Origin of the sequence: Streptomyces niveiscabiei (assembly GCF_033794345.1) — a bacterium.
GTDB classification, from domain to species: domain Bacteria; phylum Actinomycetota; class Actinomycetes; order Streptomycetales; family Streptomycetaceae; genus Streptomyces; species Streptomyces niveiscabiei.
Genome location: NZ_JARAYJ010000012.1, coordinates 57672 through 114506, shown reverse-complemented (window position 1 = coordinate 114506; position 56835 = coordinate 57672). Strand labels below are relative to the sequence as shown.

The window sequence follows — 56835 nt, the reverse complement described above, 5'->3', positions numbered from 1 at the left end:
GCGGCGGAGGAGGACCGGGGGACGTACGCGTACACCTGGGTCCCGACGTCCGCCGAGCTGGACCGCTACCTCGACCTCCAACTCGCGCGCGCCGCCGACGGTTCGATCTCCCCGTTCGCCCAGATCTCGGCGTCCACGGGCCGGGCCGTCGGTGTGACCGCCTACTGCGAACCCCGCGCCTGGCGCGACCCCGCCCGGCTCGACGCGGTCGAGGTCGGCCACACCTGGCTCGCCGCGTCCGCCCAGCGCACCGGCATCAACGCGGAGGCCAAACTCCTCCTGTTCCGGCACGCGTTCGAGGTCTGGCAGGTCTCCCGAGTCGACCTCAAGACCGACGCCCGCAACACCCGCTCCCGCGCGGCCATCGCCGCCGCCGGCGTCACCTTCGAGGGCGTCCTGCGCAACTGGTCCACCTCCAAGTATCCAGGCGAGGAAGGCGAGTTGCGCGACTCGGCGATCTTCTCGATCACCTCCGAGGAATGGCCGGAGCGCCGGACCCGCCTGGAGGAACGGCTCGCCCGCCGCACATCTACGAGCCGGACGGCTCCCGCGTGAGCAACGCCCGCACCTCCACGGGCAGTTGACCGCGCGCCCCCATCGCGACCAACAGCGTCTCCGTGGACCCGTCCACGACGATCGCCACCGACGGGTCCACCCCGGCGACGGCGTACGCCCGCACCTCGCGCGCCGCGATGCCGGGGTCGTCGTCCCCGCCCGTGTCGTCGCAGGCCGGCAGCACCGCCGTACCGACCGCCTCCCCGAGCGTGAACTCGGCCCCGGCCGGGCCGGAGTACCGCCGCCCGCCGAAGTCGGCGGCGGACGCGCAGGACCCCGCGTCGCTGTTGCCGGCGGCGCACCCACCGGACAGCACGGCGCCGGCGCCCACGGCCAGCAACACGGCGAAACGGCTTACTGCGGCTCTCACAGCGGGACTTCCCCTCCGTACGGGCGACTCGTCACGACGGTGACGCCCGGCCCCCGAGGAACGTTCACCCTGTTCCGCCGCCCACCGATCCCACCAGGGAAGACGGCACTGGACCCGCCAACTCGCCGCTGGGGATGATCACTCCATGACCTCCTCCTTCCTGATCCTCCACGGCTGGCAGAACCACCGCCCCGAGGGCCACTGGCAACACTGGCTGGCCGGCCGTCTCACCGACCTCGGCCACGAGGTCGTGTACCCGCAGCTGCCGGACCCGGACCATCCCGAACTCGACGTCTGGCTGCGCGAGTTCGAGCGCCACCTGACCACGCCGCCCCGCCCCCGGACCGTCATCGCCCACAGCCTCGCCACCGTCACCTGGCTGCACGCCCTCGCCCGCGACCTCCCCGGCCTCGACACCGTCGACCGCACCCTCCTCGTCTCCCCGGTCACGGTCGTCACCGACCACCCCGAGATCGCCGGCTTCGCCCTCCCCCCGCTCACCGGCCTCACCCCGCCTTCCCCGACGCGCATCGTCGCCGGGGACGACGACCCGTACTGCCCCGAGGGCGCCCAGGCGGCCTACGGCGACCCCCTGGGCGTGACCGCCGAAGTCCTCCCCGGCGCAGGCCACTTGACGCCGGACGAGGGGTACGGCCCCTGGCCGTCGGTGCTGGAGTGGTGCCTGGACGGCGAGACGAGGCTGACGGCGAGGTGAGGCCGGGGGAGGAGAGGGGGAGGCGAGGCAGGGGAGGGGAGGCGGGAGCGCACGGCACGACGACCGCCGCCGCTGAGCCTCCTTACGCCGAGCCCTCTCGCGCCGACTTCGCGCTGAGCCCCCGGCCCCGAGCCTCCTCGCCCTGCTGGCCCCCTTCACGCCCCCCTCACACAGCCCCCTCCCACGGCTCTTCACACCGCTCCCCGCCACCCCCGGAACCCCCACCGGCCCGACCACCCCCTCACCGCCGACCCCCCGGCCACCCACCACACCCCCCACAGCCACCAACCCCGCAAGCCCCGCACTCACCCACAACGCATCCCGATAATCCCCCGTCACCTCAGTGACACCCCCCGCCACCAACGGCCCCACAACCGCCCCCAGGTTGAGCGCGACGGTAGCGAACGCCCCAGCCAGCACCGGCGCTTCACCGGCCCCGAGGTACAACACCCGCCCCACCAACGCCGATCCACCCCCGAACGACAACGCGCCCACCACCAGCGCCCCACCGAAGAGCACACCACTCCACTCCCCGGTCAACGCCAACGCACCCCAGGCCGGCGGCAGTACCCCCAGCACCACCCCCAACCACGCATCCCCCTTGCGCCCGGCGACGGTCACCCCGACGAACGCCCCCACCCCGAACACGGCGAGCAACACCGGCACGGCGACATCGGGCAGCCCGGCAACCTCCGTACCGACAACGGCGATATACGAGAACCCGGCGAAGGTAGCCCCGTTGACGGCGGCCCCCATGAACAGCGCACGCCGAAGCGAACCCCGCCGCAGCGAGCGCAGTTCCGCACGGACCCCGAACTCGCCGCCCCCACCCGGCGATTCACCCCCGGACACCCGCACGACCCACCCCAACGCGGGCAGACACAACCCGGCCACGCCCCAGAACGCGGCCCGCCACCCGAACCACTCCCCGAGCAACGCCCCCGCAGGCACCCCCACGGCGCACGACAGGGTCACCCCCGCGAGCAGCACGGAAGTGGCCCGCCCGGCCAGCTCGGGCGCGACGAGCGACGAAGCCGTGGACAGGGCGACCGCCAGAAACCCCGCGTTGACGACAGCCGCCACCACCCGGGTCCCGAACAGCACGGAGAAATCCGAGGTAACCGCTCCCACAACATGCACGACGACGAACGCCGCGAGAAACCCGCCCAACGCCGCCCGCCGAGGCAACCGCGCCCCGACGACGGCCATCACCGGCGCCCCCACGACCATCCCGACCGCATAGGCGGACGTCAGACTGGCGGCAGCGCCGACGGACACGGACAGGTCCCGCGCGATGCCGGGGATCAGCCCCGACAGCATGAACTCAGAGGTGCCTTGCGCGAAAACGGCAAGGCCGAGGACGTACAGGAAGACAGGCAAGGGAAGCCGCCCCAGCGAGAGAGGAGAGAGTGCACGGACGCTGACGACAGGTCCCGCGCGCTGAAACGGCGCCGATGTGGCCCAGAAAAGCCTCAGTTACCGGTTACTACTCAGCCGCACGGGATCTGCGGCTGCACTCTGTCCGACTCGGGGCTCGACATGCCCGGCACGCTACAAGCCAACCCCACCCCCGATCAACCGCCTGACGCCGCCCCCACCACTCACCCACCCAACACCGACCCCGCCCCCCGATCACCCGCCCAACACCCTCCGCACCGCCTCCACCACCGGCACCCCCACCTCCCCCACCACCACGGCCACCCCCACGACCGCGGTCAACGCCCGCCGCAGCACCCCGGGTTCAGCCCCCTCCCTGATGACCCGCAACGACTCGTCGAGGGTCTCCCGATCGGCCGGGGACACCTGATCCCGCAACGCGCGAACAGCGACGAGCATTTCCCGGAACGCGGCCTCCGAATCCCCGGCGGACTGATACGTGTTCTGGATCTTCCCGACGTTCCCGGACCCGCCGTACACGTTCACGACGTCCCCCTGATGAAAATGACGGCTCTCTCCGGAGTTGGCGTTCAATTCCCCTGCTTCCCCACATTGTTGTTCCCGCCGACCATATTGATCTTGTCGCCGATGTGATAGTTCTCGACCTGGATCTGGAATTCCGCCTCGGGATTGTCGATCGCGTCCATGATCTGGAAGACGAGCCGCGAGACGAGGGACTTGTCGGTGCTGACGAGCGCCGTGTACGGCGTCCCGGCGGTCTCGATGACGAGCGCGTGGTAGACGGGCGTGACCAGGACAGACACCAGCCGCGCGACGAGGACGAACCCGAGCGCGCAGTCGAGGAGGAGGACGAGGTCCGAGACGGTCCCGGCGTCCGCGTCGGTCAACTCCCCATGGGACGCCGCCGAGACGATCACGCCGGAGACGATCACCAGGATCAGCGCATAGCCGAAGAACTGCCCCAGCGCGTCCATCCGCCGAGGCCGGATCCGAACCGTCGTCGCCCGCGCGATGTTGTGCAGCGGATACGCCTCCGCCCCCACCCACAGGATTCGCCGGCTGACCCGGACATCGATGACTTCACGCTTGGCCATGACGGATTCCCCCGAACCGGCGCCCAAGGACGCTCCCCCGACAGGAAAAGAGCATCCTCGGGTATCACCGACTCGGCAAGCGGAATGCGGGAAGTAAAAGGCCCGTTGTTTTATTCGATTTCCGAACCGGTGACGCCTAGCTCCGAGACGCCCCGGAGGAGTCACGGGGCACTCCGGACGACCCCCGCACCATCAACTCCCCCCGGATCACGGCGATCCCCCCGGGCGGCGGCTCCTCCCGCCCCATCGCGATCCGCCCGGCCCGCGCCCCCGCCTCCGCGAGCGGCAGCCGGACCGTCGTCAGTGCGGGCACCGCGTCGATGCTGAACGGCAAGTCGTCGAAACCGGCTACAGAAACGTCATCGGGAATCCGCAGCCCGGAGTCCCGCAACGCCGCACACGCGCCCAGCGCGACGGAGTCGTTCGCGGCGACGACGGCGGTCAACGACGGGTCGCGCCGCAGGAGTTCGAGGGTCGCCTCGTACCCGGCCCGCCGGTCGTAGGGACCGTGGACGGTCCACCCGGCCAACTCCTCGACCCCGGCGGCCTCCAGAGCCGCCCGGTGCCCTTCGAGCCGGTGCCGGGTGGTCGTCCGCTCCTCGGGCCCGGCGATGTAGCCGAGGCGCCGGTGCCCGAGCCCGAGGAGGTGCTCGGTCAACTCCCGCCCCCCGCCCCGGTTGTCGAAGGTGAGCGCGATGGCCCCGGTGTCCGGCGCCGGAGGCCGCCCGCACAGCACGATGCGCGTCCCCGCCTCCTCCAGCCGGCGCAACTTCGCGGCGACGGCCGCCGCGTGGGGCTCGTTCTCCATCGCGCCGCCGGTCAGGATGACGGCGGCGGCGCGCTGGCGCTGGAGCAACGTCAGGTAGGTCAGCTCGCGTTCGGGATCGCCCCCGGTGTTGCAGACGACCGCGAGCCGCTCGCCCCCGGCCCGCCCGCCGGTCCCGCCGATCTCGGACTGCACGGCACCGGCCATGATCCCGAAGAAGGGGTCGGCGATGTCGTTGACCAGGATGCCGACGAGGTCGGAGGTGGCGGCGGCGAGCGCGCTCGCGGGGCCGTTGAGGACGTAGTCCAGCTCGTCCACGGCGCGCAGGACCCGCTCCCGGGTCGAGGCCGCGACGGGATAGTTCCCGTTCAGTACGCGCGACACCGTCGCGGGGGAGACCTGTGCGCGGGCCGCCACGTCCGCCAGGGTCACCGTCATCTCGTCGTCCTCCGGTATCGCGCGTCGTCGTCCATCGTCGTACCGGTCAGACCCTACGGCCGAACGGCCGTACCGTTCGCCCCCTCGAACGACCCGAGCATCTCGAACTGGACACGGTCTTGTCCGGACCACTGGTCAGAGGCTAGCTTGCAGGGGTAATAGAAAGCGCTTGCTGTGACGCTGATCAGGTGGAGGCGTGCGTGCGGCGCACACTCCCCGCGTACGACTTCTCCGAAGGGACCGACGTGACACGCAAAACGGTGCGTATCGCCATGAACGGCGTCACCGGACGGATGGGCTACCGCCAGCACCTCGTCCGATCCATCCTCGCGATCCGCGAACAGGGCGGCCTCGACCTCGGCGACGGCACGGTGCTGTGGCCCGAGCCGATCCTCGTCGGCCGCCGCGAGCACGTCCTGCGCGCGATGGCGGACGAGCACGGCCTGGAGCACATCTCGACGGACGTCGACGCGGTCCTCGCCGACCCGACCGTCGACATCTACTTCGACGCCCAGGTCACCTCCGCCCGCGAGGACGCGATCAAGAAAGCGATTGCTGCGGGCAAGCACATCTACACCGAGAAGCCGACCGCGACCGGCCTCGACGGCGCCCTGGATCTGGCCCGCCTCGCGAACGCCAAGGGCATCAAGCACGGCGTCGTCCAGGACAAGATCTTCCTCCCCGGCCTGCTCAAGCTGAAGCGCCTCATCGACGGCGGCTTCTTCGGCCGCATCCTCTCCATCCGCGGCGAGTTCGGCTACTGGGTCTTCGAGGGCGACTGGCAGCCCGCCCAGCGCCCGTCGTGGAACTACCGCGCGGAGGACGGCGGCGGCATCGTCGTCGACATGTTCCCGCACTGGGAGTACGTCCTGCACGAGCTGTTCGGCCGCGTGAAGTCCGTCCAGGCCCTCGCCACCACCCACATCCCGCAGCGCTGGGACGAGAACGACAAGCCCTACGACGCGACGGCCGACGACGCCGCGTACGGCATCTTCGAGCTCGACGGCGGCGCCATCGCCCAGATCAACTCCTCCTGGGCCGTACGCGTCAACCGCGACGAACTCGTCGAGTTCCAGGTCGACGGCACCGAGGGCTCGGCCGTCGCGGGCCTGCGCAACTGCCGCGCCCAGCACCGCAGTTCGACCCCGAAGCCGGTCTGGAACCCGGACATCCCCGCCACCGAGGTCTTCCGCGACCAGTGGCAGGAAGTGCCGGACAACGGCGAGTTCGACAACGGCTTCAAGGCGCAGTGGGAACTCTTCCTCAAGCACGTCTACGCCGACGCCCCCTACCACTGGGACCTCCTCGCCGGCGCCCGTGGCGTCCAACTCGCCGAGCTGGGGCTGAAGTCGTCCACCGAGGGCCGCCGCCTCGACGTCCCGGAGATCTCGCTGTGACCATCCAACTCCCTTCCCCGGACGGCGGGTTGCACGCGTACGAGCCACGCACCGAACCCTTCGCCGCCACCCCCGGCGTCCCCTTCACCTCCCGTACGGTCTTCTCGGCGGCCCACGTCGTCGCGGACCCGTACGCCGACGTCTCGCCCGACTCCCCGGCCGCCGTCGACTGGGACGCCACCCTCGCCTTCCGCCGCCACCTGTGGTCCCACGGCCTCGGAGTCGCCGAGGCGATGGACACCGCGCAGCGCGGCATGGGCCTCGACTGGGCGGGCGCGGCGGAGCTGATCCGCCGAAGTGCCGCCGAGGCCAAGGCCGTTGGCGGACGCATCGCGTGCGGCGTCGGCACCGACCAGCTCACCACCGGCGGGTCCCTCGCGGCGATCCGAGCGGCGTACGAGGAGCAGCTGGCGGTCGTCGAGGAGTCCGGCGCGCAGGCCATCCTGATGGCGTCCCGCGCCCTCGCGGCGGCGGCCACCGGCCCCGAGGACTACCTGGAGATCTACGGCCACCTCCTGCGCCAGGCCGCCGAACCGGTCGTCCTGCACTGGCTCGGCCCCATGTTCGACCCGGCGTTGGAAGGCTACTGGGGCTCCTCCGACCTCGACGCCGCCACCGACACCTTCCTCGAAGTCATCGCCGCCCACCCCGACAAGGTCGACGGCATCAAGGTCTCCCTCCTCGACGCGCAGCGCGAGGTCGACCTGCGCCGCCGCCTCCCGCAGGGCGTCCGCTGCTACACCGGCGACGACTTCAACTACCCCGAGCTGATCGCGGGCGACGAAAAGGGCTTCAGCCACGCCCTGTTGGGCATCTTCGACCCGCTGGGCCCGCTCGCCGCCGAGGCCGTACGCGTCCTGGACACGGGCAACACGGCCGGTTTCCGTGAACTGCTCGACCCCACCGTCGAGCTGTCCCGCCACCTCTTCCAGACGCCGACTCGCTTCTACAAAACGGGCGTTGTGTTCCTGGCCTGGCTCGCGGGCCACCAGTCGCACTTCACGATGGTCGGCGGGCTCCAGTCCGCTCGCTCCCTCCCGCACTTCGCCCGCGCCTACGAACTCGCGGACGGGCTGGGCCTGTTCCCGGACCCGAAGCTCGCGGAGGAGCGCATGAAGAGCCTTCTCGCGGTGTACGGGGTGACCCAGTGACCGACCTCGCGCGCTTCTCCATCAACCAGATGACGGTCAAGCAACTGTCGATGCCCGAACTCGTCGCGGACTGCGTCAAGTTGGGCATCCCCGGGGTCGGCCTCTGGCGGGACCCGGTCCAGACGTACGGCCTCGACGCGACCGCGAAACTCGTCCGCGACGCCGGCCTGACCGTCACCACCCTCTGCCGGGGCGGCTTCTTCACGGCCATCGACCCGACAGAGCGTGCGGCGGCCCTCGACGACAACCGCCGTGCCATCGACGAGGCGGCAACTCTCGGCACCGACACGCTGGTTCTGGTCTCCGGTGGCCTTCCGGCCGGTTCCAAGGACCTGCACGGCGCGCGTGAGCGCATCGCCGACGCGCTGGGGGAGTTGGCCCCCTACGCCGAGCAGCACGGCGTCCGCCTCGCCATCGAGCCGCTCCACCCGATGTTCGCGTCCGACCGCTGCGTGGTGTCAACTCTTGCGCAGGCCCTGGACATCGCGGAGCGCTTCCCGGCCCACCAGGTCGGCGTCACCGTCGACACGTACCACATCTGGTGGGACGACAACGCGCCCGCGCAGATCGCTCGCGCGGGGGCCTCCGGCCGGATCCACACCTTCCAACTCGCCGACTGGATCACCCCGTTGCCCGAGGGCGTGCTCAACGGCCGTGGCCAGATCGGTGATGGCGCGATCGACATGCGCGAGTGGAAGGGGTACGTGGAGGAGGCTGGCTACACGGGCCCCATCGAGGTCGAGTTGTTCAACGACGACCTGTGGGCTCGCGACGGTCACGAACTCCTCGCGGAGACGGCGGCGCGGTTCGTGGAACACGCGGCTGGCTGAGCGAGCGGGAGATGTGACAGGCCCCGCCCGGGAACGTTTCCTGGGCGGGGCCTCGGCGTGAGGTCAGCGCGTGGATTCCTTGACGGAGTCGACGAAGGTGTTCCAGGAGGCGGCGGTGAAGAGGAGGGCGCCGAGGGAGGGAGCCTTGCTGTCGCGGACGGGGACGAGGGAGGGGAGGTTGGAGGCGAATTCGAGGCAGGCGCCAGCGTCTTGGTTGCTGTGGCTGCTCTTGCGCCACGAGAGGTTACTCAGATCGATGGATCGCACGGATTGCTTCCTCCAACAGCTGCCGGATGAACTCGCGTGATTCGTCCGGTGATAGGGCCAAATCGCGTACCCGATCGTATCCGAGCTGAAGCCTTTCGACCTCTGCGGATTCTTGCAGGAGTTCGCCTGTGTAACCCGTCTCCACCCACACGCCCACCTGCCCGAGGGGGCTGCGCATGAACATGGCGTCTGTGTTTGTCAGGGCGTGGAGCCCGACCGACGTGCGCAGTACCTGAATGGTGACGTTGTCGCGCTCCGACATCTCCAGCAGATCTTCCAACTGCGCACACCACTTGGGAAGGTCCTTGAGCGGCGTGCGCAGCACGCTCTCCGGGATGATGCTGCGGAAGGGCGGGGCGTCGTCCGCAAGCAGCAGTTCGCGCCGGGCCCTGCGGTTCTCGACCTCGGTGTCCAGCTCCTCCCCTTCCAATCCGCCAGTGGTGAGCAACTCGCGGGCGTAGTCGGCGGTCTGGAGCAAGCCGTGCAGGTTGGACGGCCCGTAGTGCCACATGCTGACCGCCTCGGACTCCCACTTCATGTACTGCCGGTACTTCGCCTTGAACTGGCGCATGTCCAGGATTGCCAACTCCCACAACGCCATCAGCAACGGCGTCGTCCCGTAATGCTGGTCCAGCGCCTGCACGATCTCGGGGCCGCCCAGATTCCGCCCGCTCTCCAGCTTTCCGAGCGTCGAAGCGTCCCAACCGAGTTGCTCCGCGAGCTGCTGAAGCGTCTCGCCCTTCTCCTCCCGCAGCCGCCTCAGCTCCTGCGCGAACCTCTTCCGCGGCTCCTGGCTGCGTCCCGTGACCGCGTTCCGCTGTGGCACCTCGTCCCCTCCCGGAATTTATGGAATTTGGCCGCCTCTTCCGGAACCAACGCCCGTTCCGGCTGCACCGACACCCGAGCCTGGGCCATCCTCTTCTTACCCAGGAACACGCAGAGTAGTACAACTGCCGCATTCCGTACAGATGTTGGGTGAAAGGACCGATACCCCATGGAACCGGGAACCCTCTACTACGACCCCGCCACCGACAAGGTCGGCGAGTACCAGGACCACCTCGGCAAGTACGCCATGCTCCGCCCCGTCGGCGGCGGCACCGAGTGGTCCGCCGACCCCAAGACCCTCCGCCCCCCGACCGACGGCGAACGCCTCCGCGCCGGCGTGAAGGCCGCGAACCGCCAGAGCCTCAACAACCCCCCGAACAACCCCCCGAACAACCCCCCGTTGGAGCTGGCGATCGACCTGAACGTCCCCCCGCGCCCCTACCCCAACTGCGCCACCTGCGACGAACTCGCCACCCTCCGCCGAGCCGCCGCCAAGAACCTCGACCACAGCGCCGCCTCCGACGCGAACGTCCTCCTGCGCCGCCACCACGCCCAGGCCCACCCGAAGGCCCCCACCGAGTGACGTACCGCCCCCACCCCAGCCAGATCACCCAGGTCCCCCCGGCCTACGTGACACCCCCACCCCGCATCCCCCCGACCCCCGAACCTCCGCCTCCTCGACACCCTCCTCACCGCCCTGACCCTCGCCAGCCTCTTCGCGATGACCGCCGCGACCCTGACGAGGTTCCTCCACACCTGATCCGCCCCCCCCGAGGACCCACCCCCAACACCCCTGAACGTCCCGCCCGTTCGCTGTCCCCCCGCAGCGGGCGGACGGGGCTTTTCCGTCTCTGCGGCCCCGCGCACCCACCATGCGTGCAGCGTCCCAGCCCTGACTGAGTAGCGTCGCCCCCCATGGTGCGTCCGGAGCGGCTCCGAACCGATCACGCCCCCGCCCTGCTCACCTTCGAGACCGAGAACCGTGCCTACTTCGCCCGCACCATCCCCAACAGGCGGCATGACGCCGGAAGACCGCCTCTCTGGGGAACACCGGCATCACGGAGCGCGACGCCCGCCGCGTCGGAACGGCCCGGCGCGTTGTACGGCTGCGACGCGAGAGGCTACGGCGAGCACTTCCGGCACGCAGAGGAGCAACCGATGAGCAACGTTCTGACGACCGATCACCCCGCCTGGCAGGCATACGAGGACGGCGAACGCGCGCGTGTCGTCCGTACGGCGTCGGGCATCTGGAGCCTGTCCCACGACCGGGACGGCCTCCACATGACGTGCGTGGACGGCACCGAGGACGTCAAGCCCGAGTTCGTCAGCACCGACCCGGCGCACCTTCCGCCCGCCGCTCCGGCCGCCCTCCGCGAAGGACTTGTCCAGCTCGGAGTCACCCAGCGCCTGGCGAACCCGTGGCTGTGGGACGCGATCACTACGGCGATCCTGCGGCAGGTCGTCCGCGCCGACCAGGCTCGGAAGCTGTACCGCACCTGGTGCAGCACCTACGGCACCACCGTTGAAGGCCCGCAGGGTGGGCTCGCCGTAGCACCCGTGCCGACCGGGGTCCTCGACCTGACCGACGAGCAGTTCGCCGACGTCGGAGCGACATTCCACCGCACCGCGCTCCGGGCCGCAGCCGCCGCCTACCGGCAGCACCACACCACATGGGAACGTCTCGACCCAGCCGATCTGGTCACCGCGCTCACGGGCATCCCGCGCATCGGCCCGTGGACCGCCGCAGCCGCCGCCACCGACTTCACCGGCGACTTCAGCGTCTACCCGCACGACGACCTCGCCGTGCGTACCTGGGCGGCACAGATCGCCCCCGATCATCCGTGGCCCGACAAGAAGGACACGGCCTTCGGCCCGATGTGGACCGGCTGGGCCGGCACCGACCGCACTGCCCTGCACACCCTGACCCTCTCCACTCTCACCTGGGGCTCACATGCCCGATGACCTGGAGGAACCATGCGGCAGTCAGACCTGATCGCGGGCGCCGACAACGCGCACACGCTCGACGCCCTGTTCATCAACGCGCCGCTGCGCGACTACACCCTTCGGCCGCGCACCAACGACTACACCCTGCCTGTGCTCGGCATGGCCTACATCGCCACCTATGCCCAGCAGGCCGGCTTCAACGTCGGTGTCCTCGACGCCGAGGCCCACGGGCTCGGCATCGAAGAAGCAGCGAAGACCGTAAACGCCGCCGCGCCGCGCTGGGCCGCGATGAACCTGCTCGCGCCCACCTACGAGATGTCCGCGAAGATCGCAGCCCTGCTGAATCCGGACATCGCGCTCATGGCCGGCGGCCACCACGCCAAGGCGATGCCGGACCGCATCCTCGCCGATCCCCGCATGCGTAACCTGCGCGCCCTGGTCCTTGGCGAAGGGGAGCTGCGTGTTGCCGCCCTCCTGGAGGACGAGCAGCGTAGGCGTCAGCTTCCGGGCGTGCTCTGGCGGGACCCGATCATCGGCAGCCGGGCGGGAGGCGTAGCGGATCCGAAGACGAGCGCGGAGATGCTCGGTCCTGACATCGACGCACTGCCGTACGTGAACCGCGTGTTCCTCACGCAGGACCCGTACCGGGCCGCGCCCACCGCGACCGACCACCGTCTCACGGCCGCTGCCCGCCAGGGGCATGTGGAAGCCAACATCGTCGGCAGCCGCGGCTGTCCCTACAACTGCACCTTCTGCGGGGCGGCGTGGAGCGCGAACCCCGATGTGAAGATCCGGGTCCGCTCCCCGGAGAACGTCATCGGCGAGCTGGATACGCTGCACGACGCGTACGGGGTGACCGCCTTTCGGTTCGTTGACGACTTATTCCTCGGCGCGAAGCGCGTTGTCGAGGAGCAGATGGAGGCATTCACGCGGAACCGCATCGGTGAGAGGTACGTGTGGGACGCCACGGGCCGGATCAACGTCCTGGACCGGCTCACCGACCAGGAACTTGAGGTACTGGTCGGCAACGGGCTGCGTGAAGTCGCCCTCGGGATCGAATCCGGCAGCGACCGGGTCCTGACCGCGATGGACAAGCGCATAGACGCCGAAATGACGGAACGGGTCACCCGTCGGCTCGTGGCGCGGGGCATCGGAGTCAAGGGCTACTTCATCCTCGGTTTCCCGGGCGAGGGCCGCGACGACCTGGATGCCACGGTGCGGCACATTCGCACCTTGTGGGCCATCGCTGACAAGCACCCCGGGGACGTTCGGGCCTCCGTCTTCGAGTTCCGCCCCTACCCGGGCACGCCGGTGTGGCAGACCCTCATCGAGGACGGCTACCACGCTGACGATCTCCTCGCCTACGGCGACGTGGACCTCACCCAGGACGGCGCCGACGAATCCATGAGGCAGCGCGACGAGTTCAACTTCTCCGTCGGCATCCAGTTCGGCGGGGTGCCCCTGGAGGATGTGCGCGCGACGCTCGCGATGCTCACCCGTGAGCAACATGAGCGGAACCAGTACGGGCGGGAGGCCGCCGCATGACGGGCGAGCGCGACGGGTGGTTCGTCACCGTCGACGGGCCCAGCGGCGTCGGCAAGTCCACCACCGTCCAGGCCCTTCACGACTGTCTTGCCGCCGAGGGCCGACCCGCCCGGCGCACCGGCGAGCCGACCACCAGCGCTCTCGGACAGTTCACCCGCAGCCACGCCGACGAGATCCACAGCATTGCCCTGGCCTGCCTGGTGGCCGCGAACCGCTACGAGCACGTCGAGACCGTGATACAGCCCGCGCTACAGGCCGGGGAGCTGATCATCAGCGACCGCTACCTGGCGTCCACGCTCGTCCTCCAGCGGCTCGACGGCGTCCCGAACGATTTCCTCCTCGCCGTCAACTCCCGGGTCCCCCTGCCGGACATGGCAGTGATCCTCACCGCCGACCCAGAGCTGATCGCCGAGCGCATCGCCCAGCGCGGCATCACCCACCGCTTCCACCTCGACCCCACCGCTCCCGCGCGCGAAGCCGAGCTCTACGCCGAAGCAGCCGCCTACCTGATGAGCAGAGGGGTTGAGGTGCTCCCTCTCGACACCAGCCACGTCACCCCATCGGACGTCGCACACCGAATCGCCGACGCCATCCCGGCTCTGCCGATAGCGTCGATCGCCTCAACCACCCGTCCAACCCCCCAGGGAACATGAGCGGACAACCGGCACAGCCCGTCATCGACACTCACGTCATCCTCCGCGATGGCGCCAAGATCCTCTTCTCGCAGCGCGGCGGCCCCTACGGCCACGGCCGATGGCACATGCCGTCCGGCAAGCTCGACCAGGGCGAACCCCTGACCGATGGCGCCGCCCGCGAGCTGTACGAGGAGACCGGCGTCATCGTGGACCCGGCTCACCTGCGCCTGGTCCATACCGTCCACCATCGGCAGGACGCCCGGACGGAGCGCATCGGCTTCTTCTTCGAGGCAACCGAATGGGAAGGGCAGCCCGTCAACAAGGAACCGGAGAAGTGCCTCGCACTCGAATGGTTCACCGTCCACGACCTGCCCGACGACATCATCGAGTACCCCGAGGCGGGCCTGCGCGGCTACCTCGACGGCCGGAGCCCTCTCGCAGAGCACGGCTGGCACCGAGACCCCCACGGCCCCTCGTGGGCTCTGCCGCCCAACTGATCCCCCCGAGTCCTGTCTAGGCTCCCCTCATGCTTTCCCTGGAACGCCTCCGACCCGACCACGCCCCCGCCCTGCTCGCCTTCGAGCTGGAGAACCGCGCCTACTTCGCCCGCACCATCCCCGACCGGGGCGACGACTACTTCCGGGAGTTCGACGACCGGCTGGCCGGCCTGCTCGCCGAGCAGGAGGAGGGCGTATGCCACTTCCACGTGCTGCTGAGCGGCGAGGAAGTGGCGGGCCGGGTCAATCTCGTGGACGTCGAGGACGGCCTCGCCGAGCTGGGCTACCGCGTGGGGCAGCGCTGGACCGGGCGAGGAGTCGCGACGCGGGCCGTCGGCGAGGTGTGCCGGCTGGCGCGAGACGAGTACGCCCTCCGGGGCCTCTTCGCGGGGACGGCCGTCGAGAACCGGGCCTCACGGACCGTCCTGGAGCGGAACGGATTCGTGACCAGCGGCGCCACCGAGCGCGGCGGGCTCCGGTACGAGCTCGCGCTCATCTGAGCGGGGTTCATCACGATCAGGTTTCAGCCACTGGCTGAAGACTTGCCCGCCGGGCATGTAATCGATTCCAATCGTGTTGACACGTCGATGTAATCGATTCCACGAGGAGGTGGGGCGGCTATGGCGAGCATCAAGGACGTCGCGGCCGAGGCGGGAGTGTCGGTCGCCACGGTGTCGCGTGTCCTGAACGAGCACCCCTCGGTGAGCGCGGACGCGCGGACGAGGGTGCTGGCCGCCGTCGAGGCGCTGGGGTACCGGCCGAACGCCGTCGCGCGCTCCCTGCGTACGGACCAGACGCGCACCCTCGGCCTCGTGATCAGCGACGTGCTGAACCCGTACTTCACGGAGCTCGCGCGGTCCGTCGAGGAAGAGGCGCGGGCGCTCGGGTACAGCGTGATCATCGGGAACGCCGACGAGCGGCCGGAGCTCCAGGACCACCACGTACGGACGCTGCTGGACCGGCGTATCGACGGCCTGCTCGTGTCGCCCACCGACGGCGGGTCGCCGCTGATGCTGGACGCCGCCCGGGGCGGGACGCCGATGGTGTTCGTGGACCGCTGGATCCCCGGCGTGGACGTACCCGTCGTGCGGTCGGACGGGCGAGGCGCCGTACGGGATCTCGTCGCGCACCTGCACCGGCTGGGCCACCGGCGGCTCGCGATCATCGCGGGACCGGCGGCGACCACGACCGGCCAGGAGCGCGTCGAGGCGTTCCGCGAGGCGCTGGAGGCGTACGGGCTCGACCTGCCGGACCAGTACATAGGCCAGGGCGACTTCCAGGCCGAGAGTGGACGCCGGGTCACCGAGGGCTTCCTCGACCTCGCCGAACCCCCGCAGGTCGTGTTCGCGGCGGACAACCTGATGGCGCTGGGCGCCCTGGACGCCGTACGCGCGCGCGGGCTGCGCGTGCCGGACGACATCGCGCTCGCCGCGTTCGACGACATCCGCTGGTTCGTGCACACGGACCCGCCGATCACCGCGATCTCGCAGCCCACGGGCGAGCTGGGGCGGGCCGCCGTCCGCGCGCTCGTGGACCGCATCGAGGGGCGGGCGCCGCAGTCGGTGACGCTCCCCGCCCGTCTCGTCGTTCGCCGCTCGTGCGGCGAGAACCCCGTAACGAACAGGAGCCAGTCGTGAGCAACGCGGACGAGTTGCTGCGCATCGAGGGCATCAGGAAGACCTTCCCCGGGGTGGTCGCGCTGGACCGCGTCGACTTCGACCTGAGGCGGGGCGAGGTCCATGTGCTGCTCGGTGAGAACGGCGCGGGAAAGAGCACGCTGATCAAGATGCTCTCCGGCGCGTACACACCGGACGAGGGCCGGATCCTGGCGGGCGGCGAGGAGGTGCGCATCCATGGTGCGCAGGACTCCGAGCGGCTCGGGATCGCCACGATCTACCAGGAGTTCAACCTCGTCCCCGACCTGACGGTCGCCGAGAACATCTTCCTGGGCCGCCAGCCGCGCAGGTACGGGATGATCGACCGCAAGAAGATGGAGGCGGACGCCGAGGTGCTGCTCGCACGCGTCGGCGTCAACGTCTCGCCCCGCGCGCGGGTGCGTGAACTCGGCATCGCCCGGCTCCAGATGGTCGAGATCGCCAAGGCCCTGAGCCTCGACGCGCGCGTACTGATCATGGACGAGCCGACGGCCGTGCTGACCTCCGAGGAGGTCGAGAAGCTGTTCGTCATCGTGCGCAAGCTGCGCGAGGACGGCGTCGGGATCGTCTTCATCACGCACCACCTGGAGGAGATCGCCGCGCTCGGGGACCGGGTGACGGTCATCCGCGACGGCAAGTCGGTCGGCCAGGTGCCCGCCTCCACGCCGGAGGAGGAACTCGTCCGGCTGATGGTGGGCCGGTCCATCGAGCAGCAGTACCCGCGCGAGCGGGCCGACACGGGCGCGGCCCTGCTGTCCGTGGAGGGGCTGACGCGGGACGGCGTCTTCCACGACGTCAGCTTCGAGGTGCGCGCGGGTGAGGTCGTCGGTATCGCCGGTCTCGTCGGGGCGGGTCGTACCGAGGTGGTACGCGCCGTCTTCGGGGCGGACCCGTACGACCACGGTACGGTCCGGGTCTCCGGGTCCTCCCTCAAGCGCCACGACGTCGTCGCCGCCATGGCCGCGGGCATCGGGCTGGTACCTGAGGACCGCAAGGGCCAGGGCCTCGTCCTTGACCAGTCGGTCGAGGAGAACCTCGGACTGGTCACTCTCAGGTCTGCCACCAAAGGGGGGATCGTCGACCTCAGGAGCCAGCGCGACGACGCCGCCCGGATCGCCGGGCAGCTCGGTGTGCGGATGGCGGGGCTCGGCCAGCAGGTGCGGACGCTGTCCGGCGGCAACCAGCAGAAGGTCGTCATCGGCAAGTGGCTCCTGGCCGACACGAAGGTGCTGATCCTCGACGAGCCGACGCGCGGCATCGACGTCGGCGCCAAGGTCGAGATCTACCAGCTGATCAACGAACTGACGGCCGCCGGGGCGGCCGTCCTCATGATCTCCAGCGATCTGCCCGAGGTGCTCGGTATGAGCGACCGGGTGCTGGTGATGGCACAGGGCCGCATCGCGGGCGAGCTGTCCGCCGAGGAGGCCACGCAGGACGCGGTCATGTCGCTGGCCGTGAGCAACCCCACTACCGAACTGGAGGCCCCCCGTGGCCGCTGAAACGCTCAAGAGCGGTACGGGCGCCGGTGGCGCCGCGGCGGTGCGCCGCCTGCTGCTCGACAACGGCGCGCTGACCGCGCTGATCGTCCTCGTCGTCGCCATGTCGGCGCTGTCGGGCGACTTCCTGACCACCGACAACCTGCTCAACGTCGGTGTCCAGGCGGCCGTGACCGCCATCCTCGCCTTCGGCGTCACCTTCGTGATCGTCTCGGCGGGCATCGACCTGTCGGTGGGTTCGGTGGCGGCCCTGTCGGCGACCGTGCTGGCGTGGACCGCCACGAATCACGGCGTGCCGGTGGCGCTCGCGGTGCTGCTGGCGCTGGCCACAGGGGTGGCTTCAGGCCTGATAAACGGATTCCTCATCTCGTACGGCAAGCTGCCGCCGTTCATCGCGACGCTCGCGATGCTGTCGGTGGCGCGCGGGCTCGCGCTGGTCATCTCGGACGGGTCGCCGATCGCGTTCCCGGACTCGATCTCCCACCTGGGCGACACGCTCGGCGGGTGGCTGCCGGTGCCGGTGCTCGTGATGGTGGCCATGGGTCTCATCGCCGCGTTCGTCCTGGGGCGTACGTACATCGGCCGTTCGATGTACGCCATCGGTGGTAACGAGGAAGCGGCACGCCTGTCGGGCCTGCGGGTGAACCGGCAGAAGCTCGCGATCTACGCGCTGTCCGGCGTCTTCGCCGCCATCGCCGGTGTCGTCCTCGCCTCCCGGCTCTCCTCCGCGCAGCCGCAGGCCGCCAGCGGGTACGAGCTGGACGCCATCGCCGCCGTCGTCATCGGCGGCGCGTCCCTCGCCGGGGGTACGGGTAAGGCCTCGGGCACGCTGATCGGCGCGCTGATCCTCGCCGTGCTGCGCAACGGGCTGAACCTGCTGAACGTCTCCGCGTTCTGGCAGCAGGTCGTCATCGGTGTCGTCATCGCGCTGGCGGTGCTGCTGGACACGGTGCGGCGCAAGGCCGGGGCGGCGCCGACGGCGATCGGGGCGCCCGGCGGGGGCAAGGGGAAGCAGGTCGCGACGTACGGGGTCGCGGCGGTCGTGACCGTCGCGGTCGTGGGTGCCACGTCGTTCCTGCACGACGACTCGAAGTCCGGCAACCAGAAGATCGGCCTCTCGCTCTCCACGCTCAACAACCCGTTCTTCGTGCAGATCCGGTCCGGTGCGCAGGCCGAGGCGAAGAAGCTGGGCGTCGACCTGACCGTCACCGACGCGCAGAACGACGCCTCCCAGCAGGCCAACCAGCTCCAGAACTTCACCAGTTCGAACCTCGGCGCGATCATCGTCAACCCGGTGGACTCGGACGCGGCCGGCAACTCCGTGAAGGCCGCGGACAAGGCGAAGATCCCCGTCATCGCCGTCGACCGCGGCGTCAACAAGGCCGAGGTGAACGCGCTCGTCGCCTCCGACAACGTCGCCGGCGGCGAACAGGCGGCGAAGACCATCGCCGAGAAGCTCGGCGGCAGCGGGAAGATCGTCATCCTCCAGGGGCAGGCGGGTACGTCCGCCGCGCGCGAGCGCGCCGAGGGCTTCGCCAAGGGGCTCAAGGCGTACCCCGGTATCCAGGTCGTCGCGCAGCAGCCGGCCGACTTCGACCGGACCAAGGGGCTCGACGTGATGTCGAACCTGCTCCAGGCGCACCCGGACGTGCAGGGCGTCATCGCCGCGAACGACGAGATGGCGCTCGGCGCGGTCAAGGCGCTCGGGTCCAAGGCCGGGAAGTCCGTCCAGGTCGTCGGGTTCGACGGAACTCCCGACGGGCTCAAGGCGGTTGAGCAGGGGACGCTGTACGCGTCGATCGCCCAGCAGCCGTCGCAGCTCGGGAGGATCGCCGTGGACAACGCGCTCAAGGCGATCAAGGGCGAGAAGGTCGAGGAGACGATCAAGGTGCCGGTGAAGGTGGTCACGAAGGAGAACGTGGCCGGGTTCAGCGGCTGAGGTGAGCGGAGTGGCCGGGGCGCGGGCGCGTGCCCCGGCCGCTTCGGTGGTTCGGCCGGTTGTGCGATCCGTTCTGATTGGGGAGTTTCATGTACGACTACGACCTGCTGGTCGTCGGGTCGGCCAACGCCGATCTCGTGATCGGCGTCGAGCGCAGGCCCGGCGCCGGGGAGACGGTGCTCGGCTCGGACCTCGCCGTCCACCCCGGCGGCAAGGGGGCCAACCAGGCGGTCGCCGCCGCGCGGCTCGGGGCGCGTACGGCGCTGCTCGCGCGGGTCGGGGACGACGCGAACGGGCGGCTGCTGCTGGAGTCGCAGCAGGGCGCCGGGGTCGACACGGTGGGCGTGCTGGTGGGCGGGGCGCCGACCGGCGTCGCGCTGATCACCGTCGACCCGTCCGGGGACAACAGCATCGTCGTGTCGCCCGGCGCCAACGGTCGGCTGACGCCTCAGGACATCCGCTCCGCCGGGTCCCTGTTCCACGCCTCGCGGGTCGTCTCGGCGCAGTTGGAGATCCCGCTGGAGTCCGTCGTCGAGGTCGTGCGCCAACTGCCGTCCGGTACGCGGTTCGTGCTGAACCCCTCGCCCCCGCAGGCGCTGCCCGCCGAGGTGTTGGCCGCGTGCGATCCGCTCATCGTCAACGAGCACGAGGCCCGGGTGATCCTGGGCGGCGGCTCGATCGGCGACGATCCCACCGAGTGGGCACGGGAGTTGCTCGCGAGCGGTCCCAAGTCCGTTGTGGTCACGCTGGGTTCGGAGGGGGCGTTGGTGGCTTCCGCCGTATCGGACGAGGTCGTGCGGATCGCTTCCGTGAAGGTCGACGCCGTCGACACGACCGGTGCCGGTGACTCCTTCACGGCCGCGCTGGCCTGGAAGTTGGGGGCGGGGGAGTCCCTCGCGGACGCCGCCGCCTACGCCGCCCGCGTCGGCGCGGTCGCGGTGACGCGGAGGGGCGCGCAGGAGTCGTTCCCGACGGCCGAGGAGGTCGATGCCCTGTGTTGTGCCGGCCCGGGGGACAACGGGTCGGACGACATCACCGGCGCTGCCTCGCGAGGTGAGTCCCTGTGAAGAAGGGTGGGATTCTGAATCGCCATCTCGCCGGAGCCATCGCCGAGTTGGGGCACGGGGACGGGGTGCTCGTGTGCGACGCGGGGATGCCGATTCCGGACGGGCCCCGGGTGGTCGACCTCGCGTTCCGGGCGGGGGTGCCGTCGTTCGAGGACGTACTCGCCGGGCTGCTCGACGAGTTGGTCGTCGAGGGGGCGGTCGCGGCGGAGGAGGTCCGGGAGGCGAACCCCGGTGCGGACGGGTTGCTGGCCGGGTCGTTCGCGGAGCTGTCGTACGTCTCGCACGAGAAGCTGAAGGAACTCAGCGCCGGGGCACGGCTGGTGGTGCGCACCGGGGAGGCACGGCCGTACGCGAACGTGCTGTTGCGGTGCGGGGTGTTTTTCTAGCGTCTGCCACCGATCGACCTGTTGCCGAGAATGCTTCGAGGGGCCCCGTCCGTCGACCGGGCCCCTCGGCGTTTCCCCCTCCGCGCCGGAACCCTCGCGATCCCCCCCAGATCCCCCTCCAAGGTTCCGACGCACAGTACGACCGCCCTGGACGGGAAAGGGTTGTACAGCTTCCCGAAGATTTTTCCGGCCACCGGCACCAGAGGCGCCCGACACCCCCTTCGCACACCCGACCACCCCGTACCCCCTGACACAGGGCTCGGCCGGACGGCCCAACACTGCGAGGACGAGACCGCGCCGCGCCGGGATGCGCAACGCTTCCGGGACGCGCGGGATCCGGCTGTGTTCCAGGGGCGGGACGGCTCAGCGGGGCGTGGAGGCGACGACGTACAGGACGGCATCGTCACCGATCTCCAACTCCCGCCCCACCCAGGCATGTTCGGGGAACCCCTCGCCTCCCGTGCCGCTCACCGGGTTGGCCCGGTACCGCTCCGGCTCCAGTACGCCCCCTCGGGCTGAGGGCGCCCGGCGCGCGCGGCGTGGAGGTGGTGACCAGAAGGACGGAGGCGAAGCCGAAGAACGCACCCGACGGGGAGGCCGAGCCGAACTCGACGACATCGTGGGCGACTTGAGGGGTGATACCCCTCGTCCGGACGGTCCCTGTCGAGGCTCGCAGCCGACAGGGGGACTTGGCGTGCAACGGAAAACGAGGTCGTGCGCCACTGCGTCTCCAAGCACTTCCCCAGCGGCACGGCCGTCGACCCCTCCACCGCCGCTCGCCCGGGCGCAGAGCGGCGTCGAGACCGCCGGGCGTTTCAGGACGGCCTCGGTCGGCACACCCGGCAAGGCGGACGCGGCGTCCCGAAGACTGTGCTCACGGTCGCCGCCCAGACCATCGTCGGCGACGCCACCCGCCCGGCTTCGACGGTCCGGGCCATCGGCCACCCGCAGGGACGGCCCGGACGCCCGCTCGCCCGGCGGTGGCCTCCGGCTACGGCCGGGCGGCGATCGGCGCCTTCGGCCAGATGACCACGACGGTGTTCGCCCGCGATCAGCCCCCCCACAGGCGAAGGGCCCTCCCGTCACCAGACGGAAGGACCCTCACCCACGCTCACACCACCCGGCGTATCCGCCGAAGGCTAACGCTCCTCGACCGGCACGAAGTCCCGCTCCACCACGCCCGTGTAGATCTGCCGAGGACGCCCGATCCGCGAACCCGGCTCCTTGATCATCTCGTGCCACTGGGCGATCCACCCCGGCAGACGACCCAGCGCGAACAGCACCGTGAACATCTCCGTCGGGAAGCCCATAGCCCGGTAGATGAGCCCGGTGTAGAAGTCGACGTTGGGGTACAGGCTCCGCGACACGAAGTAGTCGTCGGAGAGCGCGTGCTCCTCGAGCTTGAGCGCGATGTCGAGCAGCTCGTCGGACTTGCCGAGCGCGGAGAGGACATCGTGGGCCGCGGCCTTGATGATCTTCGCGCGGGGGTCGAAGTTCTTGTAGACCCGGTGCCCGAAGCCCATGAGCCGGACGCCGTCCTCCTTGTTCTTCACCTTGCGGATGAAGGAGTCGACGTCACCACCGCTGGCCTGGATGCCTTCGAGCATCTCCAGGACGGACTGGTTGGCGCCACCGTGGAGGGGCCCCCACAGCGCGTTGATGCCCGCGGAGATGGACGCGAACATGTTCGCCTGCGACGACCCGACGAGACGGACCGTCGAGGTCGAACAGTTCTGCTCGTGGTCGGCGTGCAGGATGAGCAGCTTGTCGAGCGCGGCGACGACGACCGGGTCGAGGTCGTAGTCCTGGGCCGGCACGGAGAACGTCATCCGCAGGAAGTTCTCGACGTACCCGAGGTCGTTGCGCGGGTAGACGAACGGATGCCCGACGGACTTCTTGTACGCGTACGCCGCGATGGTCGGAAGCTTCGCGAGCAACCGGATCGTCGAGAGGTTGCGCTGCTTCTCGTCGAACGGATTGTGGCTGTCCTGGTAGAACGTCGACAGCGCGGAGACGACGGACGACAGCATCGCCATCGGGTGCGCGTCGCGCGGGAACCCCTTGTAGAAGTTCTTGACGTCCTCGTGCAGCAGCGTGTGCTGCGTGATGTCGCTCTTGAACACGGCGAGCTCGTCGACGGTCGGCAGCTCACCGTTGATCAGCAGGTAGGCCACCTCCAGGAACGTGGAGCGCTCGGCCAGCTGCTCGATCGGGTAACCCCGATAGCGCAGGATGCCCGCCTCACCGTCGAGGTAGGTGACCGCGGATTTGTACGCGGCGGTGTTGCCGTAGCCGCTGTCGAGTGTCACGAGACCGGTCTGGGCGCGGAGCTTCCCGATGTCGAAGCCCTTGTCACCGACGGTGCTGTCGATCACCGGGTAGGTGTACTCGCCGTCGCCGTACCGCAGTACTACAGAGTTGTCGCTCACGTCTTCCCTCACCGACGTTGTGCCTCATCTTCGAGGTTGCCCTGACTGTCTCTACCATCCCCCATTTGGCGCAGGAGAGTGCACTCGGGGTCGGCCATCGGGCGTGTCGGCGGCACTCAGTGCCGCCAACTTGTTCATCCTGCCGCCTTTATTCCGGTTCCGGAAGTGCTCTGTGACCTTCGTGACTCATTTGATCGATCATTTTTTCCCACGACTTCACAGGGCATACGGACAAGGAGGTCCGCCCGCCGCCGCGTCATCACCCCTGGGCCAGTCTGAAGTCCAGCGCCGTGCACCGCCTCCCCGCGGAGACCGTCCGGACGGCCTGCCCGATCGCCTTGCGCGAGCCCACGAGCACGACCAGCCGCTTCGCGCGTGTGACGGCCGTATACAACAGGTTCCGCTGGAGCATCATCCATGCCCCCGTCGTGACGGGAATCACAACAGCGGGATACTCGCTGCCCTGCGACCGGTGGATGGTGACGGCGTACGCGTGCGCCAGTTCGTCCAGCTCGTCGAAGTCGTAGCTCACCTCCTCGTCCTCGTCCGTCAGCACGGTGAGGCTCTGTTCCACCGGGTCGAGTGAGGTGATGACGCCGACGGTCCCGTTGAAGACCCCGTTGGCCCCCTTGTCGTAGTTGTTGCGCACCTGCGTGACCTTGTCCCCGACCCGGAACACCCGCCCCCCGAACCGCCGTTCCGGTACGTCGGGCCGGCCGGGCGTGATGACCTGCTGGAGCAGCCCGTTGAGATTCCCGGCGCCCGCGGGCCCCCGGTGCATCGGCGCCAGGACCTGGACGTCGCGCCGCGGATCGAGCCCGAACTTCGCCGGGACGCGCCGCGCGGCCACGTCCACCGCGAGCTTCCCCGCCTCCTCCGTGTCGTCCTCGACGAACAGGAAGAAGTCCTTCATCCCGTCGGTCACCGGATGCTGCCCGGCGTTGATCCGGTGCGCGTTGGTCACCACCCCCGACTGCTGGGCCTGCCGGAACACGCGCGTCAGCCGCACCGCCGGCACCGGCCCGCCCTCGGCGAGCAGATCCCGCAGCACCTCGCCCGCGCCGACGCTCGGCAACTGGTCGACGTCCCCCACGAACAGCAGGTGCGCGCCCGGCGGCACGGCCTTGACGAGCTTGTTGGCGAGCAGCAGGTCCAGCATCGACGCCTCGTCGACGACGACCAGGTCCGCGTCCAGCGGCCTCTCCCGGTCGTACGCCGCGTCCCCGCCCGGCTTCAGCTCCAGCAGCCGGTGCACCGTCGACGCCTCCGCGCCGGTCAGCTCCGCGAGCCGCTTCGCCGCGCGCCCGGTCGGCGCGGCCAGCAGCACCTTGGCCCGCTTCGCGCGCGCCAGCTCCACGATCGACCGCACGGTGAACGACTTCCCGCACCCCGGCCCGCCCGTCAGCACCGCGACCTTCTCGCTCAGCGCGAGCCGGACGGCCGCCTCCTGCTCGGGCGCCAGCTCCGCGCCCGTACGCCGCTTCAGCCACTCCAGCGCCTTGTCCCAGACGACGTCCTTGAACGCGGGCATCCGGTCCTCGCCGGTGCGCAGCAGCCGCAGCACCTGCCCGGCGAGGGACAGCTCCGCGCGGTGGAACGGCACCAGGTACACGGCCGTCACCGGCTCCCCGTCCGGACCGGGGACCTTCTCCCGTACGACACCGGGCTCGCCGTCCTCCTCGGCCGGCGGCCCGGCGAGTTCCGCCAGGCACTCGATGACCAGGCCGGTGTCGACCTGGAGGAGCTTCACCGCGTCCGCGATGAGGCGCTCCTCGGGGAGGTAGCAGTTGCCCTGGTCGGCGGATTGCGAGAGCGCGTACTGGAGGCCAGCCTTCACGCGCTCGGGGCTGTCGTGGGGGATGCCGACGGACTGGGCGATCTTGTCGGCGGTGAGGAAGCCGATGCCCCACACGTCGGCCGCGAGGCGGTAGGGCTGGTTCTTGACGACGGAGATCGAGGCGTCGCCGTACTTCTTGTAGATGCGCACCGCGATGGACGTCGACACCTCGACGGTCTGGAGGAAGAGCATGACCTCCTTGATCGCCTTCTGCTCCTCCCAGGCGTCGGCGATCTTCTTGGTCCGCTTCGGGCCGAGCCCCGGCACCTCGATCAGGCGCTTCGGCTCCTCCTCGATGATCCGCAGGGTGTCGATGCCGAAGTGCTGGGTGATGCGGTCGGCGAAGACCGGGCCGATGCCCTTGACCAGGCCCGAGCCCAGGTAGCGCCGGATGCCCTGGACCGTCGCGGGCAGGACGGTCGTGTAGTTCTCCACGGTGAACTGCTTGCCGTACTGCGGGTGCGAGCCCCAGCGGCCCTCCATCCGCAGCGACTCCCCGACCTGCGCGCCGAGGAGCGCGCCGACGACCGTGAGAAGATCACCGGCGCCTCTGCCGGTGTCTACGCGGGCGATCGTGTAGCCGTTCTCCTCGTTCGCGTACGTGATGCGCTCCAGCACGCCTTCGAGGGTCGTCGACCGCCGTTCACCCGAGGGGTTCCCCGCCTGACTGGACATGATCCGAAGGTACCGCCCGGGTCTGACAGCGGGGTGTGAACGGGTGGTTCCGGGCCGTCCGTAAAAGCGACCGGTCAGTATCCGATCGGCGCTCACTTTTCACCATCGATTCACAATCGAGATTGAAGCTTTACACTTCAAGTAAGCTGACGGACTATTTCCTCGATCATGCGCATGAGAGGATCGAACATCTCATCGCGAGGACGCGAAGAAATGTCGCACCACCCCGCGATATCCGGCTCCTGGAGACCCCCCACCGTTCCACGCCCGGAGATGCCGCCATGCCGTCGCACCCGATCAGAGCCCTTCTTCTCGGCTCGTGCGCTGCCGCCTCGCTGTTACTCCTCGCGGTCGCACTGGTCTTTCCGGTGAGTCACCCGACGGTGACCCGCCGCTATTCCCCACCGAATGCGAGCCCGCTCGGACTTCCCCCCGAACACCGCCTTCCGCCCTCCGATTCCCGCCCGTATCCGAGCCCGGGCCCTGGCTGACTCCGCCTCAATTCCCGCCAGGCGCATTGCCGAAGAAAGAATTGCGAACGCCCCCTATGCCGCCCACCCCTCTCCCGCTGCCGGCCCGCGGCCCCCTCCCGCCCGAGGTGCGCGCCCCCGCGCCGCCCCCGCGCACCGACCCCTGGAACACGCGCCCCCGCCTCAACCGCCTCCACCGCGCCGCCCGCGCGGCCCGCTTCCCCCTCGCGGTGTACGGCGTCTCCGTGGTCCTCCACCTCGTCCTGCTCGCCCTCCTGAACCCGCCCGGCGACCAGAGCGTCCACGACCGGCTGATCTCCTGGGACGGCCAGTGGTTCCTCGACATAGCCCGCAACGGCTACCCCCAGGACTTCGCGATCACCCCCGACGGCCTCCAGGGCGGCACCCTGGCCTTCTTCCCCGCGTACCCGCTCCTCGTCCGTACGGTCCACACGCTGACGTTCCTGGACTACGACACGGCCGGCCTGGTCGCCGCGCACCTCGCGCTCATAGCCGCCCTCATCTGCCTGCACCGCCTCCTCCTGGACCTCTACGACCGCCGTACGGCCCACATGGCGACGTTCCTCGTCGCCTGCGCCCAGCCCATGGCGCTCGTCTTCCTGATGTCCTACAGCGAGTCCCTGTTCCTCGCCTTCGCGGCAGCCGCCCTCCTCGCGATCCACCGCAAGGCATGGCTCACGGCGGGCACCCTGATCCTCCTGGCGGGCCTGACCCGTCCCGTGGCGGTGGCCCTCATGGCGGCCCTGGGCGTGGCGGTCGTCCTGCACTTCCGCCGCGAGTCCCGCATCACCTGGCGCCCCCTCACGGCCCTCCTGCTGTCCTACTGCGGCGTCCCCGCCTACGTCCTGTGGGTGGCCGTCCGCACCGGCGAGATAGATGCCTGGTTCAAGATCCAGGAAGCGGGCTGGGGCACCCGCTGGGACAACGGCGACGCGTTCTTCGGCTTCCTCGGCGACACGTTCACGAAGTCGGACGGCTGGGTCCCGGTCAGCACGGCCCTCCTGCTGCTCGCCCTCATCGCGGCGACAGCGGCGGCCTGGCGGGACAGAGTCTGGCCCCCACTGGCGACCTACGGCACGGTCGTCCTGGTGATCACCCTCGGCCAGAGCAACTTCTACCACTCGAAACTCCGCCTCCTGATCCCCGCCCTGATCTTCGTCGTCCCGATGTCCCGCGCCCTCGCGCGCGTGCGCACGAGCACGGCGATCATCACCCTGGCCGCCGCGGCCCTCTTCGGCTCCTGGTACGGCGCGTACATGCTCACGGTCTGGCACTTCGCGATCTAGTAACCGGCGCACGCGCGCAAGGGGAACCGGTAACAATCCCGCGTATGACTTTCCGACTGGCGGCGTACGCCGTGTGCGTCAAGGACGGCAGCATGCTCCTCGCGCGATGCGTACCCCCGCGGGACGAGCCCTCTGGACACTGCCCGGCGGCGTGGAGCACGGGGAGGACCCGTACGACGCGGTGATCCGCGAGGTCGCCGAGGAGACGGGGTGCACCGGGGTCTTCTACGCGGTACGGATCACCGGCGGACGGACTGAGACCGGAGCCCGGCGACCGGCCACACCGCGCCCGTAGCAGGTCGGCGGCCTGATCCGGCACTGACGGCGGCCCCGCGTGAACGCCCCCGGACAGCAGAAGGCGCCCTGGCGCCGGTCCCCCCACGGGCCGACGTCCAGGGCGCCTTCCCATGTCCCGGTACGGATTCCCCCCACGGGATCCGGCCGGGCGTTTCGGAGGACAGCGCCTGAATCGCTGTGCTGTGTACTGCGTATGCGGTTGTGCGTGAGCGGAACGAGCGAAACTCGCCGCACCGCGTGGTTCTGCGATCTGCCGGGACGCGCACGCTGGGAGGGCCGCTCAAAGCTTCCCGTTGTACGTGTCCCGGCAACGCATCTCTGAGGAGGTCCCCCAAGACATCCCCAGAAGCCAGTCCGCGCCCCCCAAGACGCTTCCTGACACCGTCAACTTAGACCTTCGAACCCCTTCGATGGTTACGTTCACATCACTGTGATCTGTGTCTCTCGCGCACGTCCCGTTTGGTGCGCAAGTGACCGGATACGGCGACCGGGGCTCCCGCGTGGTGAAGATGCGCGAGCCTTGTGAAGAGCTTATGTGAGGCGCTGCCCGGACTCCAGGGGGATTGTCATATCCGGTCGTATCAAATTGAACGAACTCCCCGTAACCTCTGGTAACTCCGCCCGGAGTTCAGCGGAACGTACGCAGCCGGAGGCTGTTCGTGACCACGAACACCGAGGAGAAGGCCATCGCGGCCCCGGCGATCATCGGATTGAGCAGCCCGGCCGCGGCGAGCGGCAGCGCGGCGACGTTGTAGCCGAACGCCCACACGATGTTGCCCTTGATGGTCGAGAGGGTCTTGCGGGAGAGCCGGATCGCGTCGGCGGCGACGCGCAGGTCCCCGCGCACGAGCGTGAGGTCGCCCGCCTCGATGGCCGCGTCGGTCCCGGTCCCCATCGCGAGCCCGAGATCGGCCTGCGCGAGCGCGGCGGCGTCGTTGACCCCGTCCCCGACCATCGCGACGACCCGGCCCTCGCCCTGCAACCGCTGGACGGCGGCCACCTTGTCCTCGGGCAGCACCTCGGCCACCACCTCGTCGATCCCGACCTCGGCGGCGACGGAGGCGGCGACGACCCGGTTGTCCCCGGTGAGCAGCACCGGCGTCAGCCCGAGCGAGCGCAGGGCGCGCACGGCCTCGGCGCTGGTCTCCTTCACGGCGTCGGCGACGGCCAGCACACCGCGCGCCCGCCCGCCCCACCCGACGACGACGGCGGTACGCCCGCCCCGCTCGGCCTCGTCCCGCACCCGGGCCAGCTCCTCGGGAAGCTCCGCGGCGCCCTCGAAGAGCCGCCCCACGGCCACCTCCAGGCCGTCCACGCGGCCCCGTACGCCCCTCCCGGGCACGTTCTCGAAGCCGGACACCTCGGGCAGCTCCCCGACCCGCTCAGCGGCCCCTGAGGCGATCGCCTGGGCGATCGGGTGCTCGGAGGCGTGCTCCAGCGCTCCCGCGAGCCGCAGCACCTGCCGCTCGTCGGTCCCCTCGCCGGCGTACACGTCCTGGAGCGTCATCCGCCCCGTCGTCACGGTCCCGGTCTTGTCCAGGACGACCGTGTCGACGCGCCGGGTCGACTCCAGCACCTCGGGTCCCTTGATCAGGATGCCGAGCTGGGCGCCCCGGCCGGTCCCCACGAGGAGCGCGGTCGGCGTCGCGAGCCCCAGCGCGCACGGGCAGGCGATGATCAGGACGGCGACGGCGGCGGTGAACGCGGCCACCGTGTCGCCGGTCGCCCCCAGCCACCCCCCGAAGGTCGCGGCGGCGATCAGCAGCACGGCCGGCACGAACACGGCGGCGATCCGGTCGGCCAGCCGCTGCACCTGCGCCTTCCCGTTCTGCGCGTCCTCCACGAGCCGCGCCATCCGCGCGAGCTGCGTGTCCGCGCCCACGCGCGTGGCCTCGACGACGAGCCGCCCCCCGGCGTTGACGGTTGCCCCGGTGACGGTGTCCCCGGGCCCGACGTCCACCGGCACGGACTCCCCGGTCAGCATCGACGCGTCCACGGCGGACGCCCCCTCGACGACCACCCCGTCCGTCGCGACCTTCTCGCCGGGCCGCACGACGAACCGGTCACCGGCCTTCAGGTCGCCGATCGGAACGCGTATCTCGCGCCCGTCGCGCAGGACGGCGACGTCCTTGGCGCCCAGCTCCATCAGCGCGCGCAGCGCGGCCCCGGAACGCCGCTTCGCGCGCGCCTCCAGATACCGGCCGAGCAGCAGGAAGGCGGTGACCCCGGCGGCGACCTCCAGGTACAGCGCGGACGACGCGCCCTCGCGCGAGACGGTCAGGTCGAAGCCGTGCCGCATCCCGGGCATCCCGGCGTCCCCGAAGAACAGCGCCCACAGGGACCAGCCGAACGCGGCGGCCGTCCCGACGGACACCAGCGTGTCCATCGTCGAGGAGCCGTGCCGCAGGTTCGTCCAGGCGGCCTTGTGGAAGGGCCAGCCGCCCCAGACGACGACCGGCGCGGCGAGCGTCAGCGACAGCCACTGCCAGTTGTCGAACTGGAGCGAAGGGATCATCGACAGGAGGATCACGGGGACCGCGAGGACGCCGGACACCAGCAGGCGCTGCCGAAGGGCGCCGAGTTCCGGATCGTCGCCCTCAGGGGCGTCGGTGTCCGCGACGTCCTCCACGCGCGCGGGTTCCTCGGCGGTGTACCCGGTCTTGACGACGGTGTCGATCAGATCGGTCACCGCTACCCCCAGGGGGTAACTGACCTTGGCTTTCTCGGTCGCGTAGTTGACGGTCGCCTCGACGCCGTCCATCCGGTTGAGCTTCTTCTCGATCCGGGCGGCGCAGGAGGCGCAGGTCATGCCGCCGATGATCAGTTCGACCTCGGCCGTCTGCGGGGCCGCCGGTGCGTGCGTGCTGGACATCTCCGTGACTCCAGGAAGCGCGACGGGCCGTACCTGACCGGGGTCGGTCGTACGGCCCGTCGGAGGGATGGGGGAGCGGGTCTCAGACCCGGCCGACCAGCTCGAAGCCGGCCTCGTCGACGGCCGCGCGGACGGCCTCCTCGTCCAGCGCTGCGGCCGAGACGACCGTGACCTCGCCGCTGGAGGCGACGGCCTTGACCGAGCTGACGCCCTCGATCTGCGAGATCTCGCCGGAGACGGAGCCCTCGCAGTGGCCGCAGCTCATGCCGCTGACCTTGTAGACGGCGACGACGGTGTCGGTGGGGGCGGTCATGTCGTTACTCCTCGGGAAGGCGTTGGGAGAGCGGGGGCCGGTTGGGGCCCACGGTGCTCCTTCTCCTCCGACTGTATACCCCTAGGGGGTATTTCTCCAAGAGGGGTCCCGGCGGGCCAGCGACCGCGCCCACGACAGCCCGAACAGCGCGACACAGGCCATCCCGCCGACCGAGAACAGCGTGAACAGGTGCTCCTGCCGCCGGGTCGCGTCGGCCAGGTACCCCACCTCGAACAGCTCACGCTCCAGGTTCACGCTCGTCAGCCGCGTGACCAGCCACACCGCGATCCCGTGCGTCGAGTCCCACAGCGCGTGCAGCAGCGACACGCCGAGGACCGCGCCCACGACCGGGCCGGTGACCCGGAAACGCCCGCTGGGCATCCGGTACGACAGCAGGACGCCCCCGGCGATCGCCGTCCACAGCCCGTGCCCGAAAGGCGCCAGGAGCCCCCTGAGGACCTCCGTCTCGACCAGCGCCCTCAGATCCACCCCCTGGGTCGAGACGGCCGCGTCGAAGGCGTACCCGGCGCTCTCCAGGGCCGCGAAGCCGAACCCGACGGTCGCCCCCAGCACCAGCCCCGCGCGCATCCCCCGCAGCCGCACCTGCCGCCGCACCACGAGCGTCAGCGCCCCGAGCTTCACGCCCTCCTCGATCAGCCCCACGCCCACGAACATCCACGCGGAGGGGCGCAGCAGATACGTCTCCATGACCGACGCGCCCAGCACCCCGAGCGTCCCCCCGGTCAGGAAGCACCCCAGCAGCACGCTCACCCCGAGGTCGCGCCCGTGCCGCTCGTACGCCCACAGCACGAACGTGACGGGCACCAGGAAGCTCCCCAGCAGGATCAGCGTCGGCAGCAGCGTCGTGTTCCCCGTCGCGTACGTCGTGAGCGCGGTCAGCACCCACAGCGTCAGCCCGCCCGCGAGCGCGTGCTTCCACAGCCCCTCGGGAATCCGCGGGTACGTGGGCGGCGGCTGCTGCGGACCAGGGATACGCGCGCGGGGCGCACCGGGCGGCGGGGAGTGCGTCACAGAGGCCCCTCGGGAGGCGGGGAGGGTGGCTTTCGTCGCACTTTAGGGGGGTGCGCCGGGCATCGCAGTCCGGGCGGCGCGCACGGGCTACCCGCGCCCGGACGGCAACCGCGCGGGCGCGCGTCCCGCCCTACCCCCTCACCCGCGCTTCCTGCATGATCGTCGGACCGGAAGGGAGCGCGACATGCGGGCAGTGGTGTTCGAGCGGTACGGCGAGCGGGCCGAGGTGCGGGAGGTGCCCGACCCGCGCGCGCGGGAGCACGGCGTCGTCGTCCGGGTGGAGGCCACCGGCCTGTGCCGCAGCGACTGGCACGGGTGGATGGGCCACGACCCGGACATCGCCCTCCCGCACGTGCCCGGGCACGAACTCGCCGGTGTCGTCGAGGAGACCGGCCCGTACGTCACCCGCTGGCGCGCGGGCGACCGTGTCACCGTCCCCTTCGTGTGCGGCTGCGGAAGCTGCCCCGCCTGCCAGGCCGGCGACCACCAGGTGTGCGAGCGCCAGACGCAGCCCGGCTTCACGCACTGGGGCTCCTTCGCGCAGTACGTCGCCCTCGACCACGCCGACGTCAACCTCGTCGCCGTCCCCGAGGACCTCTCGTACGCCACGGCGGCCTCCCTGGGCTGCCGGTTCGCGACGGCGTTCCGCGCGGTCGTGCAGCAGGGGCGCGTCGCGGCGGGGGAGTGGGTCGCCGTGCACGGGTGCGGGGGCGTCGGCCTGTCGGCGGTGATGATCGCGGCTGCCTCGGGCGCGCGCGTGGTGGCCGTCGACGTCAGCCCGCGCGCGCTGGACCTCGCGCGGACCTTCGGCGCGGCCGAGTGCGTGGACGCGGGCGCGGTCGACGACACGGCCGCGTACGTCCGTGAGCTGACCGGCGGCGGCGCCCACCTCTCCCTGGACGCCCTCGGCTCCCCGGCGACCTGTGCGGCCTCGGTCAACTCCCTGCGCCGCAGGGGCCGCCACCTCCAGGTCGGCCTCCTGCCCTCCGACGCCGGCACGACCCCCGTCCCGATGGCCCGCGCGATCGCCCTGGAGCTGCGCCTGATCGGCAGCCACGGCATGGCCGCCCACACCTACCCGGAGATGCTGGAGGCGGTCCGTACGGGCGCCCTGCGCCCCGACCGGCTCGTCACCTCGACGATCGCCCTGGACGCCGTACCGCGGGCCCTGGAGGCGATGGGGACGGCGCCGGGCGCGGGCGTGACGGTCATCGAGCCGTGGCGGTGACCTCGGCGGCTCCGGCGACCGGGGGGTGCCCCCGGTGGACGGCCCACTCGTCCTCCAGGATCGCCATCACCACCTCGTCGACCCACTTCCCGTCCTTCAGCTCGATCTCCCTGCGCACCCCTTCGTGCACGAATCCGACCTTTTCGTAAACCCTTATGGCGCGAGAGTTGAACGCGTACGCCTCCAGCCCGATCCGATGCAGTCGCAGCCGGTCGAACCCGTATCCGACGATCAGCCGCGTGGCCTCCGTGCCGAGTCCCCGGCCCCGTCCGCCCGGTCCGATGAGCGTGCGGAACGTGCAACTGCGGGCCTCCGGGTCCCACTCGTTGAGGACGACCTCCCCGACGAGTTCCCCGCTCGCCCGGTCGGTGACGGCGAGGTCGAGCCGGTCGGCCTGCGCGCTGCGCGAGCCGTACCAGGACCGCAGGAACTCGGGGCTGAGCGGATTCGGCGAGGCCCCGGTGAACCGGACGACCTCCGGGTCCTCCATGAGGCGGGCCATGGTCTCGGCGTCGGCCTCGGTGAAGGGGCGCAGCACGGTCAGGGGGCCGCTGAGAACGGGTTTCACGGAGAAGTCCATGGACGGCACTGTGCCCCACCCGGAGGCGGGGCACAGAACGGTTTTCCGGAGCTGCCGGGGCTGCCGGGGGCCGGTCACTCCTCCCGGCGCGTCTGGCTCCGGGGTCTCGACGCGGCCCACGCCCGGACCGTGTCGGCGTACCAGAACGGCTTGCCTGCTTCGACGTGGTCCGGGGGCGGCAGGAGCCCGTGCTTGCGGTAGGAGCGGACGGTGTCCGGCTGGACGCGGATGTGTGCGGCGATGTCCCTGTAGGACCAGAGCTGACGGTCTGTCATGAACTGCTGAACGACACCGCCCGACCGGGGGGAAGCGGCGGTTGATCACGTGTGACCGAAAGCCCGCGTACACGGGACATGCGTGACATAGGGGTGGTGTTTGTGACACGGCTGACAAAAAATGTCCGGAACGCGCGCCTCGAAGGGAGCGCGTTCCGGACACAGCGAACAGAAGACCCTTACGCCCCGCAGGACCGCAGGAACGCCCGCGTCCGCTGGGCGATCGGCAGCGGCTTGTCCGGCTCGCACGGGTACATGTCCTGCTCGACGATCGCGAACAGGTCGACGTCCAGCTTCCCGGCGGCCTCCAGGACGGGACCCAGCTCCGGCACCCCGGTCGGCGGCTCGCACATGACGCCCTGCGCGACGGCGGGCCCGAACGGCGTCCCCTTCGCGCGCACGTCGGCGAGGATCTCGGGGTCGACCTGCTTGAGGTGCAGGTACCCGATCCGCTCCCCGTACGTCTCGATCAGCTTGACGCTGTCGCCGCCGCAGTACGCGTAGTGCCCGGTGTCGAGGCACAGCGAGACCAGGGAGGAGTCCGTGCCGTCCAGGAACCGGACGACGTTCTCCTCGCTGTCGATGTGCGTGTCGGCGTGCGGGTGGACGACGATCTTCAGGCCGTACTCGTCCCGCACCCGCTCGCCGAGCCGCTCGGTCAGCGTGTTCAGGTTGCGCCACTGCTCCGGCGTCAGCGTGTCGGACTCCAGGACCTCGCCCGTCTTGTCGTCGCGCCAGAAGGACGGGATGACGACGAGGTGCTTCGCCCCCATGGCCTGCGCGAGCACCGCGTTGTCCGCGACGTGCGCCCAGGTCTTCTCCCAGACGGACTCGCCGTGGTGCAGCCCGGTGAAGACCGTGCCGGCCGACACCTTCAGGCCACGCTCGGCGACCTCGCGCGTCAGGACCGCGGGGTCGGTCGGCAGGTACCCGTACGGGCCCAGCTCGATCCACTCGTACCCGGACGCGGAGACCTCGTCGAGGAACCGCTGCCAGGGCACCTGGGCGGGGTCGTCCGGGAACCAGACGCCCCAGCTGTCGGGGGCCGAACCGATCCGGATACGGGAGAGTGAGGGGGATGAGGACAGCGTCGTCATGGGCGTCAGGGTGCGGTCTCCCCGCGAGAGGTGTCAAGACCTGGTCCGAATGTCTGGACAAAGTATTGACAGGGCTCGGAGGGCGAGGCTAGAAAACGGTTGCAGAGCCGATTGCCGTGGAGAGCCGACGCGAAGGGAACCCGATGGCGTACGACCTGATCACCATGGGACGGATCGGAGTGGACCTCTATCCGCTCCAGACGGGCGTCCCACTCCCACAGGTCACCTCGTTCGGGAAGTTCCTGGGCGGTTCGGCGACGAACGTCGCGGTCGCCGCGAGCCGCCTGGGCCGGCGTACGGCCGTGATCACCCGCACCGGCGACGACCCGTTCGGCACCTACCTCCACGAGGAGCTGCGCCGCTTCGGCGTCGACGACCGCTGGGTCACCCCGGTCGCCGGGCTCCCGACCCCGGTGACCTTCTGCGAGGTCTTCCCGCCGGACGACTTCCCCCTCTACTTCTACCGCCGCCCCAAGGCCCCGGACCTCGAACTCGACGCCCACGAACTGGACCTGACGGCCATTCAGGAAGCGCGCCTGTTCTGGGTCACCGGCACGGGACTCAGCGAGGAGCCCAGCCGTACGGCGACCCTCGCGGCGCTCGCCCATCGCGCGAAGGCCTCCGCGACGGTCTTCGACCTCGACTGGCGCCCCATGTTCTGGTCCGACCCGCAGGCCGCGCGGCCGTTCTACACCGAGGCGTTGAAGCACACGACCGTCGCCGTCGGGAACCTCGACGAGGTCGAGGTCGCGACCGGCGTCCGCGAACCCCGGGCCGCCGCACGGGCGTTGCTGGACGCGGGGGTCGAACTCGCCGTCGTCAAGCAGGGACCCAAGGGCGTCCTCGCGGTCAACAGCAAGGGCGAGGAGGCCGAGGTGCCGCCGCTGCCGGTGAGCGTCCTCAACGGCCTCGGCGCGGGCGACGCGTTCGGCGGCTCGCTCTGCCACGGGCTGCTCGAAGGCTGGGACCTGGAGAAGATCATGCGCCACGCCAACGCGGCCGGCGCGATCGTCGCCTCGCGCCTGGAGTGCAGCTCGGCGATGCCGACAACCGCCGAGATCGAGGCGGCCGTCGAGGCGGGCGAGGTCACGCCGGAGCTCTCGGGAGCGGCGGGAGCGGTTGTGCAAACGGTTGCTGAAACGGCCGCCACCTCCGACGCCGGCACCCCCTCCGCCACCGGCACCGCCTCCGACGCCGCCCGGGCGACCGGTGCCACCCCCGACACCCAGACCGGAGCCGGCCGATGAGCCCCGTAGCCGTGGACATCGGCGAGATCGTCCGCCTCCGCACCGAACGCCCTCAAGCGGTGGCCGAAGCGGCAGCGTCCCGCACCCGCCGCCCCCTCGTGAACGACACCGGCCGCCTGATGATCGTCGCGGCCGACCACCCCGCGCGCGGCGCCCTCGGCGTCGGCGGCGACAAGCTCGCCATGGCGAACCGCGCCGACCTCCTCGAACGGCTGTGCCTCGCGCTGAGCCGCCCCGGCGTGGACGGCGTCCTCGCGACCGCCGACATCCTCGACGACCTGCTGCTGCTCGGCGCCCTCGACGGCAAGGTCGTCATGGGCTCGATGAACCGCGGCGGCCTCCAGGGCTCGGTCTTCGAGATGGACGACCGCTTCACCGGCCACCGCGCCGAGGACATCGAGCGGTTGAACTTCGACGCCGGGAAACTCCTCCTGCGCATCGACTACGACGACCCCGGCTCCCTCACCACGCTGGAGACCACGGCCCGCGCGATCGACGACATGGCGGCCCGTCGACTCCCGCTGTTCGTCGAGCCGTTCATCAGCCGCCGGACCCCCGAGGGCAAGGTCGGGAACGACCTGTCGGCGGAGGCGGTGACCCGCTCGATCGCCATCGCCTCGGGCCTGGGCGGCACGTCGGCCTACACCTGGCTGAAGCTCCCCGTCACCGAGAACCCCGACGACATGGCCGAGGTCATGGAGACGTCCACGCTGCCCGCCGTGCTGCTCGGCGGCGAGGTCGGCGGTGACCAGGACGGCGCGTACGAGAAGTGGCGCGGCGCGCTCCAACTCCCCACCGTCCGGGGCCTGGTGGTCGGCCGCTCGCTGCTGTACCCGGCGGACGGGGACGTCGCCGCCGCCGTGGACACCGCCGTAGGACTGCTGTGAGGGCCGCATGAGCAACGACCTGTACGTACCCAAGGGCGCGTCCGCGCAAGGCGATTACGCGCTCCACATCGACCCGAAAAGCGCGGGGTGGGGCTACAGCGCCCTGCGTATCGTCGAGTTGGACCAAGGCGCCGCGCACACCTTCGACACCGGGGACACGGAGTGGATCGTGCTCCCCCTCGAAGGCGGATGTACCGTGCAAACAGAGGGAAAACAGTTCCAACTCCTGGGCAGGGAAAGCGTTTTCGCGGGGGTAACCGACTTCGCGTACGTTCCCCGGGACGCCCAGGCAACGATCGCCTCCGGTGCGGGAGGCCGCTTCGCCCTGGCAGGAGCGAAGTGCGAGCGACGACTCCCCGCCCGCTACGGCCCCGCACCGGAGGTCCCCCTCGAAGCACGCGGCAGCGGCAACCGCCTGCGCCACGTCCGCAACTTCGCCTCGGCCGACGCCTTCGACTGCGACAAGCTGATCGCCGTCGAGGTCATCACGCCCGGCGGCAACTGGTCCTCGTACCCGCCGCACAAGCACGACGAGCACCGGCCGGGCGAGGAAGCCGAGTTGGAGGAGATCTACTACTTCGAGATCGACGGCCCGCACGGCATCGGCTACCAGCGCGTGTCCCCCTCCCGCGAGGGCGGCGCGGACGTCCTGGCCGAGGTCCGCTCGGGTGACGCCGTCCTCGTACCCGACGGCTGGCACGGCCCGTCGATCGCGCAGCCCGGCCACGACATGTACTACCTGAACGTCATGGCCGGACCGGGGGAAACCCGCGAATGGCGGATCTGCTTCCACCCGGACCACACGGAGGGTTACCGATGACCACCAGGCTCACAGTGGCCCAGGCGCTCGTACGCTTCCTGGCCGCCCAGTACACCGAACGCGACGGACAGCGGCAGCGGCTGATCAGCGCGACCTGGGGCATCTTCGGCCACGGCAACGTCGCGGGCCTCGGCCAGGCCCTACTGGAGTACGACACCCGGATGCCGTACCTCCAGGGTCGTAACGAGCAGTCGATGGTCCACGCGGCCGTCGGCTACGCCCGCCAGTCGAACCGGCTCTCCGCCCACGCGGTGACGACGTCGATCGGCCCCGGCGCCACGAACCTCGTGACCGGCGCCGCCCTCGCGACGGTGAACCACCTCCCCGTCCTCCTCCTCCCGGGTGACATCTTCGCGACCCGCGTCGCCGACCCGGTCCTCCAGCAGCTCGAAGTCCTGTACGCGGGTGACGTGTCGGTGAACGACGCGCTGCGCCCGGTGTCGAAGTACTTCGACCGCGTCACCCGCCCCGAGGCCCTCATCCCGGCCGCCCTCCAGGCGATGCGCGTCCTCACGGACCCGGTGGAGACCGGCGCGGTCACCCTCGCGCTCCCGCAGGACGTGCAGGCCGAGGCGTACGACTGGCCGGACGAGTTCTTCGCCGACCGCGTGTGGACGGTACGCCGCCCCGGCGCCGACCCGGTCGAGCTGTCGGCGGCGATCGAGGCGGTCAAGGCGGCCCGGCGGCCCCTGATCGTCGCGGGCGGCGGCGTCCACCACAGCCGCGCGGAGGAGGCGCTCGCGTCCCTCGTGAGTACTACGGGTATCCCCGTGGCCTCCACGCAGGCCGGCAAGGGCTCCCTCTCCTACGACCACCCCCAGGACGTAGGCGGGATCGGCCACACCGGCACGGCCACCGCCGACGAACTCGCCCGCACCGCCGACCTGATCATCGGCGTCGGCACCCGCTACACCGACTTCACCACCGCCTCCAACACCCTCTTCGACGCGGACGCCCGCTTCCTCAACCTCAACATCGCGGGGTACGACGCCCACAAGCTCGCCGGCCTCCCGCTGGTGGCGGACGCGCGCAGTGCGTTGGCTCAGCTGGCCGTAGCCCTTGAGGACTACCGCGTTAGTACCGCCTACGTAGACGAGTACACGCAGGACAAGGAGCGCTGGGAGCAGCGCGTCGACGCGGCGTACGAGGCACCCGAGCAGGACGTCCGTCCCACTCAGCCTCAGGTACTAGGGGTACTGGACGCCCTCTCCGACGAGTCGGACATCGTCATCAACGCGGCCGGCTCCCTCCCCGGCGACCTGCACAAGCTGTGGCGGGCCCGCTCCAAGGACGGGTACCACCTGGAGTACGGGTACTCCTGCATGGGGTACGAGATCCCGGCGGCCATCGGCGTCAAGATCGCCGCTCCCGAGCGCAACGTGTGGGCGCTGGTCGGCGACGGCACGTACCTGATGATGCCGACCGAGATCGTCACCGCCGTACAGGAGGGCATCGCGATCAAGATGCTCCTCATCCAGAACCACGGGTACGCGTCCATCGGCGGCCTCTCCGAGGAGACCGGCGGCGAGCGGTACGGCACCGCCTACCGCTACCGCGCGTCCGACGGCACCTTCTCCGGTGCCCCCCTCCCCGTCGACCTCGCCGCGAACGTCGAGAGCCTCGGGATGCGCGTCCTGCGCGCCAAGACCGTCGGCGGACTGCGCGAGGCCCTCGCCGAGGCGCGCGCCGCCGACACCCCCACTTGTGTCTACGTCGAGACCGAAACGGCAGACACAGTGTCGGGAGCGCCCCCGGCGCAAGCCTGGTGGGATGTTCCCGTGGCCGAGACCGCGACCCGACCGTCCGCCGTCAAGGCCCGTGAGCAGTACGAACGGCACGTCGCCACCCGTCGCCGCCACCTCTGACAGTCAAAAGGAGCATCTGGTCATGACGAAGATCGTCAACCACTGGATCGGCGGCAAGACCGTCGAAGGCGCGTCGGGCACGTTCGGTCCGGTCACGGACCCGGCGACCGGCGCGGTCACCACGAAGGTCGCGTTCGCGACGGTCGACGAGGTCGACGCCGCCGTCGCCGCCGCCAAGGACGCGTTCACGAGCTGGGGTCAGTCCTCCCTCGCCAAGCGCACCGAGATCCTCTTCAAGTTCCGCGCGCTGCTCGACGCCAACCGCGACGCCATCGCCGAACTCATCACCGCCGAGCACGGCAAGGTCCACTCCGACGCGCTCGGCGAGGTCGCCCGGGGTCTGGAGATCGTCGACCTCGCGTGCGGGATCAACGTCCAGCTGAAGGGCGAGCTGTCCACGCAGGTCGCCAGCCGCGTCGACGTCGCGTCGATCCGCCAGCCGCTGGGCGTCGTCGCGGGGATCACCCCCTTCAACTTCCCGGCCATGGTGCCGATGTGGATGTTCCCCATCGCCATCGCGACCGGCAACACGTTCGTCCTCAAGCCGTCCGAGAAGGACCCGTCGGCGTCCCTCAAGATCGCGGAGTTGCTGGCCGAAGCGGGCCTCCCGGACGGCGTCTTCAACGTCGTACACGGCGACAAGGTGGCGGTGGACCGCCTGTTGGAGCACCCGGACGTCAAGGCCGTCTCCTTCGTCGGCTCGACCCCGATCGCCCGCTACATCCACACCACCGCCTCCGCAAACGGCAAGCGGGTCCAGGCACTTGGCGGCGCGAAGAACCACATGCTGGTCCTCCCGGACGCGGACCTCGACGCGGCGGCGGACGCGGCGGTCTCTGCGGCGTACGGCTCGGCAGGCGAGCGCTGCATGGCCATCTCCGCTGTCGTGGCGGTCGGTTCGATCGGTGACTCGCTCGTGGAGAAGATCCGCGAACGCGCCGAGAAGATCAAGATCGGCCCCGGCAACGACCCGACGTCCGAGATGGGCCCCCTCATCACCGCCGCGCACCGCGACAAGGTGGCGTCGTACGTGAAGGGTGCGGCTGCCGAGGGCGCCGAAGTAGTCCTGGACGGCAGCGACTTCACGGTCGAGGGCTTCGAGGACGGCCACTGGATCGGCATCTCGCTGCTGGACAAGGTCCCGACGACGGCGAAGGCGTACCAGGACGAGATCTTCGGCCCGGTCCTGACGGTCCTGCGCGTAGACACGTACGACGAGGGCATCGCTCTCATCAACGCGTCCCCCTTCGGCAACGGCACCGCGATCTTCACGCGTGACGGCGGCGCGGCCCGCCGCTTCCAACTGGAGGTCGAGGCAGGGATGGTGGGCGTGAACGTCCCGATCCCGGTGCCGGTCGGCTACCACAGCTTCGGCGGCTGGAAGGACTCCCTCTTCGGGGACCACCACATCTACGGCAACGACGGCACGCACTTCTACACCCGCGGCAAGGTCATCACGACCCGCTGGCCGGACCCGTCGGAGGGCCCGTCGGGCGTGGACTTGGGCTTCCCGCGCAACCACTGAGCCGTAGCTGGTAGCTGAACGACGCCCCGCTCCCCCCTACTTGGGGTCGAGCGGGGCGTCGTCGTCCCCTCGTAGTCGTCGTCCCCCACCCCGAGCCGCCGCCCCCGCGACTCGCAAGCACTCCGACAACCGCTTCCCCGCGAACCGCACCTCCAGGAGGGGCGAGTTGGGGTCGTCCAGCACGCTCTTGGCGTGCCCCAGCACTTCGACGGCGGTCTCCATCCGCATCGCCTCCATCTCATCGGCGAGCCGAGTGACGTGCCCCTTGCCGCTGGGGTCGGGGGAGAGGTAGCAGGGCCGGCCGTCGAGGGTGGTCCAGGGAAGCAGGCGGAGTTTGGGGTCCATGGGGGTGCCTCCGGGTATGGGGGGATTGACTGTTTGTGCCTCCATGGTTGCGGTCTGTCCTTCGGCCAGTTGGCGGCCATCGTCAAGTACAGCAAACCGCACGTCTACGGCGTGGAGATGGGGACGCGTCCGCCGCTGCCGCCGATCTCCGAGAAGTTCGACGCGACGTTCGGGACCGGGGTGCTGTTCCAGGGGATGTACGCGGCGATCCTGCGGGAGAGACCCCTGAAGCGGTTCGACCACTGCCTTGCGCTGGAGGCGAAGGCGGTCAGGATCCAGGCGTACGGCGCGACCCTCGTGCCAGGGCTGCTCCAAACCGAGGCGTACATGCGGGCGTTGTTCCTCCGCGACCACCCGACGGCGGCGCCCGAGGAGGTCGACCGTTTCATCGCGAAACGCCTGAGCCGACAGGAGATCCTGCACGGCGACACCCGCCCCGAGTACTGGGCGGTCCTGGACGAGGCTGTGCTCCGGCGCGCGGTGGGCGGACCGGAGGTGATGCGTGAGCAACTCGCCGCGCTCCTGGCCCTGGTGGACACACCGCGTACGAGGGCATGAACGGCACCCTCATCCTGCTCACGCTCCCCGACAACTCCGTCACCGTCTACCAGGAGGCGTCCGGCATCGGGGAGAGCTTCGACGATCGCGGTACCGTGCGGCGCCGCCACCGGCTCCAACACGGTCGGTGTCCCCTGGGGCACCTCGGACGCCATCAGCGTGCGGTCCGCCGAGCGCGGCAGCATGACGATGGGACTGCCCACGGCGACCCAGCCGCGCGGTGTCGCGCTCAACGGCAGTGTCGTGTACGTCAGCCCTGACGGCCCTGACGGCCCTGTCGACACGGTGGCCCAGCCGACGCTGGAGGGCGGAGTCCGCACCTTCCAGGTCATCAAGAACGCCACCGCGCCGCACGAGTACACCTCCGCGATGAAGCTGCCGACCGGCGCGCCCCTCACCCCCTCCGACGGCGGCACCGTCCTGGTCTCCTCCGGCACGGACGAGAACACGGTGGTCCACGGCCTCATCGACGCACCGTGGGCTCGTGACGCCAACGGCGAGGCGGTGCCCACGTCGTACCGCGTCGAGGGCGACAGGCTCGTCCAGACCGTCGACCTCGACGCCGCCACGGCCTTCCCGGTGGTGGTCGACCCCAAGCTGACCCTGGGGCTCGGCATCTACTTCAACGCCACGAGCGCGGAATGGAAGGCGTACGGCATGGCCGCGACCACGGCCGGCTGGGGCGGCTGGCCCCGCCAAGCTCGCGGGGATCGGCAAGATGGTCTGCGGCGCCGCGGGGCTCAACGCCTGGAAGAACCTCGTCAACTGGCTCAAGAAGATCAAGAACTGGAACCTGGCCGCGGGCGGCTGCTACCAGATCAAGCTCTGGGGGTCGGCCAAACTGACCAAGGTCAGCAAGAAGAACTGCCGATGACGACCGCTGCCGAAGAGGTTCCCTCATGATCATGCGCACTCCGTGGTGGCTGAACCTGATCGCCCTCGCCGCGGCGATCGCGCCCTGCGTCGCCTTCGGCCTCCCCTGGTACGTCGCGGCGGTGGCAGCCCTGGCCACGGGTACGGTCGCGGACCGCGCCTGGCAGGCGGTGCTCCGGCGCCGCGAACGCGACTGAGTGATCCCCCTCCGGTGTACCGCGCCTGCGGTACACCGGAGTTCGCCGTACGCCCCAAGGAGGGCCCCCACCTCGCCCCACGGTCGACAGCTCTTTGTCAGACTCACCCCGTACCGTTGACGCATGGATCATCGACTGCCGCGACGGCACGCGAACCGGGGCCGCACATGAGGTGGGGGCCGCCCGGGCGGAGGCGGATGTTGGCCGGAGCGGCGGCCGTGGTGGTGCTGGCAGGTGCCGGTACGTGGACGGCGGTGGCGTCGGACAGTAAACCGCCGGTGCAAGAGGCGGACCGCGTCATGGACGTGGACGGCGTCAAGCTGGACACGTCGTATTTCATCACCAAGGGTGACAAGAAGCGCCCCGCCGTCCTGCTGGCCCACGGCTTCGGCGGCAGCAAGGACGACCTCAAGGACCAGGCCGAAGACCTCGCCCGCGACGGGTACGCGGTCCTCACCTGGTCCGCGCGCGGCTTCGGCAAGTCCACCGGCAAGATCGGGCTGAACGACCCGAACGCCGAGGTCAAGGACGTCTCCAAGCTGATCGACTGGCTCGCGAAACAGCCGCAGGTCGAGCTGGACAAGAACAACGACCCGCGTGTGGGCATAGCGGGCGGCTCGTACGGCGGCGCGATCTCCCTGCTGGCCGCCGGTCATGACAGCCGGGTCGACGCGATAGCCCCCTCCATCACGTACTGGAACCTCGCCGACGCCCTGTTCCCCGACGGCGTGTTCAAGAAACTCTGGACCGGCGTCTTCTTCAACACGGCGGGCGGCTGCGCGAAGTTCGAGCCGGCGCTGTGCGAGATGTACGACAGGGTCGCGGAATCCGGCGTCCCGGACGCACAGGCGAGAAAGCTCCTCGAAGAGCGGTCGCCCTCGGCCGTCGGCACCCGCATCAAGGTCCCCACGCTCCTGCTCCAGGGCCAGACGGACTCCCTGTTCACGCTCGCGCAGTCGGACCAGGCCCAGAAGGCGATCAAGGCGAACGGCGCCCCCGTGGACGTCGACTGGATCGCGGGCGGCCACGACGGCGGCAACCTGGAGTCGGACCGCGTCCAGTCCCGCGTCAAGAACTGGTTCGACCGCTACCTGAAGGACGACAAGGCGGCGGACACGGGCCCGGCGTTCCGCGTCACCCGCACGGGCGGCATCGACTCCACGGACGGCGCGGCCCAGCTGAGGGGCGCGAGCGCGGATACGTACCCGGGCCTCGGCAACGACACCAGGAACATCCAGCTCACCGGCGAAGAACAGACGTTCACGAACCCGCCCGGCGCCAACCCGCCCGCGATCTCCGCGCTCCCGGGCCTCGGCGCGGGCAGCGGCGGCCTGGCCCAGCTCTCCTCCCTGGGCGTCGGCCTCTCCCTGGATTTCCCGGGCCAGTACGCGGCGTTCACGTCCCAACCGGTCCGTGACGACCTCCGCATCACCGGCTCCCCGACAGTCACCGTCCACGTCAAGTCCACGAGCGCCGAAGCCGTCCTCTTCGCGAAGGTGTACGACGTCAGCGCGGACGGCCGCACCCAGGTCCTCCCCTCCCAACTGGTCACCCCGATCCGCGTGGCCGGCGCGAAGGACGGCCAGGACGTCAAGATCACCCTCCCCGCGATCGACCGCAGGATCGAGCAGGGCCACAGCCTCCGCCTGGTCCTCGCCTCGACGGACCTGGGCTACGCCTCCCCGGCGGCAGCGGCGTCGTACACGGTCTCCCTGGCCGACAAGAACCTGACCGTCCCGACGGACCCGGCCCTCGACAGCACGGCGTCGACCCTCCCCGCCTGGGTCTGGTGGCTCCCCCTCGCGGGCGCGGGCATCGCCGCCGCCCTGCTCCTCACGGCCCGCCGCCGCACGGCGACCCCGGCGCCGGAGGCAGAACTCCAGGACGTACCCCTCCAGATCACCGGCCTGACGAAGAAGTACAAGGGCGGCGACCGCTACAGCGTCAAGGACCTGAGCTTCACTGTGGAGAAGGGCCAGGTCCTGGGCCTGCTCGGCCCGAACGGCGCCGGGAAGACGACCACGCTGCGCATGCTGATGGGCCTCATCAGGCCCGACGACGGCGAGATCCGCGTCTTCGGGCACGCGATCCGCCCGGGCGCGCCGGTCCTCTCCCGGGTCGGCTCGTTCGTCGAGGGCGCCGGGTTCCTCCCGCACCTGTCGGGCCGCGAGAACCTGGAGCTGTACTGGCAGGCCACCGGCCGCCCGGCCGAGGACGCGCACATGGAGGAGGCCCTGGAGATCGCGGGCCTCGGCGACGCGCTCGCCCGCGCGGTGCGCACGTACTCGCAGGGCATGCGCCAGCGCCTCGCCATCGCCCAGGCCATGCTGGGCCTGCCGGACCTGCTGATCCTCGACGAGCCGACGAACGGCCTCGACCCGCCGCAGATCCGCGAGATGCGCGAGGTGATGATCCGGTACGCGGCCCAGGGCCGCACGGTCATCGTCTCCAGCCACCTCCTGTCCGAGGTCGAGCAGTCCTGCACGCACCTCGTGGTCATGGACCGGGGGCAGCTCGTGCAGGCGGGCCGGGTCGCCGAGATCGTCGGCTCCGGGGACACGCTCCTGGTCGGCACGGCGACACCGGTCGACGAGCCGATCGTCGAGAAGCTCGCGGCCCTGCCCGGCATCGTCTCGGCGACGCGGGCTGACGGCGGCATCCTGGTCCGCCTCGGCCCGGGCGGCACGGCGAACCGCCTGATCACCGAGTTGGTCCGGCTCGACGTACCGGTGGAGTCCGTCGGCCCGCACCGCCGCCTGGAGGACGCCTTCCTCACCCTGATCGGAGGTACCGCATGAGCACGCTCACCGAGACGGCCTCCGGCTACCGGGCGGCCAAGACCCTGCCGCTGAGGGTGGAGTTCGCCCGCCAGCTCAAGCGCCGCCGCACGCTGATCATGGGCGGCATCCTGGCCGCCCTGCCGTTCGTCCTGTGGATCGCGTTCATGATCGGCGGCACACCGGACGGCCGCGACGGCCAGATCACGCTGATGGACACGGCGACGGCCTCGGGCGCCAACTTCGCGGCCGTGAACCTCTTCGTGTCGGCCGGCTTCCTCCTGGTCATCCCGGTCGCCCTGTTCTGCGGGGACACGGTCGCCTCCGAGGCCGGCTGGTCCTCCCTGCGCTACCTCCTCGCCGCGCCGGTCCCCAGGGCCCGGCTCCTGTGGTCGAAGCTGGTCGTCGGCCTCGGCCTCAGCCTCGCCGCGATGGTCCTGCTCCCGCTGGTCGCCCTCGCGGTCGGCACAGCCGCGTACGGCTGGGGCTCGCTGGACCTCCCGACGGGCGGCGCGCTCGCGCCGGGCACGGCGGCGCAGCGGCTGCTGATCGTCGTCGCGTACATCTTCGTCTCCCAACTGGTCACCGCCGGGCTCGCGTTCTGGCTCTCGACCAGGACGGACGCCCCGCTCGGCGCGGTCGGCGGCGCGGTCGGCCTGACGATCGTCGGCAACGTCCTGGACCAGGTCACCGCGCTCGGCGACTGGCGCGACTTCCTCCCCGCGCACTGGCAGTACGCCTGGGCGGACGCGGTCCAGCCGACCCCGGAGTGGGCGGGCATGGCGCAGGGCGCGTCGGTGTCGGTGACGTACGCGGTGATTCTCTTCGCGCTGGCGTTCAGAGGTTTCGCCCGGAAGGACGTGGTCTCTTGACCAACTCCCTCTTGGCCAACCTCTGGCCTCAGAAGGCTACGCACGAGTAAGTTGCCCTCACTTCCAGCCAGTTGAAGTCAGGGGAGCCGTCATGGGCGTACGCAGGGACCTCAGGAAAGCCAAGCGGCGCACCGACCTCGCGGCCCGTACCGCCCTGGACCTGGTCCGGGACGGCACCGGCACGGTCCGCGAGGCGGCGGTCCCCTCCCTCACGGCCCCCCTGACGACCGGCAGCATGGCGGACCTGCCGTACAAGAACGCCGCCGAGGCCCCCGCCGACGTGATCCTCCGCCGCCGCGACTCCGCGGGAACCTGGCGCCCGATCACCGCGACGGAGTTCGCCGCCGAGGTCACCGCCGTCGCGAAGGGCCTGATCGCGGCCGGCGTCGAACCCGGCGGCCGGGTCGCGGTGATGTCGAGGACCCGGTACGAGTGGACGGTCCTCGACTTCGCGATCTGGTCCGCGGGCGGCGTCACCGTCCCCGTCTACGCGACCTCCTCCGCCGAACAGGTCGAGTGGATCGTCCAGGACTCCGGCGCCCGGCACGTCATCACCGAGAACCCCGCGAACACCGCCACGGTCGTGAAGGCCACCACCGGCCGCGACCCCCGCCTCTGGGAGCTGGACGCGGGCGCGCTCGCCGACCTCAAGAACCTCGGCCGCGAGGTGGACGACGACGAGGTCGTCAAGCGCCGCAGGGAACTCACCCCCGACGCCACCGCGACCATCTGCTACACCTCAGGTACGACGGGACGACCCAAGGGCTGCGTCCTCACCCACACCAACCTCCACGAGGAGGCGGGCAACGTCCTCGAACTCCTCCACCCCGTCTTCAAGGCGGTCACCGGCCGCACCGCCTCCACCCTCCTCTTCCTCCCCCTCGCGCACATCATGGGCCGCGTCCTCCAGATCGCCTGCCTCACCGGCCGCATCGAGGTCGGCCACTTCCCGAGCGTGAAACCCGACGAACTCCGCCCGGCCCTCAAGGAGTTCAGACCCACCTTCCTCGTAGGCGTCCCCTACCTCTTCGAGCGCATCCACGACACCGGCCGCGCCACCGCCGAGAAGATCGGCCGAGGCGCCTCCTTCGACCGCGCCGAACGCATCGGCGTCAGGTTCGCAGAGGCGTACCTCGCCAAGTTCCTGAACCAGACCCCCAAGGGCCCCGGTCTCAAGCTGTACGCCGCCTGGGCCCTGTACGACGTACTGGTCTACCGCCGTATCCGCAAGGAACTCGGTGGCCGCCTCAACTACGCGATCAGCGGCGGCAGTCCGCTCGACCGCACCCTCAACCTCTTCTTCCAGGCCGCCGGGATCATCGTCTACGAGGGGTACGGGCTGACGGAGACGACGGCCGCCGCGACGATGATCCCGCCGCTGGAACCCCGCCCCGGCACGGTCGGCCGCCCGGTCCCCGGCACCGCGATCCGCATCGCCGACGACGGCGAGGTCCTGATCAAGGGCGGCGCGGTGTTCCGCGCCTACTGGAACAACCCCGAGGCGACCCAAGAGGTCCTGAAAGACGGCTGGTTCGAGACCGGCGACCTCGGCGCGCTCGACGACGACGGCTACCTCACCATCACCGGCCGGAAAAAGGATCTCCTCGTCACCTCCGGCGGCAAGAACGTCTCCCCGGCCGTCCTGGAGGACCGCCTCCGCAGCCGCGCCCCCGTCGGCCAGTGCCTGGTCGTCGGCGACAACCGCGCCTTCATCGCCGCGCTGATCACCCTCGACCCGGACGCGGTCGCCCACTGGCTCGCCGTACGGGGGCTCCCCGCCGACACCCCGTTCGAGCGGATCGCCGCCGACCCGAGGATGCGCGAGACCGTCCAACAGGCCGTCGACTACGCCAACCAGGCCGTCTCCCGCGCCGAGTCGATCCGCGAATTCACGCTGGTGGAAGGCGAGTTCACCGAGGCGAACGGGATGCTGACGCCGTCCCTGAAGGTGAAGCGGGACGTAGTACTCCAGGCGTACGCGGAGCACGTCGAGGCGATCTACCGCAAGAAATGACGGACGGCGGGCCACCGGGAAGACCGGTGACCCGCCGTACGACGGGAGCGGGACGGCTCAGCCGTTGGCCGCGCCGTTGCCCGACAGGGCGGAGATGTCGTCCAGGATGTGCGACAGCGGCTCGTCACCCTTGGCCTGGGTGGAGTTCTCGACACACTGCTGGTTCTGCGGCGCCGACAGGACGTTGATGTCCTGGACGGCGATCGGCACGAGGCCGACGATCGAACCGGCGTTGATCTTCGCCGGCAGACCGATGCAGGGCTTGTTGAGCGAGCCCTGGACCAGCGAGAGCTGCGGGCTCATGTCGCCGAAGGTGGCGGAGTTGCCGAACTCCTGCGAGGCGCCGTTGCCGCTGGCGGAGGTGGTCCCGCTGTCGTCACCGATGGCCAGCGCCTGAGGCGCGGCACCGGCGGCGATACCGGCTACGGACGCGGCTACAGCGGCGGTTGCCCACAGCTTCTTCATGGTTCTTGTTCCCTTCGAAAAGCGGACTCCGGGGGAGGAGCTGCGTGATCGAGAACGGTCGGTCCCCGCCTGAGGTTGCGCAGGATGACCCGTTCGGCGCAGCGCACTACCTGCACGCGTACGCGCTCCCGCGCACCGGCACCGGCGCCCCCACCAGACTCGGCGGGTCCTTCGGCCGCGGATTCGCCCGCTTAGCCAGCAGTGGCTGGTCCTTGGCGAGCTTCGAGAACACCGCCCGCGCCTTCTTCCCGTCCCACGCGAGCGTCGAACCGACGTCCCTGCGCACGGGGTTGAAACCGGCGATCGGCACGGTCGTGAACTCCGTCGCCCCCACCGGCACCTTGCGCAACTCACCGGCCAGCCGCACGAGTTGTTCGGCCGCCCCGAACCCCTGCGGCCCCGAACCCAGCAGCGTGCGCGCCCACTTGACGGTACGCACCGGGTCGGCGAGCAGCCTACGCGCCTGGAGCCCGCGCAACGCCTGCACCAGGAACCGCTGTTGACGCTGGATACGGCCGAGGTCGGCGCTGTTGTCGAAGTGCCGCGAACGCACGTACTGAAGCGCCGGACCACCGCGCAGCCGGTGCTTGCCGGGCCGCAGATCCATCTTGGTCGCGGAGTCCCTGAGCCGCCGGGGCGTGCACACCTCGACACCGCCGACCTGGTCCACGGTGTCCATGAAGCGCCGGAAGTCCACCTGGAGGTACGTGTCGATCCGTACGCCCGTCAGCGCCGCCACCGTCTTCACCGCCAGCTCCGGACCGCCTTCCTGGTAGGCGGAGTTGAGCTTCGCGGGGTGCGCGCGGCGGGTACGGCCCGCGTCGTCGCGGTACGCCGGGATCGTCGCGAGCGAGTCGCGGGGCAGGCCGACGACGCTGACCCGGTCCCGGCGGGCCGAGAGGTGCACCAGCATCATCGCGTCGGAGCAGCCGCAGGGCTCGCCGCCCGCGTGGAAGCGGCGCTTCTCGGCGGCCGTGATGGTGTCCCGCTCGTCGGTGCCGAGGATGAGGATGTTGAGGGGGCGGCGGGGCGCGGAGTGCGCGGCGGGGAGGGCGGCGCCGGCGAGGAGGGTGCCGGCGGTGGTGAGGACGACGGCCGTGCAGGCGAGGCGGCGCCGGGACGGCCGTAGGAGTGGCGAAAGGTTTCTCTCTGCTGGGTTCGATGCTCTGTCGCTCGTCACGCGGCGCACCGTAAGCAAAACGGGCCGCCGGAAGACCGGCGGCCCGCTGCGGTGGGGCGGAAATCAGCCCCTGGGCTCAGCGAAGTGAACCCGTTCGACGGCTCAGTGGTTGGCCGCGCCGTTGCCCGCGAGGACCGAGATGTCGTCGAGGATGTGCGACAGCGGCTCGTCGCCCTTGGCCTGCGTCGAGTTCTCGACACACTGCTGGTTCTGCGGGGAGGACAGGACGTTGATGTCCTGGACCGCGATCGGCACGAGGCCGACGATCGAACCGGCGTTGACCTTGGCGGGCAGGCCGATGCAGGGCTTGTTCAGCGAACCCTGGATCAGGGCCATCTGCGGGCTCATGTTGCCGTAGGTCGCCGAGTTGCCGAACGCCTGGGAGGCGCCGTTGCCGCTCGCGGAGGTCGTGCCGTGGTCGTTGCCGATGGCGAGGGCCGGGCCGGCGCCCGCGCCGACGACGGACGCGGCGACAGCGGCAGCGGCGAGTACCTTCTTGATCACGTGAGTAAGTCCCTTCTGGAGAAACCCCGTCCACCGGAGTGCGCTGATCAACCGACGAAAGGGCCTCACGGTTTCCCTCATTCACCCGTACGGCTCAAGACCGGCGTGTCGGAAAACCGATCGGGTGACGTGCCGCAACCAATTCCCGTGTCCGCTGTTGTGTCGGGGGCAGGCACATGGTCCCGGCTCCACGGCCGGGATCGGGAAAGAGAAGAGAGCGAAATGCTGAAGAAGGCAATGGCCGTGGCGGCGGTAGCCGCGTCCGTCGTCGGCGCGAGCGCGGCGGTGGCCCCCCAGGCGCTTGCCATCGGGGACGACAGCGGGACCACCTCGGCCAGCGGCAACGGCGCGCAGTCCGCGTTCGGCAACTCGGTGACCAAGGGCGACATGAGCCCCCAGGCCACCCTGGTCCAGGGCTCGGTCAACAAGCTCTGCGCCGGCGTGCCGCTGAAGGCCAACGTCGGTTCCGTCGTCGGCGTGGTGCCGATCGCCGTCCAGGACATCCCGATCCTGTCGGCCCCGCAGAACCAGCAGTGCGTCGAGAACTCGACGCAGGCCAAGGGCGACGAGCCGCTGTCGCACATCCTGAGCGATATCTCGGCGCTCTCGGGCAACGGCGTCTCCAACGGCTGACGTCCGCCGGTGTGGCGCGTCCGGGCGGTCCGTTCTGCGTGCGGGCCGTCCGGGCGTTTCTGTGTGACACGCCGTCAATTCGCTTTACTTCCTTGTGGAGAGGGGTTGCGAAGAATCGTTCTGTCACTCCGAAGTGCTGATTGTATGAATGCGTTCGAGTGAATTCCCGTTCGGCCCATGTTGCTCAGTTTCTTTCGCTGTCTATCTCTCGTTTGCAGCCTGTAGGTCATGGGAGGCATGACCACGGAGAAGGGATAGACATGAAGAAGAGCGCTGCTGTCATCGCGGGTCTGGTACTGGCCCTCGGCGGTGCGGTTCCGGCCTTCGCGGACGCGGGCGCCGAGGGTGCGGCCATCGGTTCGCCGGGTGTCCTCTCCGGCAACGTCGTCCAGATCCCGGTGCACGTCCCGGTCAACGTCTGCGGCAACACGGTCAACGTGATCGCGGGCCTGAACCCGGCGTTCGGCAACACCTGCGTCAACGACTGACGTATCCGTCACACCAGGCTGAACGGCTTGGTCGAAGGCCGGCCTTGGACACCTGCCCAACGTTCCGAGGCCGGCCTTCGGCACTCTCGCGCCAGTCGTGGCCCTCGTCGAGTCCGTTCACGCCGAGTCCAGCATTCATGGCAGTTCGAGCAGGAAGACAACGAGATTGCGACAGACCCTGAGCAGGGGAATGGTCGCGGCGGCTGCCGCGACGAGCATTCTGTCCCTGTGCGGCAGCCCGGCGTTCGCCGACTCGCACACCAGCGGCACCACGACCGGCTCGCCCGGTGTCCTGTCCGGCAACAACGTCGAGGTCCCTGTCGACGTACCGGTCAACGCGTGCGGCAACACGGCCGACGCGGCAGCCGGCTTCAACCCGACCTTCGGCAACTCCTGCGGGTCCTATCCGGGGGTGGCTCAGAAGTATGCCGGGTACGGGGCGGACGATGACGACGAGTCGTACGGGGGGTACGGGTCCTACGGCGGCGATCACGGGTACGGGGTCGACGACTCCGACGACTCCGACGACGACTCGGGGTACGGGACCGGGCAGCCGCCCGGCGGCGGTGACCAGCCCCCGTCGGGGCACGACCAGCCCCCGGGCGGGGGTGACCAGCCGCCGACCGGCAACGACCAGCCGCCCGGCGGGGACGTCTGCGACAACCCCGGGGACGTGATCGGCGGGCCGGACTCCAACGGCGAGACGTGCGAGCAGCCGCCCGGCGGTGGCGACCAACCCCCGACGGGGAACGACCAGCCCCCGGGCGGTGGCGACCAGCCGCCCACTGGCAATGACCAGCCTCCGGGTGGCGGTGATCAGCCTCCGACGGGCAACGACCAGCCCCCCACGGGCAACGACCAGCCGCCCACGGGCAACGATCAGCCTCCGACGGGCAACGATCAGCCTCCGACGGGCGACGACCAGCCCCCCACGGGGAACGACCAGCCGCCCACGGGCAACGATCAGCCTCCGACGGGCAACGATCAGCCGCCCACCGGCAACGACCAGCCCCCCGCCAAGCCGCCCGTCCTGGCCCACACCGGTACGAGCGACCTGCTCGCCGCCGCGGGTTTCAGCGCCGCGATGATCGCGGGCGGCGCCGTTCTCTACCGACGTGGCAGGGCCGCTGCCCGTCGGTGACGAACCCCTCGCACAACCTTGGTGCCGGACGCTCCTCGAAGCGGCCGGCACCCGCGTTTCGGGGCCCAACCGGCCCTGGGATCAACGCCGTACGGTGTCCGCCGCGCCGCGTTCCCCGCTCCGCCCCGGCGCCGGGACCGCCCCGCCGGGCACCCCGGTGCGCAGCCGGCGCCGTACGCCTCGTACGAGGGTGCCGGACGTGAAGGTCGCGCCGTGCACGAAGCGCATCGCGGGGCCGAAGCCGGAGGCGGTGACCAGGCCGGCCAGGAAGAGGCCGGGCCAGGAGGACTCGAACTCCCGTCCCACGGAAGGGGATCCGTCGGCCGCTTCGGCGAGGGCACCGCGCAACTCGGGGGAGAGGAGGGCGAGTCGGTCGCGGGTGGCCTTGAAGCCGGTGGCCGCGATGACGTGGTCGGTCTCGATGGACCGGGTGCGGCCGGAGGTGTTGGAGACCTCCAACGTGAGCTTCTCGGCGGCTGGTTCGGTCTTCTTGGACCTCACCTTGCCTTTGCCGGCAGCAGAGTTCGTCAACTTCCCCTCCGCCGCCGTGACTTCGTGGCCCAGCAGGACCTCCACCACCCCCTCCACCCGGTCCCGTACCCACCAAGCCCCCGCCGGGCCAAGGGCGTCGGCGGCGATCCGGGCCCTGGTCTCCTCCGGCAGGCGCCGGTACCAGCCGGCCCGCTCGGAGTAGAACCAGTTCCGCCACCCGCAGCCCAGCCCGCTGTGCGGCGAGCGCAGGGACTGCCACCAGGGCCGCTCCCAGGGCGGCGGGACGTCGTTCCAGTCGAGCCGGTCCGCGCGCGCCAGCACCCGTACCTTCGTGCCCTGTTCGACCAGGAGCGCGGCGGTCTCCAGGGCCGCCTGGCCGCCGCCGATGACGGTGACGTCGCGGCCCCGGAAGCGGTCGAGGGAGCTGTGGTGGCTGCTGTGGGTGACGAGGCCGGGGGAGGCGCCGTGCAGCGCGGCGGGGATCTCCACGAACGGCATGACGCCGACCGCGAGGGCGACCGTACGGGCGTGGACGGTCTCCCCGTCGTCGGTCACCGCCTCGAAGCCGCCGGGGTGCGGGGAGATCCGGACGATGGTCCGCTCATCCACCTCGGGGACGGCGTTGCGGGCGAACCACAGGCCGTACTCGGCGAACATCTCCACCGGGATCGGCTCGCCGTGCCGCACGGAGACGCCGCGCTTGTCGCCGTACACGTCGAGGCGCCAGCGCGCGGCGGGGTCGGACAGGTTGGACGCCCACGGCTCCGACTTGAGGAACATGCCGCGCGGCATGTGGTCGCGCCAGGACGCCATGGGCCGGCCGAAGACGCGCAGGCTCAGCCCGGCGGACGCGGCGTGGGACGCGATGGACAGGCCGTACGGGCCCGCACCCACCACCAGCAGATCGAACATCAGCAACTGCTCGCTTTCGAGTCGTCGGTCGGAGGAGTGTTCGCAGGGGTGTGGGGGGAGGCCGAGGGGGAGGCCGTCGTACCCGTGAGACCTGGGAGTGACGCCGGACGGGCGTCCCCCTGAGGTAGCCCGGTACGGGATACCGGCGGTGAGGGCGACTGCCGTACGACCCGGAGGCGTACCCCAGGACGCCTCATACCCCCCGTACCGCCGGACCCCGGGGCCGTCCACCGCAGGCGCTGGGCGAGCCGGGTCGCGACGTGGCGGCACCACAGGCCCCACATGGCGTGGCCCGGGGCGGGGTCGTCGGGGGCGTACCAGGCGAGTTCGCGGCCGTGCGGGGCGGGGCGCAGGGCGGTGAGGGGGGCGTAGTTCTCGACGACGAAGGCGCGGCCGGGGCGGGGGGTGCCCGGCGGAAGGGTGCGGTGGGTGAGGTCGAGGTGCTGGGCGCGGACGACGTCGAGGCCCGCCGCGTCGGTGAAGAGGCGGAACTGGGCGCCGGGGCGGGGGTTGAAGTCGAGGAGGTGGTAGCGGCCGGTGGCGGCGCAGCGCCGGAAGTCGAGGTCGAGGATGCCCCGGTAGCCGAGGTCGCCGGTGAGGCGCTCGGCGAGCGAGGTCACGGTGGCGTTCGGCGCCCACTCGCCGACGGCCGTGAGCCCGGCGCCGCGCGGCCAGGACAGCAGCTTGCGGCCGGGCCCGCCCGCGCGGACGGCGCCGGCGCGGTCGGCGTACCCGTGGAAGAACCAGTCCAGGCCCGTGCCGGGCGCCAGGAACTCCTGGAGCAGCAGGCGGCAGCCCGCTTCCTCGGTACGGAGATACAGCTCGCGCGCCTCCTGGGGGGAGCGCAGGACGACCGTGCTGCGCAGTCCGCTCCCGTCGGGCAGCAGCCACGGCCTGCTCCACTTCGCGACCACCGGCAGGCCCAGGCGCCACGCGGCCTGCGCCGCCTGTGCCTCGCTCTCCGGGACGACCGTCTCGGGATGCGGGACGCCCGTCGCCCGGCACAGCCGCGCCAGCTCGGCCTTGTCCGCGACCCGTCCGGGCAGCTCGCCGGGCTGCTGCGGCAGCAGGTACGCGGGCGCCAGCTCCGCGCGCAGCCGGCTCACCGCGACCGCGCCCGCGTCGTCCATCGGGATCAGCACGGCGGGCCGCTCCACACGCGCCGCGACCCGCAGCAGCACGGCCGCGATCTCCGCGTCGGCGGCCCCGGGCAGCGGCGGCGGATGCAGCTGCCGTACGAACCGGGAGTGGCGTACGGGGCTTCCCGCCACGTCCGCGACGAGGTGGACCTCGACCCCGGCGCGGCCGAGCGAGCGCACGGCACCCAGCGTTCCGTGGTGAAAAGGATTCCGGTCGATCCGCAGCAGCACTGCGGGGACGCGGGTGTCGAGCAGGGGCACGGGCATTCCTTCGGTTCGTTCACCGATGCGGGCGAGTGGACCACTCGAAAGCCGTAACGGCGGTGGCGTACTTCCTTTTCGTATGACTTACATGTGACTGTCTGTCAGGAATTCCTGACGCTGTCATAACGCGCGAATGGCGCGGTCATCACGCGTGTGAGTGGAGAAAGGAGCAGGCATGGCCCCACGAAAGCGACGCGCCCGGTCCCGGCGGCTGGCCGTCGTCGCGACGGCAGTCGTCGTATCGGCCGCCCTGGC

Annotated in this window: 53 protein-coding genes and 2 pseudogenes (2 of these 55 running past the window's edge); 34 read left to right on the top strand and 21 right to left on the bottom strand. The window is 70.5% G+C overall.

The genetic code is table 11. The features are described from left to right. A protein-coding gene (locus PV682_RS18820) for a GNAT family N-acetyltransferase (protein ID WP_319731252.1) crosses the window boundary here: on the top strand, positions 1 to 555 show its 3' portion. The gene continues 93 nt to the left of window position 1, outside the view; only the last 555 of its 648 coding nucleotides appear in the window; its start codon lies off the left edge, out of view; it ends in the stop codon at positions 553 to 555. Here PV682_RS18820 and PV682_RS18815 read toward each other — a convergent pair. Beyond that, a complete protein-coding gene (locus PV682_RS18815) occupies positions 530 to 925 on the bottom strand; it encodes a DUF6281 family protein (protein WP_319731250.1) in 396 nt (131 codons plus the stop codon). The genes PV682_RS18820 and PV682_RS18815 overlap by 26 nt on opposite strands. Positions 926 to 1070: 145 nt before the next feature. On the opposite strand from PV682_RS18815, the gene PV682_RS18810 reads away from it, so the two are divergent. Continuing rightward, positions 1071 to 1640 (top strand): RBBP9/YdeN family alpha/beta hydrolase, encoded by a 570-nt coding sequence (locus PV682_RS18810; protein WP_319731248.1) that lies wholly within the window; start codon positions 1071 to 1073, stop codon positions 1638 to 1640. Between the two features lie 276 nt (positions 1641 to 1916). Here PV682_RS18810 and PV682_RS18805 read toward each other — a convergent pair. From PV682_RS18805 to PV682_RS18790, 4 genes and pseudogenes are all read right to left on the bottom strand, one after another. Next, positions 1917 to 3020: pseudogene (locus PV682_RS18805) on the bottom strand (Cmx/CmrA family chloramphenicol efflux MFS transporter); the annotation flags it as partial. 252 nt (positions 3021 to 3272) lie between these two features. Next, on the bottom strand, positions 3273 to 3563 hold the full coding sequence (locus PV682_RS18800) for a hypothetical protein (RefSeq protein ID WP_319731246.1): 291 nt from the start codon (positions 3561 to 3563) through the stop codon (positions 3273 to 3275). A 44-nt stretch (positions 3564 to 3607) separates the two neighbouring features. After that, on the bottom strand, positions 3608 to 4132 hold the full coding sequence (locus PV682_RS18795; RefSeq protein WP_319731244.1) for a DUF6232 family protein: 525 nt from the start codon (positions 4130 to 4132) through the stop codon (positions 3608 to 3610). Between the two features lie 136 nt (positions 4133 to 4268). Beyond that, positions 4269 to 5336, bottom strand: coding sequence for a LacI family DNA-binding transcriptional regulator (locus tag PV682_RS18790; protein WP_319731241.1), 1068 nt, complete (start codon positions 5334 to 5336; stop codon positions 4269 to 4271). Positions 5337 to 5581: 245 nt separating this feature from the next. Here PV682_RS18790 and PV682_RS18785 point away from each other — a divergent pair, with 245 nt between their 5' ends. The 3 genes from PV682_RS18785 to PV682_RS18775 are packed head-to-tail and all read left to right on the top strand — an operon-like array spanning position 5582 to position 8714. Next, a complete protein-coding gene (locus PV682_RS18785) occupies positions 5582 to 6733 on the top strand; it encodes a Gfo/Idh/MocA family protein (RefSeq protein ID WP_319731239.1) in 1152 nt (383 codons plus the stop codon). Then, positions 6730 to 7884: a dihydrodipicolinate synthase family protein gene (locus PV682_RS18780; protein WP_319731238.1), complete on the top strand. Its 1155-nt coding sequence runs from the start codon at positions 6730 to 6732 to the stop codon at positions 7882 to 7884. Before PV682_RS18785 ends, PV682_RS18780 begins: the two co-directional genes overlap by 4 nt. Further along, a complete protein-coding gene (locus PV682_RS18775; protein WP_319731235.1) occupies positions 7881 to 8714 on the top strand; it encodes a sugar phosphate isomerase/epimerase family protein in 834 nt (277 codons plus the stop codon). The genes PV682_RS18780 and PV682_RS18775 overlap by 4 nt, the downstream gene beginning before the upstream one ends. Positions 8715 to 8777: 63 nt before the next feature. Here the strand turns inward: PV682_RS18775 and PV682_RS18770 are convergent, their stop codons facing one another. Next, on the bottom strand, positions 8778 to 8981 hold the full coding sequence (locus PV682_RS18770) for a DUF397 domain-containing protein (RefSeq protein WP_319731233.1): 204 nt from the start codon (positions 8979 to 8981) through the stop codon (positions 8778 to 8780). Further along, positions 8959 to 9807, bottom strand: coding sequence for a helix-turn-helix domain-containing protein (locus PV682_RS18765; RefSeq protein WP_319731231.1), 849 nt, complete (start codon positions 9805 to 9807; stop codon positions 8959 to 8961). The genes PV682_RS18770 and PV682_RS18765 overlap by 23 nt, the downstream gene beginning before the upstream one ends. Positions 9808 to 9975: 168 nt before the next feature. Here PV682_RS18765 and PV682_RS18760 point away from each other — a divergent pair, with 168 nt between their 5' ends. The 11 genes from PV682_RS18760 to rbsD all read left to right on the top strand — a co-directional run bounded on the left by PV682_RS18760 (position 9976) and on the right by rbsD (position 20970). Then, positions 9976 to 10389 (top strand): hypothetical protein, encoded by a 414-nt coding sequence (locus PV682_RS18760; protein WP_319731229.1) that lies wholly within the window; start codon positions 9976 to 9978, stop codon positions 10387 to 10389. A gap of 575 nt (positions 10390 to 10964) precedes the next feature. Further along, positions 10965 to 11768 carry a DNA glycosylase family protein gene (locus tag PV682_RS18750; RefSeq protein ID WP_319731487.1) on the top strand — a complete coding sequence of 268 codons (804 nt, stop codon included), beginning with the start codon at positions 10965 to 10967 and terminating at the stop codon, positions 11766 to 11768. Between the two features lie 12 nt (positions 11769 to 11780). Continuing rightward, the gene (locus PV682_RS18745) at positions 11781 to 13295 is read left to right on the top strand and encodes a B12-binding domain-containing radical SAM protein (protein WP_319731227.1); all 1515 of its coding nucleotides are present in this window, start codon (positions 11781 to 11783) and stop codon (positions 13293 to 13295) included. Beyond that, positions 13292 to 13948: a dTMP kinase gene (gene tmk / locus PV682_RS18740; protein ID WP_319731225.1), complete on the top strand. Its 657-nt coding sequence runs from the start codon at positions 13292 to 13294 to the stop codon at positions 13946 to 13948. The genes PV682_RS18745 and tmk overlap by 4 nt, the downstream gene beginning before the upstream one ends. Then, entirely contained in the window at positions 13945 to 14427 is a 483-nt protein-coding gene (locus tag PV682_RS18735; protein WP_319731224.1) for an NUDIX hydrolase, read from the top strand. The genes tmk and PV682_RS18735 overlap by 4 nt, the downstream gene beginning before the upstream one ends. A 29-nt stretch (positions 14428 to 14456) precedes the next feature. Then, the gene (locus tag PV682_RS18730) at positions 14457 to 14927 is read left to right on the top strand and encodes a GNAT family N-acetyltransferase (protein ID WP_319731223.1); all 471 of its coding nucleotides are present in this window, start codon (positions 14457 to 14459) and stop codon (positions 14925 to 14927) included. 120 nt (positions 14928 to 15047) lie between these two features. After that, positions 15048 to 16064 (top strand): LacI family DNA-binding transcriptional regulator, encoded by a 1017-nt coding sequence (locus PV682_RS18725; RefSeq protein ID WP_319731221.1) that lies wholly within the window; start codon positions 15048 to 15050, stop codon positions 16062 to 16064. Further along, positions 16061 to 17581 (top strand): sugar ABC transporter ATP-binding protein, encoded by a 1521-nt coding sequence (locus tag PV682_RS18720; protein WP_319731219.1) that lies wholly within the window; start codon positions 16061 to 16063, stop codon positions 17579 to 17581. Before PV682_RS18725 ends, PV682_RS18720 begins: the two co-directional genes overlap by 4 nt. After that, positions 17571 to 19517, top strand: a complete 1947-nt coding sequence (locus PV682_RS18715; RefSeq protein ID WP_319731217.1) for an ABC transporter permease/substrate-binding protein — start codon at positions 17571 to 17573, stop codon at positions 19515 to 19517. Before PV682_RS18720 ends, PV682_RS18715 begins: the two co-directional genes overlap by 11 nt. 89 nt (positions 19518 to 19606) lie before the next feature. After that, positions 19607 to 20584 (top strand): ribokinase, encoded by a 978-nt coding sequence (locus PV682_RS18710; protein WP_319731215.1) that lies wholly within the window; start codon positions 19607 to 19609, stop codon positions 20582 to 20584. Then, positions 20581 to 20970, top strand: coding sequence for a D-ribose pyranase (rbsD, locus tag PV682_RS18705; protein ID WP_055723034.1), 390 nt, complete (start codon positions 20581 to 20583; stop codon positions 20968 to 20970). Before PV682_RS18710 ends, rbsD begins: the two co-directional genes overlap by 4 nt. 1139 nt (positions 20971 to 22109) lie before the next feature. Here the strand turns inward: rbsD and PV682_RS18700 are convergent. Together PV682_RS18700 and recD2 are read right to left on the bottom strand one after the other, a co-directional pair. Beyond that, positions 22110 to 23399, bottom strand: a complete 1290-nt coding sequence (locus tag PV682_RS18700; protein WP_055723033.1) for a citrate synthase — start codon at positions 23397 to 23399, stop codon at positions 22110 to 22112. 259 nt (positions 23400 to 23658) lie between these two features. Further along, entirely contained in the window at positions 23659 to 25911 is a 2253-nt protein-coding gene (gene recD2, locus PV682_RS18695; RefSeq protein WP_319731210.1) for an SF1B family DNA helicase RecD2, read from the bottom strand. A 547-nt stretch (positions 25912 to 26458) separates the two neighbouring features. Here recD2 and PV682_RS18690 point away from each other — a divergent pair. Further along, positions 26459 to 27688 (top strand): mannosyltransferase family protein, encoded by a 1230-nt coding sequence (locus PV682_RS18690; protein WP_319731208.1) that lies wholly within the window; start codon positions 26459 to 26461, stop codon positions 27686 to 27688. Positions 27689 to 27732: 44 nt separating this feature from the next. Beyond that, positions 27733 to 27957 (top strand): annotated as a pseudogene (locus PV682_RS18685) (NUDIX domain-containing protein); the annotation flags it as partial. A 656-nt stretch (positions 27958 to 28613) separates the two neighbouring features. On the opposite strand, the gene PV682_RS18680 reads toward PV682_RS18685, so the two are convergent. From PV682_RS18680 to PV682_RS18670, 3 genes are all read right to left on the bottom strand, one after another. Beyond that, a complete protein-coding gene (locus PV682_RS18680) occupies positions 28614 to 30857 on the bottom strand; it encodes a heavy metal translocating P-type ATPase (protein WP_319731206.1) in 2244 nt (747 codons plus the stop codon). 82 nt (positions 30858 to 30939) lie between these two features. Further along, positions 30940 to 31170, bottom strand: coding sequence for a heavy-metal-associated domain-containing protein (locus tag PV682_RS18675; RefSeq protein WP_319731204.1), 231 nt, complete (start codon positions 31168 to 31170; stop codon positions 30940 to 30942). Between the two features lie 81 nt (positions 31171 to 31251). After that, positions 31252 to 32202 (bottom strand): PrsW family intramembrane metalloprotease, encoded by a 951-nt coding sequence (locus tag PV682_RS18670; protein WP_319731202.1) that lies wholly within the window; start codon positions 32200 to 32202, stop codon positions 31252 to 31254. Between the two features lie 184 nt (positions 32203 to 32386). Between PV682_RS18670 and PV682_RS18665 the strand changes: the two genes are divergently transcribed. Further along, positions 32387 to 33430: a zinc-dependent alcohol dehydrogenase family protein gene (locus tag PV682_RS18665; protein WP_319731200.1), complete on the top strand. Its 1044-nt coding sequence runs from the start codon at positions 32387 to 32389 to the stop codon at positions 33428 to 33430. Here PV682_RS18665 and PV682_RS18660 read toward each other — a convergent pair. The 3 genes from PV682_RS18660 to PV682_RS18650 all read right to left on the bottom strand — a co-directional run bounded on the left by PV682_RS18660 (position 33411) and on the right by PV682_RS18650 (position 35382). Then, positions 33411 to 34010, bottom strand: a complete 600-nt coding sequence (locus PV682_RS18660; protein ID WP_319731198.1) for a GNAT family N-acetyltransferase — start codon at positions 34008 to 34010, stop codon at positions 33411 to 33413. The genes PV682_RS18665 and PV682_RS18660 overlap by 20 nt on opposite strands. A gap of 74 nt (positions 34011 to 34084) precedes the next feature. Beyond that, positions 34085 to 34285 carry a helix-turn-helix transcriptional regulator gene (locus PV682_RS18655; protein WP_319731196.1) on the bottom strand — a complete coding sequence of 67 codons (201 nt, stop codon included), beginning with the start codon at positions 34283 to 34285 and terminating at the stop codon, positions 34085 to 34087. A gap of 179 nt (positions 34286 to 34464) precedes the next feature. After that, on the bottom strand, positions 34465 to 35382 hold the full coding sequence (locus tag PV682_RS18650) for a sugar phosphate isomerase/epimerase family protein (protein ID WP_055720025.1): 918 nt from the start codon (positions 35380 to 35382) through the stop codon (positions 34465 to 34467). 143 nt (positions 35383 to 35525) lie between these two features. On the opposite strand from PV682_RS18650, the gene iolC reads away from it, so the two are divergent. Genes iolC through mmsA form a run of 5 tightly spaced genes read left to right on the top strand, consistent with a single transcriptional unit; the run spans position 35526 to position 41726 of the window. Beyond that, positions 35526 to 36629: a 5-dehydro-2-deoxygluconokinase gene (gene iolC, locus PV682_RS18645; RefSeq protein ID WP_319731192.1), complete on the top strand. Its 1104-nt coding sequence runs from the start codon at positions 35526 to 35528 to the stop codon at positions 36627 to 36629. Continuing rightward, entirely contained in the window at positions 36626 to 37516 is an 891-nt protein-coding gene (locus PV682_RS18640) for a Cgl0159 family (beta/alpha)8-fold protein (RefSeq protein ID WP_319731190.1), read from the top strand. The genes iolC and PV682_RS18640 overlap by 4 nt, the downstream gene beginning before the upstream one ends. A 7-nt stretch (positions 37517 to 37523) precedes the next feature. Then, positions 37524 to 38336 carry a 5-deoxy-glucuronate isomerase gene (gene iolB, locus PV682_RS18635; RefSeq protein WP_319731188.1) on the top strand — a complete coding sequence of 271 codons (813 nt, stop codon included), beginning with the start codon at positions 37524 to 37526 and terminating at the stop codon, positions 38334 to 38336. Continuing rightward, positions 38333 to 40201, top strand: a complete 1869-nt coding sequence (gene iolD, locus PV682_RS18630; RefSeq protein ID WP_319731186.1) for a 3D-(3,5/4)-trihydroxycyclohexane-1,2-dione acylhydrolase (decyclizing) — start codon at positions 38333 to 38335, stop codon at positions 40199 to 40201. The genes iolB and iolD overlap by 4 nt, the downstream gene beginning before the upstream one ends. Positions 40202 to 40223: 22 nt before the next feature. After that, positions 40224 to 41726, top strand: coding sequence for a CoA-acylating methylmalonate-semialdehyde dehydrogenase (mmsA, locus tag PV682_RS18625; RefSeq protein ID WP_319731184.1), 1503 nt, complete (start codon positions 40224 to 40226; stop codon positions 41724 to 41726). A 36-nt stretch (positions 41727 to 41762) separates the two neighbouring features. Here mmsA and PV682_RS18620 read toward each other — a convergent pair whose 3' ends face one another. After that, positions 41763 to 42071: a hypothetical protein gene (locus PV682_RS18620; protein ID WP_319731181.1), complete on the bottom strand. Its 309-nt coding sequence runs from the start codon at positions 42069 to 42071 to the stop codon at positions 41763 to 41765. 33 nt (positions 42072 to 42104) lie between these two features. On the opposite strand from PV682_RS18620, the gene PV682_RS18615 reads away from it, so the two are divergent. The 6 genes from PV682_RS18615 (at position 42105) to PV682_RS18590 (ending at position 49362) form a co-directional block, all read left to right on the top strand. Continuing rightward, on the top strand, positions 42105 to 42629 hold the full coding sequence (locus tag PV682_RS18615; RefSeq protein WP_319731179.1) for a DUF5753 domain-containing protein: 525 nt from the start codon (positions 42105 to 42107) through the stop codon (positions 42627 to 42629). A gap of 159 nt (positions 42630 to 42788) precedes the next feature. After that, on the top strand, positions 42789 to 43532 hold the full coding sequence (locus PV682_RS18610) for a hypothetical protein (protein ID WP_319731177.1): 744 nt from the start codon (positions 42789 to 42791) through the stop codon (positions 43530 to 43532). 2 nt (positions 43533 to 43534) lie between these two features. Continuing rightward, positions 43535 to 43699: a hypothetical protein gene (locus tag PV682_RS18605; protein ID WP_319731175.1), complete on the top strand. Its 165-nt coding sequence runs from the start codon at positions 43535 to 43537 to the stop codon at positions 43697 to 43699. A 197-nt stretch (positions 43700 to 43896) separates the two neighbouring features. Beyond that, complete coding sequence (locus PV682_RS18600) at positions 43897 to 46497, top strand: CocE/NonD family hydrolase (protein ID WP_319731173.1); 2601 nt, start codon at positions 43897 to 43899, stop codon at positions 46495 to 46497. Continuing rightward, positions 46494 to 47348, top strand: a complete 855-nt coding sequence (locus PV682_RS18595) for an ABC transporter permease (protein WP_319731171.1) — start codon at positions 46494 to 46496, stop codon at positions 47346 to 47348. Before PV682_RS18600 ends, PV682_RS18595 begins: the two co-directional genes overlap by 4 nt. A gap of 91 nt (positions 47349 to 47439) precedes the next feature. Beyond that, positions 47440 to 49362, top strand: a complete 1923-nt coding sequence (locus PV682_RS18590) for an AMP-dependent synthetase/ligase (RefSeq protein ID WP_319731169.1) — start codon at positions 47440 to 47442, stop codon at positions 49360 to 49362. Positions 49363 to 49419: 57 nt separating this feature from the next. Here PV682_RS18590 and PV682_RS18585 read toward each other — a convergent pair whose 3' ends face one another. The 3 genes from PV682_RS18585 to PV682_RS18575 all read right to left on the bottom strand — a co-directional run bounded on the left by PV682_RS18585 (position 49420) and on the right by PV682_RS18575 (position 51511). Continuing rightward, a complete protein-coding gene (locus PV682_RS18585; RefSeq protein ID WP_010355662.1) occupies positions 49420 to 49827 on the bottom strand; it encodes a rodlin in 408 nt (135 codons plus the stop codon). A gap of 106 nt (positions 49828 to 49933) precedes the next feature. Next, a complete protein-coding gene (locus PV682_RS18580) occupies positions 49934 to 51007 on the bottom strand; it encodes an LCP family protein (protein WP_319731166.1) in 1074 nt (357 codons plus the stop codon). A 102-nt stretch (positions 51008 to 51109) separates the two neighbouring features. Then, entirely contained in the window at positions 51110 to 51511 is a 402-nt protein-coding gene (locus tag PV682_RS18575; protein ID WP_055722897.1) for a rodlin, read from the bottom strand. Between the two features lie 222 nt (positions 51512 to 51733). Here PV682_RS18575 and PV682_RS18570 point away from each other — a divergent pair, with 222 nt between their 5' ends. The 3 genes from PV682_RS18570 to PV682_RS18560 all read left to right on the top strand — a co-directional run bounded on the left by PV682_RS18570 (position 51734) and on the right by PV682_RS18560 (position 53773). Beyond that, the gene (locus PV682_RS18570; protein WP_055722898.1) at positions 51734 to 52144 is read left to right on the top strand and encodes a rodlin; all 411 of its coding nucleotides are present in this window, start codon (positions 51734 to 51736) and stop codon (positions 52142 to 52144) included. Between the two features lie 260 nt (positions 52145 to 52404). Next, on the top strand, positions 52405 to 52632 hold the full coding sequence (locus PV682_RS18565) for a chaplin (protein WP_109362607.1): 228 nt from the start codon (positions 52405 to 52407) through the stop codon (positions 52630 to 52632). Between the two features lie 166 nt (positions 52633 to 52798). Then, entirely contained in the window at positions 52799 to 53773 is a 975-nt protein-coding gene (locus PV682_RS18560; protein ID WP_319731165.1) for a chaplin, read from the top strand. A gap of 81 nt (positions 53774 to 53854) precedes the next feature. Here PV682_RS18560 and PV682_RS18555 read toward each other — a convergent pair whose 3' ends face one another. Further along, positions 53855 to 55177 carry an NAD(P)/FAD-dependent oxidoreductase gene (locus tag PV682_RS18555; protein WP_319731162.1) on the bottom strand — a complete coding sequence of 441 codons (1323 nt, stop codon included), beginning with the start codon at positions 55175 to 55177 and terminating at the stop codon, positions 53855 to 53857. Beyond that, entirely contained in the window at positions 55177 to 56583 is a 1407-nt protein-coding gene (locus PV682_RS18550) for a carboxylate--amine ligase (RefSeq protein ID WP_319731160.1), read from the bottom strand. Before PV682_RS18550 ends, PV682_RS18555 begins: the two co-directional genes overlap by 1 nt. A 172-nt stretch (positions 56584 to 56755) precedes the next feature. Here PV682_RS18550 and PV682_RS18545 point away from each other — a divergent pair, with 172 nt between their 5' ends. After that, positions 56756 to 56835, top strand: the start of a protein-coding gene (locus PV682_RS18545) for a glycoside hydrolase family 26 protein (protein ID WP_319731158.1). Its footprint extends 1255 nt past the window's final position; the window shows 80 of its 1335 coding nt (coding positions 1–80); it begins with the start codon at positions 56756 to 56758; the stop codon falls past the right edge of the window.

Excerpts from the sequence above, each read along its gene's own strand:
- PV682_RS18810 (WP_319731248.1), top strand. The coding sequence starts at position 1,071 with ATGACCTCCTCCTTCCTGATCCTCCACGGCTGGCAGAACCACCGCCCC.
- PV682_RS18795 (WP_319731244.1), bottom strand. The coding sequence starts at position 4,132 with ATGGCCAAGCGTGAAGTCATCGATGTCCGGGTCAGCCGGCGAATCCTG.
- PV682_RS18790 (WP_319731241.1), bottom strand. The coding sequence starts at position 5,336 with ATGACGGTGACCCTGGCGGACGTGGCGGCCCGCGCACAGGTCTCCCCC.
- PV682_RS18760 (WP_319731229.1), top strand. The coding sequence starts at position 9,976 with ATGGAACCGGGAACCCTCTACTACGACCCCGCCACCGACAAGGTCGGC.
- PV682_RS18750 (WP_319731487.1), top strand. The coding sequence starts at position 10,965 with ATGAGCAACGTTCTGACGACCGATCACCCCGCCTGGCAGGCATACGAG.
- PV682_RS18745 (WP_319731227.1), top strand. The coding sequence starts at position 11,781 with ATGCGGCAGTCAGACCTGATCGCGGGCGCCGACAACGCGCACACGCTC.
- tmk (WP_319731225.1), top strand. The coding sequence starts at position 13,292 with ATGACGGGCGAGCGCGACGGGTGGTTCGTCACCGTCGACGGGCCCAGC.
- PV682_RS18735 (WP_319731224.1), top strand. The coding sequence starts at position 13,945 with ATGAGCGGACAACCGGCACAGCCCGTCATCGACACTCACGTCATCCTC.
- PV682_RS18730 (WP_319731223.1), top strand. The coding sequence starts at position 14,457 with ATGCTTTCCCTGGAACGCCTCCGACCCGACCACGCCCCCGCCCTGCTC.
- PV682_RS18725 (WP_319731221.1), top strand. The coding sequence starts at position 15,048 with ATGGCGAGCATCAAGGACGTCGCGGCCGAGGCGGGAGTGTCGGTCGCC.
- PV682_RS18710 (WP_319731215.1), top strand. The coding sequence starts at position 19,607 with ATGTACGACTACGACCTGCTGGTCGTCGGGTCGGCCAACGCCGATCTC.
- recD2 (WP_319731210.1), bottom strand. The coding sequence starts at position 25,911 with ATGTCCAGTCAGGCGGGGAACCCCTCGGGTGAACGGCGGTCGACGACC.
- PV682_RS18690 (WP_319731208.1), top strand. The coding sequence starts at position 26,459 with ATGCCGCCCACCCCTCTCCCGCTGCCGGCCCGCGGCCCCCTCCCGCCC.
- PV682_RS18680 (WP_319731206.1), bottom strand. The coding sequence starts at position 30,857 with ATGTCCAGCACGCACGCACCGGCGGCCCCGCAGACGGCCGAGGTCGAA.
- PV682_RS18675 (WP_319731204.1), bottom strand. The coding sequence starts at position 31,170 with ATGACCGCCCCCACCGACACCGTCGTCGCCGTCTACAAGGTCAGCGGC.
- PV682_RS18665 (WP_319731200.1), top strand. The coding sequence starts at position 32,387 with ATGCGGGCAGTGGTGTTCGAGCGGTACGGCGAGCGGGCCGAGGTGCGG.
- PV682_RS18660 (WP_319731198.1), bottom strand. The coding sequence starts at position 34,010 with ATGGACTTCTCCGTGAAACCCGTTCTCAGCGGCCCCCTGACCGTGCTG.
- PV682_RS18655 (WP_319731196.1), bottom strand. The coding sequence starts at position 34,285 with ATGACAGACCGTCAGCTCTGGTCCTACAGGGACATCGCCGCACACATC.
- PV682_RS18650 (WP_055720025.1), bottom strand. The coding sequence starts at position 35,382 with ATGACGACGCTGTCCTCATCCCCCTCACTCTCCCGTATCCGGATCGGT.
- iolC (WP_319731192.1), top strand. The coding sequence starts at position 35,526 with ATGGCGTACGACCTGATCACCATGGGACGGATCGGAGTGGACCTCTAT.
- PV682_RS18640 (WP_319731190.1), top strand. The coding sequence starts at position 36,626 with ATGAGCCCCGTAGCCGTGGACATCGGCGAGATCGTCCGCCTCCGCACC.
- iolB (WP_319731188.1), top strand. The coding sequence starts at position 37,524 with ATGAGCAACGACCTGTACGTACCCAAGGGCGCGTCCGCGCAAGGCGAT.
- iolD (WP_319731186.1), top strand. The coding sequence starts at position 38,333 with ATGACCACCAGGCTCACAGTGGCCCAGGCGCTCGTACGCTTCCTGGCC.
- mmsA (WP_319731184.1), top strand. The coding sequence starts at position 40,224 with ATGACGAAGATCGTCAACCACTGGATCGGCGGCAAGACCGTCGAAGGC.
- PV682_RS18620 (WP_319731181.1), bottom strand. The coding sequence starts at position 42,071 with ATGGACCCCAAACTCCGCCTGCTTCCCTGGACCACCCTCGACGGCCGG.
- PV682_RS18605 (WP_319731175.1), top strand. The coding sequence starts at position 43,535 with ATGCGCACTCCGTGGTGGCTGAACCTGATCGCCCTCGCCGCGGCGATC.
- PV682_RS18600 (WP_319731173.1), top strand. The coding sequence starts at position 43,897 with ATGTTGGCCGGAGCGGCGGCCGTGGTGGTGCTGGCAGGTGCCGGTACG.
- PV682_RS18595 (WP_319731171.1), top strand. The coding sequence starts at position 46,494 with ATGAGCACGCTCACCGAGACGGCCTCCGGCTACCGGGCGGCCAAGACC.
- PV682_RS18590 (WP_319731169.1), top strand. The coding sequence starts at position 47,440 with ATGGGCGTACGCAGGGACCTCAGGAAAGCCAAGCGGCGCACCGACCTC.
- PV682_RS18585 (WP_010355662.1), bottom strand. The coding sequence starts at position 49,827 with ATGAAGAAGCTGTGGGCAACCGCCGCTGTAGCCGCGTCCGTAGCCGGT.
- PV682_RS18570 (WP_055722898.1), top strand. The coding sequence starts at position 51,734 with ATGCTGAAGAAGGCAATGGCCGTGGCGGCGGTAGCCGCGTCCGTCGTC.
- PV682_RS18565 (WP_109362607.1), top strand. The coding sequence starts at position 52,405 with ATGAAGAAGAGCGCTGCTGTCATCGCGGGTCTGGTACTGGCCCTCGGC.
- PV682_RS18555 (WP_319731162.1), bottom strand. The coding sequence starts at position 55,177 with ATGTTCGATCTGCTGGTGGTGGGTGCGGGCCCGTACGGCCTGTCCATC.
- PV682_RS18550 (WP_319731160.1), bottom strand. The coding sequence starts at position 56,583 with ATGCCCGTGCCCCTGCTCGACACCCGCGTCCCCGCAGTGCTGCTGCGG.